Raw genomic sequence first — 57,671 nt, 5'->3', positions numbered from 1 at the left:
CAGCAAGATAGCTTTCGTTATCATGCCCGAGACTTAGCGGTTATGCGTGGTCATGAAGAAAAAGTGCCGGTGATACTCGGTTCTGCCACCCCTTCTTTGGAAAGCTTGCATAACGCAAAAACCGGTAAATATCAGTACCTCAAGCTGACTCAGCGTCCAGGTAATGCGGTGACCGCACGTCAGGGAATACTCGATATTAAGGGCCATTACCTCGACGCTGGATTATCCGCGCCGTTGATCGCCGAAATGCGCCAGCACCTACAACAAGGCAATCAGGTCATGTTGTTTTTAAATCGCCGTGGCTATGCGCCCGCCATGATGTGCCACGAGTGTGGCTGGCTCGCGAATTGTCAACGTTGTGATGCTTACTACACCCTTCACCAGCAACAGCAAGAATTGCGTTGTCATCATTGTGGCCACCAAAAACCCGTTCCGCACCAGTGTCACGATTGTGGCTCCACCCAGTTAATCAGTGTCGGCGTGGGCACCGAGCAGCTTGAAGGCCAGTTGGGCGGGCTCTTTCCTGAGTATAAAACCGTGCGTATTGATCGCGACAATACCCGCCGTAAGGGCAGCTTGGAAACCTACCTTAATGGCATAGAAAAGGGCGAATATCAGATCCTACTGGGCACACAAATGCTCGCTAAGGGCCATCATTTTCCCAATGTCACCCTAGTGGCGTTAGTTGATGTCGACGGTGCCTTGTTTAGTAATGACTTTCGCGCGCCTGAACGGTTGGCGCAACTGATGGTGCAAGTCGCCGGCCGCGCCGGTCGCGCCAGCAAGCCAGGGACGGTGCTATTACAAACGCACCATCCCGAGCATAGCCTGATCCAATCGCTGGTGCACAAAGGCTATCAAGCCTTTGCGGAGTCGGCGCTCACTGAACGCCGCCAAGCTTGGCTTCCGCCCTATACGTTCTTAAGTTTATTTCGCGCCGAAGGCCATGAAGAAAACAGTGTGCAGCAGTTTTTACAACAAGTACGTCAAACGCTCGCTGCCTCCCCCATTCAACACGATGAAAGCCATATCATGGGCCCTATGCCCGCAGCGATGGCCAAACGCGCGGGCCGTTATCGCTGGCAATTATTAATCCAAGCCCCAAGTCGAAAAGTGATGCAGCAGTGGCTAATGGTGGCTCTTCCTGCAGTCCATCAATTACCCCTTTCGCGCAAAGTACGTTGGTCTTTAGATGTCGAGCCGCAAGACCTTTCTTAATACTCCCTTGCCGTAAGTCGACACAAGTCACACTTTCATTGCAATAAGTGTTAGCTTGTCCGTATTTAAATTGGACAAGCATAGGTAAAATAGGGCCGCAATTGGCTAAGAAAACAGGTCAGATGAGCTAATAACTGTTTGATCTCACAATATAGATAACAAGAGGACTGTCATTATGGCGACAATGAAGGACGTTGCCCACATTGCCGGTGTATCCACAGCAACGGTATCGCGCGCGCTGATGAACCCAGAGAAGGTGTCAGCCAGCACGCGTAAAAAAGTTGAACATGCTGTGGTTGAAGCTGGTTATTCCCCTAATTCACTTGCGCGTAACTTGCGTCGCAATGAATCAAAAACCATCGTCGCTATTGTACCGGACATTTGTGATCCCTACTTTAGTGAGATTATTCGCGGCATTGAAGAAGCCGCCATGGAACATGGCTACCTAGTTCTACTGGGTGACAGTGCCCAGCAACACCACCGTGAAAATTCATTCGTCAATCTGGTGTTTACTAAACAAGCGGATGGCATGCTGCTGCTTGGCTCCGACGTCCCTTTTGATGTCAGCAAGCCTGAGCAAAAAAACTTACCGCCACTGGTCATGGCCTGTGAATATGCGCCCGATCTGGAATTACCGACGGTTCATATCGATAACCTTACCGCTGCCTTTGAAGCGGTTAATTATCTCACCCAAGTCGGCCATACTCGGATTGCTAACATTACCGGCGTACCGGAGACAGCATTAACGCAGTTCCGCTCACAAGGGTATCAGCAAGCGTTACATCGAGCGGGGATCACCATCAATCCAGCGTATAGCGTCGTCGGTGACTTTAGTTTTGCCTCCGGAGCGCGTGCCATCACCAACTTGCTCTCACTGCCTGAGCCACCCACTGCGGTATTCTGTCACTGCGATGTCATGGCCGTCGGCGCGATGCAACAAGCGAAACGTTTAGGCATGCGGGTCCCGCAAGATATCTCCATTGTTGGTTTTGATGATATCCAATTCGCCGAGTATTGCGATCCACCACTCACGACCGTTTCGCAGCCTCGCTATGACATTGGCCGCCAAGCCATGTTGATGCTGCTAAACACGTTACAAGGACGAGAAGTGACCCCCGGCTCCCGCCTTTTGGACGCCAAGCTGGTGATCCGTGAGAGTGTCGCCCCTCCGTCTCGGTAGTAAGACTAGTCAGCACGGGCTCAAGCCAGTAATATGAGCCCTTTACTGGCTTCTTAATTTGATTATTTGCTGTGGCAACTCGTGATTACGTTAAACGTGGCAAAGCGCCGCGTAAAAAAAATACTCGCCGCCAACCGACCAAGACGCGGGCTGGATTCCCATTTAAATGGGCGCTGCTTGCTGTCGTCTTAGTGGGTGCGTTTGCTTATGGCCTGTATTGGTTGAGCAAAACCGATGCACCGACACCCCCTTCTCCCCCCGTGTCTCACACGCAACCGGCCACGCAAAGCCAGGTAGAAAGTCTACCGAAAAAGCCCAAAGAAAAATGGAGCTACATCGAAGAGCTGGAAGGCAAGGAAGTAGAAGTGAAAGCAAAAGCGCTGCCACAATCGACCCGTCCTTACCTCATGCAATGCGGTGCTTACCGCAGCCAAGGGCAGGCTAATGAACGTAAAGCGATCATTGCGTTTCAAGGGCTAGAAAGCCAAATCAAGGTAAGCCCTGGTGAGAAAGGCACTTGGTATCGTGTGGTGCTTGGCCCTTACCCGCGCAAGCGCCAAGCAGAGAAAGATCGCAATATGCTGCGTCGCGCCGGTGTCGAACCTTGTGCTATTTGGTATTGGGAATAGCGAACGGGGAAAGTATTGCGCTCTCCCCTTGAAAAGTCAGCGTCAAAACCCAACCATCTAGATTAATCACCCATCTGGTGCACCAGACACAAACAAAGAGGTTCCCGTGACTACAATCGTCTCCGTCCGTCGCGAAGGTAAAGTGGTTATTGCTGGCGATGGTCAAGTATCGCTCGGCAATACCGTCATGAAAGGTAATGCACGAAAAGTTCGTCGCTTGTATAACGGCCAAGTGCTCGCTGGTTTTGCTGGCGGTACCGCAGATGCCTTTACCTTATTTGAGCGCTTTGAGCGTAAGCTTGAGCTCCACCAAGGGCACCTAACCAAAGCAGCCGTTGAGCTTGCCAAAGAATGGCGAACCGATCGCGCGCTGCGTCGCCTTGAAGCCCTACTGGCTGTCGCGGATGAAACCGCTTCCTTAATCATTACCGGTAATGGTGATGTGGTTGAGCCCGAGCGCGATCTGATTGCTATTGGCTCAGGCGGTAACTATGCGCAAGCCGCCGCCGTTGCCATGTTAGAAAACACCGAGTTAGACGCCCGCGAGATTGCAGAGAAAGCGCTAACCATCGCCGGTGATATATGTGTGTTTACAAACCAACAACACACGGTTGAAGAACTCGAGAGTAATAAACAGGATTAGTGATGTCTGAAATGACTCCACGCGAAATCGTGCACGAACTTGACCGCCATATTATTGGTCAAGACAATGCCAAACGTGCGGTGGCGATCGCACTGCGAAACCGCTGGCGCCGTATGCAACTGCCAGAAGACTTGCGTGCGGAAGTGACCCCGAAAAACATCTTGATGATTGGCCCCACCGGTGTCGGTAAAACCGAAATTGCACGTCGTCTTGCGCGATTAGCTAATGCGCCTTTTATCAAGGTAGAAGCGACCAAATTCACCGAAGTCGGCTATGTGGGTAAAGAAGTCGAGACCATTATTCGTGATCTCGCGGATGTGGCGATGAATCTGACCCAGCAGCAGGCGATGGAAAAAGTCAAATTCCGCGCCGAAGAACAAGCGGAAGATCGTATCCTCGACATCTTACTGCCTCCAGCGCGTGATGCATGGGGCCAAAACGAAGCGACCCAAGAAGATTCGTCAACACGCCAAAGCTTCCGTAAAAAATTACGCGAAGGTAAACTTGACGACAAAGAAGTGGAAGTCGATGTTGCGGCGCCGCAAATGGGCGTAGAAATCATGTCACCACCGGGCATGGAAGAAATGACCAATCAGCTGCAAGGGATGTTCCAAAACCTTGCCGGCAACAGCACTAAAAAGCGTAAGATGAAAATCAAAGACGCAATGAAGGCGCTGACCGAAGAAGAAGCGGCTAAGCTGGTCAATCAAGAAGAAATCAAAGAGCAAGCCATCCACATGGTGGAAAACAATGGCATCGTGTTCGTGGATGAAATCGATAAGATTTGTAAGTCGGGTAACACCAGTGGTGGCGATGTATCACGTGAAGGGGTACAGCGTGATCTCTTACCGTTAGTTGAAGGCAGTACGGTCTCAACCAAGCATGGCATGATCAAAACCGATCATATCCTGTTTATTGCCTCTGGTGCATTTCAGGTCTCACGTCCGTCAGATTTGATCCCGGAACTACAAGGCCGTCTCCCGATCCGCGTCGAGCTAGAAGCATTGTCAACCAATGACTTCAAACGGATTCTTACCGAGCCGAACGCCTCACTGACCCAGCAATACTCGGCACTACTCAAAACCGAGGAGATTGACTTGAGCTTTGAGCCAAGCGGTATTGATGAGCTGGCTTCCGCGGCGTGGCGAGTCAATGAGAAAACCGAAAACATCGGTGCGCGTCGTCTGCATACCTTGATGGAGCGACTGATGGAAGATGTCTCATACGAAGCCAGTGAACGCGCCGGTCAACAGGTTGTGGTTGACGCAGAATACGTCCGTAGCCACCTCGAAGAGCTGGTAGATGACGAAGACTTAAGTCGGTTTATCCTGTAGTCACGACACGTCAACTATCGAACTTAGGGCAGCAAACGCTGCCCTTTTTTGCATCAAAACTTGAGCTGGCGCAATAGGAAGCCGGATTTCGGTCGCGAACTCGTTACTCCTTGTGCTGCTTGCGTAATAATAGTGACATCGTTTTTTCGTCTCGAGGATCGCTATGCTGCACCCTACGCTCGCTATTTGGCTTGATGCTGCGCGACCCAAAACGCTGCCTTTGGCCGTGACATCCATTTTATCAGGGAGTGCGGTCGCCGCAGCGCAAGGCAACCTCTCTTGGTCTATCAGTGTCATGGCGCTGATCACCGCTTTATTCTTACAAATCCTCTCTAATCTTGCTAATGACTACGGGGATGCGATAAAAGGCACGGACAACATGACCCGTTTAGGTCCGATGCGTGCCATCCAATCGGGCAAAGTGAGCCTCGCCACCATGCGCCGCGCTCTGGCCTTCAATATTGCCCTCACCGTGTTAAGTGGCGGCGGACTGATCGCGATTGCCTGTCAGCAGCCCACCGATATTATTAGCTTTTTATTGCTCGGCCTGATGGCCATCGTCGCTTCGATCACCTATACCGTCGGCAATAAACCTTACGGCTATCGAGGCCTAGGTGATTTATCGGTGCTGATGTTTTTTGGTTGGTTAGGCGTCGCCGGGACCTACTATTTGCAAGTTGGACAGATTGACTCGCTAGTGATCTTGCCTGCGACAGCATGCGGATTGCTGGCTGTCGGCGTGCTCAACATCAACAACTTACGAGACATTGATAATGATCGTGCTTGTGGCAAACACACCCTGGTCGTGCGCTTGGGTCCCGAGCGAGGCCGCCAGTACCATGTCATCCTACTTGCCGGTGCGATTGTTTGTTACTCATTATTTGCCGCGTTGACCTTACAAGCTTGGCTGGGATGGTTGTTCTTGGCGAGTGTGCCCTTATTGGTTCGCCACGGACGCGAAGTGTATCAAACAGCGAATGCGAACGCGCTTCGGCCAATGATGGGCAACATGGTGCGCTGCGCCTTAGTGACTAATGGGCTATTTATGACTGGGATGCTGTTAGTCTAATAAAGACACAGATTAGCCGCTTTGTCATTGCAAACCCTTTTTGCCCCGTTATACTTGGACTTGCCATGTTGGCAGCGCAAGCTTGTCAGCCTTTTTCTGCCTCAACAAGAAGTTAGACTATGGAATACAATACCTCGGAACTATGCGACATGTACCCCGACCAAGTGGATGTCGTGGAGCCAATGTTTAGCTCTTATGGGGGCCGCAGCTCGTTTGGTGGCCAAATTACCACGGTAAAATGCTTCGAAGATACAGGCTTAATTCGCGAGATGGCCGAGCAAGACGGCGAGCAGCGGATTATGTTGATCGATGGCGGTGGCTCGTTACGTCGCGCATTAATTGATGGCGAGATTGCACAGCTCGCGGCAGATAACGACTGGGCTGGCATGATTGTCTATGGCTGCGTGCGCGACGTGGATACTATCGATGAAATCGACATAGGTATCCAGGCCTTGGCCTCTATCCCTGTGGGCGCTGATGAACAAGGCACCGGTGAAACCGACATCCCCGTGAACTTTGGCGGCGTCACCTTTTTGCCGGATGACCATGTCTATGCGGACACCACTGGCGTCATCTTATCGCCGGATCCGCTCAGCATCACCGAAGTCGACGAAGAAGACGATGATCTCGACGAGGATTAGTGGCGTCAGTTGACCGATAAAAAACAGAGCCCATCGGCTCTGTTTTTGGTTTATTCAACGCTCTCGATCTTACCGAGTAAGCTGCGGATACGATTCTGCCAAGCTTCTTGCTCTTCTTTTAACTTGGCGTTTTCTTGCGCTAATTGCTCACGGCTTTCTTTTTCAGCCACTGCATCTTGCTCCAGCGACCCGTTCTTTTCTTTGAGCTCTTCGATTTCCATTTGTAGCAGCGAAATCGTATCCACCGCCATTTGTACTTTAGCTTCGAGTTGTTCTAATACTTCCAATGACATCAAGGCCACCTTATTTCTGACGATTGATCCCGTTACTGCTTATCCGGCAGTAACCCGTGCAACAGGTGTGCACCCCGACTTTATTGTACTCAGGTGGTGTCAGACTGCCACTATTCTCACTACCTATGCATGGACAAGTGCGCAAAAATGCAGCGACTTCGCCAACTATCGCACGGCGAAGATAAAAATCACCGCCGCACTCGTCACGCAAACGTTTTCTATTTCTGGTAAACTGCGCGCAAATTAGGCTAACGCCTGTCTTAATGTGGCTGACATTCCGGAGTACTCATGAAACGTGATCTCGCATTGGCTTTTTCTCGCGTCACCGAAGGCGCCGCTCTCGCGGGTTATAAGTGGTTGGGAAGAGGGGACAAAAACGCAGCCGATGGCGCAGCGGTTGAGGTAATGCGTACCTTGCTAAATCTGACCGAGATTGACGGTGAAGTCGTCATCGGTGAAGGGGAAATCGACGATGCCCCCATGCTATATATTGGCGAGCAAGTCGGCTTGGGCGGTGAAGCGGTTGATATTGCCGTTGATCCGATTGAAGGCACACGCATGACAGCAATGGGTCAGGCCAATGCCTTGGCAGTGCTGGCCGCTGGAGAAAAGGGTAGCTTTTTAAAAGCGCCAGATATGTACATGGAAAAATTAGTGGTGGGGCCTGGCGCCAAAGGTATGATTGACCTCAATAAGCCCCTGCTTGAAAATCTCAAGAATGTCGCCATTGCGCTCGGAAAAACCCTCGACACCCTCGTCGTCGCCACCTTAGCAAAACCTCGTCATGATGCCATTATTGCCAGTATGCAAGCGCAAGGGATCCGAGTATTCGCCTTTCCAGATGGTGATGTAGCTGCTTCTATTCTAACCTGCATGCCAGAAAGTGAAGTGGATGTTATGGTTGGGATCGGCGGTGCGCCAGAGGGGGTCGTCTCTGCGGCCGTGATCCGTGCACTAGGCGGGGACATGCAAGGCCGTTTGCTCCCTCGACACGATGTGAAAGGTGACACCCCAGAGAATCGTATTTACGGAGAGCAAGAGCTGGCCCGGTGTCAACAAATGGGGATTCAAGCCCGCCAAGTCCTCACGCTGTCACAGATGGCCAGTAGCGATAATGTTGTCTTCGCCGCGACCGGCATCACCAAAGGCGACCTACTTGATGGGATCAGCCGACAGGGCGATCTGGCCACGACAGAAACCCTGGTGGTACGTGGTCAATGTCGGACCATTCGCCGTATTCGCTCGACCCACTATTTAAGCCGTAAAGATGAAGCGATCAAACCGCACATCTTATAATCTTCACATTGATGAGTGTAGCCTCTGACTGGTCAAATCCATTGATTTCGATTACCCTTTTATAAATACTTTACTTTATTTAATTGTGAGTATGCGTTCGCACATTTGCAATTGGGGTAATCGAGGTCCGGACGATGAAATCCACTGACCGCATTTTAGACACCATAAAGCGCGAAGGCCGTGTCAGTGCAAAAGTCTTAGCGGATAACCTGAATATGACCACCATGGGCGTGCGTCAGCATTTACAAAGCCTTGAGCGTGATGGCTTGGTGGATTTTGAAGATATCCGCGCCAAAGTTGGCCGGCCTACACGCCACTGGTCTTTAACCGCCACCGGACACCGACGGTTTGCGGATAGTCATCATGATTTATCCGTCACCTTGATCGATTCGGTGCAAGAGGTTTTTGGCGACCAAGGGGTCGCAAAAGTGATCGCCCAACGTGAAGCTGCCACCTTCGCCCAATACCAAGATGCGCTCAAAGATTGCGATAATTTAGAGGCTAAATTGCAAACCTTGGCGTATCTTAGAGAGAGCGAGGGGTATATGGCTGAGCTCCATCGAGACGGCGCTGACTATATGTTGATTGAACATCACTGCCCTATCTGTCAAGCAGCGAAAACCTGTCCTGCGCTATGTCGCTCAGAAATCCAGTTATTTCGACACTTACTGGGCAACCGCTATCGGGTGGAACGTGAAGAACACATTGTTTCAGGACAGCATCGCTGCACTTATCGCATTGGAGATAAAACGTGAGGAGGTAATATGGCCACTTGGATCAAGGCTGATGTCGTGGAGAACCAACATTGGACGAAGGATCTCTTCAGCCTGGTGTTATCCGCCCCTGTCGCCCCCTTTACGGCAGGCCAATTCACAAAGCTAGGGATGGAGATCGATGGCAAACTGATCCAGCGCGCCTATTCGTTTGTGAATCCTCCACAAAGTAAATACTTAGAAGTGTATGCGACACGTGTGGCTGACGGCCTGATGTCACCACGCCTTCACGCGCTCGAGCCGGGTGATAACGTGATGATTACCCAAGATCCAGCCGGCTACTTTACCCTAGATGAAGTACCACAAGGTCAACACCTTTGGATGTTTGCCACGGGAACAGCCATCGGCCCTTATATTTCGCTGATGGAGCAAGGCGATGTCTGGTCGCGTTTTCGCAAAATTATCTTGGTCCATGCGGTACGTTTTGCTGCCGATTTAACCTATCAAGCACGCATTAACGCACTGGCAGAAAAATACCCTGATCAACTGGTGGTTCAGCCTTTTGTTAGTCGCGAGCCTATAGCTGGCGCCTTATCAGGTCGGGTAACACACGCGCTCGAAGACGGATTGCTCGAGCGCGTGGTTGGTCTGCCTCTGACCTCCGAGCACAGCCAGGTGATGTTATGTGGCAACCCAGCCATGGTAAAAGAAGTGAAAACACTGCTGGAAGGAAAAGGCCTCAGTAAAAACTTACGCCGCAAGCCCGGGAATGTGACCACTGAGCATTACTGGTAATTCCTCCCCCTGCTTTGCTGATACGCATACGGTAAAGCGGGGCATTTTTATCCACAAAAATAACCCCAGAAAAACGACGTTGATTCAATTGATTACTCAATACGTCGTCCATCTCTCTATCCACGGCGCCAGCTTAGCCAGACAGCGCGAGTTTGATCCCTGGCAAACCTCGACTCATAGTTACTTTAACGCTTTGGTAACACGGCCACGCGGCCGACGACGCGTAAGGAGTATGCGATGAAGACCCTTCCTTCTTTTGATGAGTTAGCGGCGCTGGCCCAAACCGATCCTCGTGCGTTAGAAACATTACGGCTTAAAATGAGCGAAGAGGTGATCGCCAATGCGTCCCACGCCACTCAGCCGCAGCTCCATGCCATGTTAAGCCATATTAATCGCATGATTGATCATGGTAAAAATCCATTACACGTCAACATGATGCTCTTCCAAGCACTGACTCGTCAGTATTCGCGCTTTTCGACTGCGTTTACCAACCCAGACGCCTTGCGCAGCCACCAAGCGGACATCATGGAATTTAAAGTGGGACAAACAGCCAACGCCCCCACACCGCCAACGCAATCGAGATAAACCGATTGAGCCACTCATAGTGCATGATTGGGTCCGACCCACTTGCGATAACTGGTGGTATCCATGTCACGAACTTCCACCGTTAGGCTGGTGACATGGCCTGCATGGTCACGCAGCGGCCCGGTTAATGCGTCACTGATTTGCTGTTTTTGTTGATCACTGCGTCCAGCCAGTAAGCGAAACTCGACATGCACAAACTCACCGCGATCGGCTTGCGCGCCGACACGCCAAACGGCGCATGGAACGGCGCGAGATTTGAGCGCGTCAGGGTCAAAACAATCGGTGGCGATCGCCGCTTGGTGCAGATCATCCACCAGCTGATCAATGTTCACGCGCTCTGCTAACGCGTCGGTGTATTCCATCACCAAATGAGGCATCGTTTCACTCCGTTGAAAACACAAACCTGCATCATGCCGCAAGATAGACGCCATCACGAGCACCTCTGTCACACTTTGGCCGCCCCATTGGCGCAATAATGATGAAATTTTACTACTTGAAGGTTCCCTTTTGCGCGCAAAACGGGTAAAAACGAGGACATTCTCGCCATTCTATGATTTTAAACAGAGAAGGCCGCGCTACAATAGACTACCTTCTTTACATCTTTTGACTTCAAATCAACTAAACCGCGGAGGAACTCCTATGCGCCGTCCATTGGTAATGGGTAACTGGAAACTCAATGGCAGCAAAGCCATGGTCACTGAACTGCTTAACGGCCTTAATGCTGAACTCAAAGACGTTGAAAGCGTTGACGTTGCCGTCGCACCACCGGTGATGTATCTGGCACAAGCCGAACAACTGCTGGCTGACAGCGCCATTAAGTTGGGTGCGCAAAACGTTGATACCAACAACAGCGGTGCATTCACCGGTGATATCTCTGCCGACATGCTGAAAGATTTTGGTGCAACCCATATTATTATCGGCCACTCAGAGCGTCGTGAATATCACCAAGAATCTGACGAGTTTGTGGCGAAAAAATTCGCTTTCTTGAAAGAAAATGGCCTCACGCCAGTACTTTGTATCGGTGAGTCTGACGCACAAAACGAAGCGGGCGAAACTCTGGCGGTGTGTTCTCGCCAGCTTGACGCTGTGATCCAATCTCAAGGCGTTGAAGCGCTAAACGGTGCGATCATTGCTTATGAGCCAATCTGGGCAATCGGCACCGGTAAAGCGGCAACCGCTCAGCAAGCGCAAGACATTCATGCTGCCATCCGTAAGCACATTGCGTCTTACAGCGAAGACGTCGCAAGCAAAGTGGTCATCCAGTACGGCGGTTCGGTCAAAGCTGGAAATGCCGCAGAGCTGTTCGCGATGCCGGATATCGACGGCGCCTTGGTTGGCGGTGCCGCACTTGACGCTGCAGGCTTTGCTGCAATCGCGAAAGCCGCCGGTGAAGCGAAAAAAGCGTAATTCGTTGTGCGGTTAAATAGCCAATAGCAACGCGCTCGCGAATAAAAACGCCCCCTATTGGTAGGGGGCGTTTTTTGTCTGTCAGTCTGTTCGCTATGCGCCTTCAAAACCTAACTGGCGCCAGGCTTCGTAGCCAATAATTGCCACTGCATTGGATAAGTTGAGGCTGCGTGCATCTGGCTGCATCGGGATACGCAAACGCTGCGTGTCCGGCAGTGCTTGAATAAGATCCTGCGGTAGCCCCCGTGTTTCAGGGCCAAACAACAGCACGTCGCCAGGCGCAAATGTTGCCTGAGTATGATATTGCGTCGCTTTGGTTGTACAAGCAAAGATCCGACGTCCCGCCATGGCATCAATGAAGGCGGCATAATTCGCATGTCGCGTCACCCGCGCCAAGTCATGATAATCCAACCCCGCACGGCGTACCTTCTTCTCTTCCAAATCGAAGCCTAACGGCTCAATCAAGTGCAAGTTAGCGCCACAGTTAGCACATAATCGAATAATATTGCCCGTATTAGGCGCAATTTCTGGCTCATAAAGCGCAATGTCAAACATGGTCAGTTACCACAGTGAGAAATAAGCCGTTATTGTCGCAACCGCGGGAAACCAGCGCAATATTAATGCACCGGCCAGCGAAGTGTAACGACCAACCCGCCTTGCGGTCGATTGTGAGCCAGGACCTGCCCGCCATGCTGTTGTACCGCTTGCGCGGTGATCGCAAGCCCTAGCCCAGAGCCGCCAGATTGCCGCTCTCGGGCGGCAGAGACACGATAAAAAGGCCGAAAGATATCGGTCAACATGCTCTCTGGCACTCCCGGACCATCATCGGCAACCTGAATGACCAGCATGGTATCATCAATGAATGTGGTGATATCGATACCTAGGTGCGCATAACGGATCGCGTTTCTTAGTACGTTTTCCAACGCGCTACAAGCTAGGCGCGAATTAACACTCAATGTGACCGACGGCCATGGCGTTATCGTGATCGATTTGCCTTGTTGATTCGCTTCGAAACTCGCATCGTCCACCACCGACTGCCACAACACATCCGCACTAACTGACGCGCGCTCAAGCTGCCCTCGCGCTTGCAGTTTTGACAACGTAAGCAGCTCCGCAATTAAGGCTTCAAGCTGCCCCGCTTCCCGCTCAATCCTGGCCAAGCTATCACTGTGTCCTAATTCACGCTCCGCCAAGGCGCGTGCCATTTGTAAGCGCGTCAGCGGTGACCGTAACTCATGAGAAATATCCGACACCAGTTGCTGTTGTCCGGTCACCATTTGATTGAGCGCCGTAACCATATGATTAAATCCCTTCCCAGCCTCACTGAATTCTCTCGGGCCGCACTCTAACGCAGGATCCGGCACTAAATCGCCGTTGGCGACACGACGACTTGCCGCCTCAAACCGCCGCGCCGGACGCGTCAGTGTATAGGCCAACCAAAGCAACAGGGGAGTACTGACCAACATAGTGACTAGCAACAAATGCTGCGGCGTTTCCAGTATTTTCAACACGAAAGGAAGACGAGGCTGCCAACGACGGGCATGATAAAGATTGCCTTGCGCGTTATCCGTACTCACAGAAAAAGGACCGGCGAGCATGGCGCGACGCACCAAGCGTTGCATCGGCTGCTCTGTCTCATTGGTTTGAGCCATAAAGCGACGTAACTCGGTCGGTAAATCGTCAATCCGGGCCGATTTAGGGACCCAGTAAAGGGTGTTCGCTGCCCGACTGTGGCGATGACCACGACGCTGATTATGTCTGGCAATGAGCGTGGCTATCGGTATGTCGCGTGTCGTCGCGATGTTCACTAACTGATTTATTTGAGCAGCAATACGTGCTTGCTCCGCGGCCGGCACTGGGTGCAGCGATCGCGGATCGCCACGCTGGGCCCAAATGACCGCCGCTAATACCAGTAATAATGTGAGCCAAAAAATCACGAAAACCCGACCATACAAACTGGAGAAAAAAGGAACACGCGACAGGGTTTGGCGCACGCTGGCTAGTCGACCCATAAATACCCCTTTCCTCGCAGCGTTTTGATTCTTGGTTTAGCATCAGCACGCTCAGGTAACTTTTTGCGCAAATTGGAAATGTGCACATCCACGGCACGGTCAAAGGGCATCAAACGCTTACCTAACACCTGCTCACTCAAGTGGGCTTTACTTACCACTTCACCCGGGTGCGCCAGCAAGCACGCCAACATTTCTGTCTCCATGCCGGTCAGATCGACCGTCTCGCCTTGGCATACTGTTTCCAACCGATGCGGGTAAACGCACACATCGTCATGGGCTAAAACAGGCTCTTGCGCTTGGGTCGGCGGATCGGGGTCCGGTAAGCGAGTGCGTCGTAAAATCGCCCGCATTCTTGCTAGAAGCTCTCGATCACTAAACGGTTTGGCCAGATAATCATCCGCCCCAAGCTCTAAGCCCATCACGCAGTCTACCTCTTCACCTCGTGCGGTCAACATCAAAATCGCAACATGTGACGTGGCGCGGAGTTGCCGTAACGTTTCCATACCATTTAAGACCGGCATCATGACATCGAGCAAAATAATATCTGGCGGTAACTCACTCGCCATTGCTAAGCCCATTTGTCCATTGTCCGCGCAGCGAACCGAAAACCCTTCCAATGACAGCAACTCACCAAGCAGTGCGGTCAATTCGGTGTCATCGTCAATAATTAGAACCTGCTGCATCGCCCGTGACCCTCTCCTCAATTCAGTGACGCTGAATACAATCTTTTTATCATAGCGACATCGGCACAGGCATGACTTTACCCATCTTTACATCGCATAACGTGACTTTACATCCCAAGGGTTAATCTAAACGTGTACCTACTCAATGATGGAGAGACAGGATGAAACGTTTAACCCTTGGCTTAGCCGCCGCGCTCATTGCGATTCCCACCCTTGCTGCACCGCAGTTCGGTAACGACACCAACCGCGGGATCTGGCAGGATCTTGACTTAACGGAAGCACAACAATCACAACTCGACACCCTTCGCGACACTTACCGCGATCAACGTCTCCAGGCGCGTGACGGATTCCGGCAGAAAATGGGGGCACTGCTAACTCAACCAGAATTTGATGAAGCGGCGGCCACCGAGCTATTTAATGCCATGCCACAACATGGCCGACAAATGCACGGCCAAGGGATCGAGCGCGCTCGCCACATGCATGCCATGATGCAAGTGTTGACGCCAGAGCAACAAGAAATCTTCTTAGATAAGATGCATGACCAACGCCGACACGGCGGTTGGGATAAAGAAAAAGGCAAGCGCGGCCAAGGCCACCATGATCGTCGAGGCAATTGTTCACGATAAATCTGCGTCGTGTCATACGCATCGGGTCAACAGTCTATATACTAAGGGTTGCGTTTCATTACACAGCCCTTTTTTATGAAAAAACAGTATGCTTTCTGGGTCGAGGCCGCCGCGTGGGCAGCCACCGCGGTAGCGACCACCTTACTTCTGGCCAAATTGATTGCATGGTGGCTAACAGGATCGGTCAGTGTGCTGGCCTCATTTGTCGATTCACTGCTCGATCTACTGGCCTCGTTGACCAATTTAATTGTGGTGCGGTACGCCGTTCAACCTGCTGATAGTGAGCATAGTTTCGGGCACGGCAAAGCCGAATCCCTCGCCGCACTCGCGCAATCCACCTTTATCGTCGGATCAGCCTCTTTCTTGCTCCTCAGTGGCCTTGAACGTTTGTTCAAGCCAGTGCCGATTGCATCGCCAGAGCTTGGCGTTGCTGTCAGTGCCGGTGCCACCGTGATTACGCTAGGGTTAGTCTTATTCCAAAAATGGGTGATTCGCAAAACGGCCAGCCCAGCCATTGCTGCCGATGCACTTCACTATCAATCCGATTTATTAATGAATATTGCGATCATCGTCGCCTTGGCATTGAGTTGGTACGGCTGGACGCAAGCTGACGCTTGGTTTGCCATCGGCATCAGTGTTTTTATCCTATCTCAAGCTGTCAAAATGGCGTACGAGGCGGTCCAATCACTGCTTGATCGGCAGTTACCGCTTGAAGAGCAAGAGAAAATCGCGGTACTTTCCAGTTCTGTCGTCGGCGTTCATGGTATTCACCAACTGCGTACGCGCCAAGCCGGTATGACAAAATTTATCCAACTACACATAGAGCTTGATGACGAGCTACCCTTAGTGGATGCACATACCCTTGCAGATGCCGTAGAAGATAGGCTGCTGGTCGCCTTTCCCGGTGCGGATGTCATGATTCATCAAGACCCAAAATCGGTGGTGGCAAGGGAAACAGGTGGTGGCAAGGAAAACAAAAGCCTTGATGAGAGGCTGAACAAAAGCTCATCGGGCTGACATGTATCAACTTTTTTTCTACAGTAAWTGTAATACTATTACAGAAGTAGGAAAATTACAGTTTAAGCAAGCGTCATTGCGGGTTCACTGGGGCAAGCAGGTTGCCATTTCCGCAATCGGCACGAAATAAGTGACGAACAGTCAGAGGGTAACCATGGTTAGAAAAATTGGTGTTTTGACCAGTGGCGGTGATGCGCCAGGTATGAACGCAGCGATTCGCGGTGTGGTTCGCAGCGCATTGAGCGAAGGATTAGAAGTTTACGGTATTTATGACGGGTTTCTTGGCTTGCATCAAAACCGTATCGAACGCCTAAACCGAACAAGCGTATCTGACGTGATTAACCGCGGCGGAACCTTTTTAGGTTCAGCTCGCTTCCCCGAGTTTGCTGACGAAAAAGTACGTGAGCAAGCCATTCAAAATCTAAAAATGCACGGCATTGATGCACTGGTGGTTATCGGTGGTGACGGGTCGTTCATGGGCGCGAAAAAACTGACTGAGATGGGCTATCCTTGTATTGGCCTGCCAGGCACCATTGATAACGACGTCGCCGGTACCGATTATACCATTGGCTATATGACCGCGATGAACACAGTGATCGACGCTATCGACCGTTTGCGTGACACCTCCTCGTCGCATCAGCGGATCTCTATTGTCGAAGTCATGGGGCGCCACTGCGGTGACTTGACCTTAATGGCGTCGATTGCTGGCGGCTGTGAATACATCATCACACCGGAAATTGGTCTTGATAAAGACAAGCTGCTTGCCAAAGTGAAAGAAGGCATTTACAAGGGTAAAAAGCACGCGATCATCGCGATTACAGAGCTAATGACCGATGCTAATGAACTGGCGAAGTTCATCGAAACCGAAACTGGCCGCGAAACACGTGCGACCATTTTGGGCCACATTCAGCGTGGCGGTCAGCCCGGTGCATTTGACCGTATCCTTGCTTCGCGCATGGGTGCCTATGCGGTCGACCTGCTGCAAAACGGCGAAGGCGGACGCTGTGTCGGGATTCAAAATGACAAAATGGTTCACCATGACATCATTGATGCCATTGAAAACATGAAGCGCCCATTCCGTGATGATCTTTACGAAGTGGCAGAAAAACTGTTCTAAGCCGCTCGCGATATTGCGCTGATTAGCGCATGGCGATCAAAAAACGGAACCGTGCGGTTCCGTTTTTTTGTGGATTGGCGTCAAAGCAGTTATATGCCGTCCCCAGAGATAAACGTTTTGTGTGAGCCGTTAAACTCTTGATCCATATCCAGTGAGGGCATGTGTGAACTCGGGCGCCCAACGATTTTAGCCGGCACGCCCGCCACCGTGGTGTGCGGCGGTACAGGGTTGAGCACCACAGAGCATGATCCAATTTTCGCGCCCTCGCCAATATCGATATTGCCAAGGATTTTCGCACCGGCGCCGATCATCACACCGGTCCGAATTTTCGGATGGCGATCACCGCCTTCTTTTCCGGTCCCGCCGAGAGTAACATCTTGCAAGATAGAAACATTATCTTCGATCACCGCCGTCTCACCGATCACGATCCCCGTGGCGTGGTCAAACATGATCCCACGTCCGATAGTGGCCGCCGGATGAACATCCACCTGACTGGTCACTGAAATTTGGTTTTGTAGGTACGTCGCTAACTCTTTGCGACCTTGGTGCCACAGCCAATTTGCCACACGGAAGCCTTGCAAGGCATGAAATCCTTTTAGGTACAGTAAGGGCGTGGAGTACAGTTCCACCGCAGGATCCCGCTCTACCGTGGCACAAATATCGCAGGCAGCCGATTCAGCCACCGACGCATCATTGGCATACACTTCTTCAATCACTTCTCGCACCGCCATCGACGGCATCGACGGCGTCGACAATTTATTGGCCAAAATATAGCTCAGGGCACTGGCGAGATTATCGTGCTTGATAATTGTGGCATGGTAAAAGCTGGCCAACATGGGCTCGCGCTCTGAGTGTTCGCGTGCTTCTGTTTTTACCGCTTGCCACACACGGTTCTGTTGGCATTCTTTTTTAGCCTGATTCACTGCCTTCATCCTTATCAAAAATCACCGGCAACTGGGACGTTCCCCTACCGTGCCAGTGTATAAAAAAAACGCGCGGTTCTCACCCCGCGCGCCTATTTATATGCTGATACACGTTGCCGTTATTCGGATTTTTTATCACGGGCCAGCAAGTCTCGAGCAGCGTGATGCGCCAATTTACCCTGATATAAAACTTGATAAATTTGCTCCACAATCGGCATTTCAACCCCAGCGCGCTGCGCCAGGGCCCACACCTCTTTGGTATTGCGAAAGCCCTCAACCACTTGACCGATATTATCCTGCGCCGCTTGCACGCCTTCACCTTGGCCAAGCGCCAGCCCAAAGCGGCGATTACGCGATTGATTATCGGTGCAGGTTAAAACCAGATCACCTAAACCGGCCATGCCCATAAAGGTCTCTCGCGATGCGCCTAGCGCTTCACCCAAGCGCGTCATTTCCGCCAAGCCACGCGTAATCAGAGCCGTGCGCGCATTGGCGCCAAACCCGATACCATCAGAAATCCCAGCCCCAATCGCAATCACGTTTTTTACCGCGCCACCTAATTGCATGCCGATAAAATCATGATTGCCGTAAACGCGGAAACTCTGCTGGCAATGAATCGTCTCTTGCAAATCACGCACAAACTCGGGGTCAGGCGAGGAAACAGAAATCGCCGTCGGCATGCCAGCCGCCAGCTCTTTAGCGAAAGTGGGACCCGAGAGTACCGCCAGCGAGCGCGAATCACCCAGTTGTTCACGCGCGACTTCTTGCAACAGGCGTCCGGTTTCCGGTTCTAGCCCTTTTGTGGCCCAGCAAACGCGAGAATCCGCGCGTAAGTAGGGCCGGATCTGGCCGAGCACTTGACCAAAGACGTGGCTGGGCACCACCACCAATAAATCACGACTGGCATTCACCGCCACGGACAAATCGGCACAAAGCACCAGCGAGTCTGGAAAGGCGACGCCTGGTAAAAAAGCCTGGTTAGCACGGTCAATTTCCAACTGCGCAAGATGACGTGGATCGTGCCCCCATAACACAACGTTGGCACCATTTCTCGCCAGTGAGATCGCTAAGGCAGTGCCGTACGAGCCAGCGCCCAATACAACAATCGCGGCGTCTTGAGTGGGAGCCAGATCTGTCATAATGACCCCTTAGGCTTGCGCGTCTTCTTCTTCGCCAGATTTCGCGTCCGCCTGCTGTTGCAGGTAGTTCATGAACAAGGCATCAAAGTTTACCGGTGCAAGGTTAAGCTGTGGGAACGTCCCTTTAACGACCAAGCTAGAAATCGTCTCACGCGCGTAAGGGAAAAGAATATTCGGGCAAAAAGCGCCGAGGCAATGCGCTAATTGCGGCGCATCCATGCCGGTAACCGAGAAGATGCCGCCTTGTTGTACTTCGCACAAGAACGCACTGCTCTCTTGGTTTTTCACGGTCACGGTTAGACGCAGAACAACCTCGTAAATGCCTTCACCCAGCTCGCGGCTTTGCGTGTCTAAATCTAAGTTAACGTCAGGTGCCCAGTCTTGCTGAAAAACGTCAGGTGAATTTGGCGCCTCAAAAGACACGTCTTTAAGAAAAACGCGTTGGATAGCAAAGTTTTGCTCGGCTTGTTGGTTGTTTTCTGCTTCAGCCATGGTGGTTCGTCCTTTCTAACTAGTTGCTTATGTGCCGGGCACATTAAAAAATGCGAGCCACTGCGTCATGCAGTCACTCGAGATTTGAGTGAGGGATCACTTTTTCTTTTTGCTTTTGCCTTTACCGCTTTTGGCGCGGACCAGTGGCATTTTGGCATCGTTCCACGAGGTCAAGCCATCTTTGAGCACATACACAGACTCAAAACCCGCTTTGGCGAGTTGATTCGCACTGTCAGCCGCGGTTTGACCGGTCTTGCATACTACGATGATGGGGTCAGTTTTATGTTTTTCAAGTTCGCCAAATGAGTGCGATTTAATTTCACTGGGCAATACGTTGATTGCACCCGTGATATGGCCCGCACGAAACTCGTCATGACTGCGAATATCCACAAACACCCCATTTTCACGGTTGTTCAGGATCGCGGCATCGTTCGGAGCCACCACTTTGTATGCGGCGGTTTTCTGTTTGATCAGCGACATCAACAAGGTGGCAGCTAAGCCAACCCAGACCAGTGTCAGAATCATGTTGTTGGAGACAAAATCGATATATTCCTGCATAACCTTTGCTCTATACTGCTTGTTTGTCCCGCGAGGCGAGAGTCCATCAAGGGGTGAAAATGGTGTCGAGTATAACCTGCTCGTCAGGGTTTTACAGCCTACCAAGACGAAATCGCGCGCTTGCTCACTCACGGTGATCGAATGATAAATTTTCGCTCCCCTCAATATGTTAAAAAGAAAGAAGGTTTCATCAATCGCAGACATCGAGTGAAGCCATTCGCGTATACCGACAATCTTCGCCATAATGAGGGGAGTCAAGGGTAGAAGGCAAGCCATGCAACCCTTGCTGGTTAACTTATCAGCTGGAATAATTGATCTTAGCCTACGTATCCTTGCGTAAAATGTTGTAAAATTACGCACACTGCACCACTGAGGCCTGATGCTAGCCTCAAATCTGGCATCAAGCCTCAGTGGCTGCTCCATGACATCCAATGTCAGTGGCATCCAATGTCAGTCTTTAGCTTGAATTAAGAGGACGTAATATGTCTGCGAAAAAACCACTTGCACTGGTGATTCTCGATGGCTGGGGCTATCGTGACCCACAAAGCGATAATGCCATCACCAATGCTAACACGCCGGTTATCGACAGCCTGATGGCCGACAATAGCACCTTGATTTCAGCATCCGGTTTTGACGTTGGCCTGCCTGATGGGCAAATGGGTAACTCAGAAGTCGGTCACGTGAATATCGGTGCTGGCCGCGTGGTGTATCAAGAACTCACCCGTATCACCAAATCCATCGCCGATGGCGACTTTAACCAGACCCCCGCACTCACTGCCGCGGTCGATAAAGCCGTGGATAAAGGCAAAGCCGTTCATATCATGGGTCTGATGTCACCAGGTGGCGTTCATAGCCATGAAGACCACATTGCGGCCATGGTTGAGTTGGCCGCTGAGCGTGGTGCGGATCAAATCTATCTGCACGCCTTCTTGGATGGTCGTGATACGCCACCACGTAGCGCAAAAGCCTCACTTGAGCGTTTTGACGCCCTTTTTGCCAAGCTAGGCAAAGGACGCACGGCCTCACTGGTGGGTCGCTACTACGCGATGGACCGCGACAACAACTGGGATCGTGTAGAGCGAGCTTACGATTTGTTGACCTTGGCGCAAGGCGAGCATAGCGCAACGAGCGCGGTTGAAGGCCTCGAAGCAGCGTATGCGCGTGAAGAAAATGACGAGTTTGTCGCCCCTACGGAAATCTTCCGTGAGGGTGACAACAAAGCGACCATCAACGACGGCGACGCAGTCATTTTCATGAACTTCCGTGCCGACCGGGCGCGCGAAATGACTCGTGCCTTTATGCCTGAGTTTGATGGATTTGCGCGTAAGAAGTATGCCGAACTGTCCGACTTTGTCATGCTGACCGAATACGCAGCCGATATCGATACGACGGTGGCTTTCCCACCGACAAGCCTGTCAAACACCTTGGGTGAATGGCTATCGAAAACCGGTAAAACCCAGCTACGTATTTCAGAAACTGAGAAATACGCGCACGTCACTTTCTTCTTCAACGGTGGTATGGAAACCGTATTTGAAGGCGAAGAGCGCTCTTTGGTGGCGTCACCCAAAGTGGCCACTTACGATCTACAACCCGAAATGAGCTCTGAAGAGCTAACGGATAAACTGGTTGATGCGATTAAGTCCGGCAAGTTCGATATGATCATCTGTAACTACCCGAACGGTGATATGGTCGGTCATACGGGCGTCTACGAGGCTGCTGTCCAAGCGTGTGAAGCTGTCGATGGCTGTATCGGTCGCGTGCTAGAAGCGATTAAAGAAGTAGACGGTCAAATGCTGATCACCGCCGACCACGGTAACGCTGAAATGATGGTTAACGAGGAAACGGGCGGTGCATATACCGCACACACCAACTTACCAGTCCCACTGATGTATGTCGGTAGCAAACCAGTGACCTTGAAAGAAGGCGGTAAGCTGTCTGATCTGGCACCGACCATGTTGGCATTGTCCGATATGCCGATTCCTGAAGAGATGACTGGCAAGCCTCTGTTCGATCTGAAATAATCTCCCCATGCGGGAGAAACGAACACGCCTAGGTCAAACCCTCCGCGCCAGTGCATTATGCACTGGCGTTTTTCTGTGTCTATTCACAGGGTCTGTGCACGCTAACTCACAACTTGAGGGTGTGAGCGATGAGATTGCCCGCCAACAATCACAGCTGGCCGCGCACAATAAAAAACTCAATGCACTTCAGCGCGACTTAAAAGCGCAATCTAAACGGATTGACACCTTGTCCAGGCGCATCCGCCAAGCGCAAGCTAGCCTGCAAGAAACAGATACCGACATTACCCAGCTGACGCAACAACAAGCGCGATTAAAGCAGGAAATGATCGCCCAACAAGCCCAACTGGGCGAGCTTATCGATGCGCAATATCGTCAAGGCAAACACGATCAACTCAAACGACTGCTCAGCCAAGAATCGCCAGCCACCCTTGACCGGTTAACGCGCTATGCCGAAATCGTTGCAGGCACAATGCAGCAAACGATTGAGTCACTCGCCGCTACCCGTACCGATTATCAGCTCACCGCTCACCAGCTCAAACAGCAGCGGGATAAGCAAACGCAGCTCGTGGCAGAGTTAACCGATAAAAAGCGTGAGCTTGAGACTGAGCAAAACGCACAAAGCCAAACGGCGAAACAAATTCGTGCCAAGATTGCCAGTGACAGCGCATATTTAGCCGAGCTCAAAGCTAATAAGCAGCGCTTGCAAGAACAAATCGCCGAGGCGGCACGACGCGCGCAGGTCAATATGGCAGGCATTAGTGACGCCAAAGGAAAACTCACTTGGCCCGCCCAAGGTAAACTCCTGCACCGCTTTGGCGAGCGCCAATCCGGCGAAGTGACTTGGAATGGCATCGTGATTGATGCCAAGCGTGGCACGGAAGTGAAAGCGACGCATGCAGGAAAAGTGGTGCTATCCAGTTGGCTACGTGGCTACGGGCTATTGATTGCCGTCGATCATGGCAAGGGGGATATGAGCTTGTACGGCTATAATCAAGCATTACTCAAAGACATCGGCGACACAGTGACCGCCGGTGAACCGATTGCCTTAGTTGGCGACAGTGGCGGACAATCAACACCATCGCTATATTTCGAGATTCGTCGTAAAGGCAATACCACTAACCCAGTTCCTTGGTTGGATTAAAAACGCCCACCCCATGGGTGAGCGCTGTCAATATTGCCAAGCACCTGGTGAGCCTTCAATCACCCGGTCATATGGCGTTATAGGTCTCTTACATTAGCCCTGCCAGTCGAGGATCACCTTGCCAGACTGCCCTGAGCACATCATCTCAAAACCTTCTTGAAAGTCATCTACGTGGTAATGGTGGGTAATGATGGGGGTTAAATCCAACCCTGATTGAATCAAGGAGGCCATCTTGTACCAAGTCTCGAACATTTCGCGACCATAGATGCCTTTGATCACCAAGCCTTTAAAGATCACTTGGTTCCAATCAATGCCCATATCGCTCGGTGGGATCCCGAGCAAGGCAATATTGCCGCCATGGTTCATGGCCGACAACATGCTATTAAAAGCGGCAGGGACGCCCGACATTTCCATGCCAACGTCAAAGCCTTCCGTCATTCCAAGCTCAGCCATCACCGATTCTATCGAGGTCTCGGCGACGTTTACCGCCCGAGTCACTCCCATATCCCGAGCAAGTTGTAGGCGGTACTCATTCACATCAGTGATCACCACATGTCTTGCGCCCACATGACGCGCAACCGCCGCAGCCATAATACCAATCGGGCCGGCACCTGTGATTAGCACGTCTTCGCCGACCAGATCAAACGATAACGCGGTGTGCACCGCATTGCCAAATGGGTCAAAGATCGAGGCTAAATCGTCCGAAATTTCCGCTGGAATTTTGAAGGCATTAAACGCTGGGATCACTAAATATTCCGCAAATGCGCCAGGACGATTGACCCCGACTCCTTCGGTATTCCGGCAAAGGTGGGTGCGTCCGCCGCGGCAATTACGGCAGTGACCACAAGTAATGTGGCCTTCTCCGGAGACGCGATCACCGATGGCGAAGCCTTTGACTTCTTGTCCAATCCCAACCACTTCGCCCACATATTCGTGACCGACTACCATGGGAACCGGAATGGTGTTTTGCGACCACTCATCCCACTTGTAAATATGAACGTCGGTACCGCAGATGGCGGTTTTACGGATTTTGATCAGTAGATCGTTATGCCCAAGCTCAGGCAGCGCCGCCTCCGTCATCCAAATACCGGGCTCGGCTTTTAGCTTCGCCAGGGCTTTCATGCTTGTTTGTGTCATACGATTACCCAATCAGTTGCATTTCTTTACCGACTTTGATGAAAGCATCAATCGCGCGGTCCAGTTGCTCACGCGTGTGTGCGGCTGACATTTGAGTGCGAATACGTGCTTGCCCTTTCGGCACCACCGGATAAGAGAAGCCCACTACATAGACGCCTTCTTGCATCATACGTTCGGCAAACTCACTCGCGACTTTGGCATCTCCCAGCATCACCGGAATAATGGCATGATCCGCGCCTGCTAGCGTGAAACCTGCCTCAGTCATACGAGCTCGGAAATGTGCGCTGTTATCCCATAGCTGTGCGCGCAAATGGTCACTTTCCGCCAGCATATCGAGCACGCGAATAGAGGCCGACACAATCGCCGGTGCCAGTGAATTCGAGAACAGATAAGGGCGTGAACGTTGACGCAACCAATCGATCACTTCTTTTTTACCCGATGTATAGCCACCCGAGGCTCCCCCCATGGCTTTACCCAAGGTCCCAGTGATGATATCAACGCGGTCCATGACTTGGTGGTATTCGTGGGTACCACGGCCATGATCGCCCATAAAGCCCACAGCGTGGGAGTCATCCACCATCACCAGCGCGCCATACTGCTCAGCCAGATCGCACACTGCGGGCAAGTTAGCGACCACGCCATCCATCGAGAAAACGCCGTCGGTGACAATCAAGATATTCGCCACATTGGCTGCTTTCGCGGCTTTAAGTTGGGCTTCCAGCTCGTCCATATCGTTGTTGGCGTACCGGAACCGCTTCGCTTTACATAAACGCACCCCATCAATGATCGATGCATGGTTCAACGCATCTGAGACAATAGCATCATCAGGCCCCAGGATAGTTTCAAACAAGCCGGTATTCGCATCAAAGCATGACGAATACAAAATCGTATCTTCCATGCCCAAAAAGTCAGAGAGTTTAGCCTCAAGAGTTTTATGGGCGTCTTGCGTGCCACAAATAAAGCGCACTGACGCCATGCCAAAGCCGTGCTCATCCATCCCCGCTTTGGCAGCCTCAACCAAAGCAGGATGATTGGCTAATCCTAGATAGTTATTCGCGCAGAAATTGAGCACCTGTTGCTCATGATTAACGGCCACACTGGCCGATTGCGGGGAAGTAATAAGGCGTTCACTTTTGTACAAGCCATCAGCTTTTACTTGCTCAAGCTGATGACGTATTTGCTGATAGAAGGCAGCCGTCATCGCAATCTCCATGCTGGTGATGATTACTTTTGGAAGGCCGCCGCACAGTTTCTGTACGGCGAATGATTGGCTGCTATCATGGCACGTTCATTAGGTTTGTGCCAATAACCCGCACGAGACAGTGATTCATATCGTGTATTCCGCTTTAGGCTGGCGGAATATCGCGCAAAACACAATAAACGACGTTGGACCGGTTAATTTAAGGTATCCAGTGCGCGTATATCTTGGCGAACCAATTGCTGCTGATAGTGGTCCATTAATGCAGCGATAGCGGTTTGCCCTTGCGAGGAAGTCAGCGGATGTAGCAACGCCAACATCTGTAAAACGCCTTTGTAGATCACACCGGCATGAATATGTGTTTGTGGCGCTTGCGCACTTTGGTAGAAAATCCAGCTTGACGCGACCTGCTTCAAGGTTTCGCCCACGGCAGCCAACCCACTCTCACTCAGATTCAACCACCCCGCATGGCTGTAATGCTGCAAAATAGTCATCAGGTTGGTTTGAAGCTGTTGTTGTGCATCGAGGTACTTATGCTGTAGCGCTTCATCGCGACGCAGAATATCGGGCAGATTGGCGTAAAAAAAGCGGTAGCGCCAAATCAAACTGAACGTTGCATCGAGATAATGTTGCAACAGCGCTTGGGTATCTTCTTGAGGCTGACTAGGATCAAAAGCAAGGGCGAGATCTTGCGCGTATTGATCAAAAATGCTGTGTATAATCGCCTCTTTATTACGAAAGTGGTAATAAAGGTTTCCCGGGCTTATCCCAAGATCAGCCGCAATATGATTCGTGGTAATATTTGGCTCACCGTGTTGATTGAATAAAGCCAGTGCAGCATGGATAATTCGGTCTTGGGTTTTCATGTATGGTTCAGTCCTCTGCCCGGTTGATGCGTAACCATACTATCACAGTCAACAATAATGGCGACGGCGTCTGTCGCCTGCAACGATGAATTAGGTAACGATATGATTTTTGTGACTGGTGGTGCCGGCATGATCGGTAGCAACTTAGTAAAAGCACTTAACGAGCAAGGCTATCGTGACATCGTTGTCGTCGATAACCTTAAAGACGGCACCAAATTCGTTAACCTGGTTGATTTGGATATTGCTGATTATATGGATAAGGAAGACTTTCTTACCCAAATCATGGCCGGTGAGAACTTCGGGCCTATCGAAGCGATTTTCCACCAAGGTGCTTGCTCAGCGACCACCGAGTGGGACGGCAAGTACATGATGCTCAATAACTATGAATATTCTAAAGAGCTATTGCATTACTGCATTGACCGTGACATTCCGTTTTTATACGCCTCGTCAGCGGCTACTTATGGCGGCCGCGACAGAGACTTCATTGAAGCGCCAGAGTATGAAGGCGCGCTGAATGTTTACGGCTACTCGAAGCAGCAGTTTGATAATTATGTCCGTCGCGTGCAAGACGATGCCAAGGCGCACGGTGAAACACTGCCACCGATCACCGGTTTTCGTTACTTCAACGTTTACGGCCCTCGTGAGCAGCACAAAGGCAGCATGGCGTCCGTTGCTTACCACCTGAACCAGCAAATCTTAAACGGTGAAAACCCGAAGCTGTTTGAAGGCAGTGACACATTTAAGCGTGATTTCGTCTATGTTGGCGACGTGTGTCAAATGAATATCTGGTTCTGGCAGCAACAAATCTCCGGCATTTTTAACTGTGGTACTGGCCGTGCCGAACCGTTTAGCGCCGTCGCCAACGCCGTCATCGCGTTTCACGGTCAAGGGGAAATTGAAGAGGTGCCGTTCCCCGATCACTTAAAAGGCCGCTATCAAGCTTACACGCAGGCCGATTTGACCAAGGTTCGTGAAGCCGGATATACCGCTTCCTTTAAGACTGTGGCTGAAGGTGTTGCCGCCTATCTGGCTGAAATCAATCGCTAATATAATGATGTTTACGCCAAGCCGTGACGCTTGGCGTATGAGAAAATCGAATAATGACAAAACAGCGACCCGATTACGATCCAAATGCCTATAACCCCGAATTTTCGCGTGCCTTCCTCGCACCGAAATATTGGGGCACCTGGCTGATGTTATTGGCTGCCTTGCCAATCTGTTTGTTGGTACCTGCGCGAGCAAAGTATCGCTTTGCCCAATGGGTGGCACGCAAGCTGGTGAAAAAGAAAAAAGGCACGATTTTGAATGCATGGCTCAACCTTGAAGCCTGCTTTCCAGAGCAATCAAAGCAAGCACGCGAAGCGATCTTGGTCGAGACGCTAACAACCGCAGGAGCGTTTTTACTCAGTTTTCCACTGATTACGTTACGTGGTCGTCAGTGGTTTCAACAGCACTGTGATGTCATTGGCATGGAGCATATTACCCGCCACACCGATCATGGTGAGCCGGTGATCTTGTTTGTCCCCCATACCTGGGCGATTGATGCGGCGGCGATTTTATTTGCCTCACAGGGCTTACCTGTCGCTGCCTTCTCAAAACGACAAAAAAACGGTCTCCTCGACTGGCTGATGCACCGCCAACGAGTACAATATGGTGGTAACTGCTACGAACGAGAAGCAGGGATTAAACCTTTTATTCGTGCGGTTAAACGAGGCTTCTTGGGCTATTACCTGCCCGATGAAGATATGCGTGATGAGAGCAGTGAGTTTGTTCCTTTTTTCTCAACAACCAAGGCGACACTGCCAAGTCTCGGCAAGTTGAGCAAAGTCACGCGTTCGCATATCGTGCCTGTGCTATCTGGCTTTGATGCCAAAACCGGCCGGTTTGTCATTACCATCCATCCAGCATTTAGCGAGTTTCCAACCGGTGATAGCAAAACGGACGCCCACATGATGAACCAACACATCGAAACCATGCTCGAGGGTCAATACGATCAATACATGTGGATCCTACAGCTGCTCCGCACACGCGAAGACGGCCGCAATATCTACCAAGAGGCAAAAAGGAAACGGGCATCATGACACGAGTACTCGTCATTGGCCCGTCTTGGGTCGGCGATATGGTGATGTCGCAATCACTGTATAAAGCCATCAAACAACAACACCCTGACGCCACCATTGACGTGATGGCGCCTGGATGGTGCGCCCCTATTTTGGCGCGTATGCCAGAAGTTAATCGCAGTATCGACATGCCACTGGGCCATGGAGAATTTGCACTCGGTAAGCGCTACCAATTAGGTAAACGCCTAGCAAAACATGGCTATGACCATGCCTATGTATTGCCTAATTCCGCCAAATCGGCGCTGATCCCTTGGTTTGCTGGGATCCCAACACGTACCGGTTGGAAAGGTGAAATGCGTTATGGTTTGCTCAACGACCTGCGTCCCAATAAAAAAGCGTTTCAATATATGGTTGAGCGCTATGTTGCCCTGGCACACCCACGCGCCACGATGCAAAGTTCGGTCTCACTCGGCGGCCTTGAAGGCCTACCAAAACCTGAATTAACCATTGATCCTGACGCACAAGCGGCTGTGATCACTAAGCTAGGCTTAAACCAAGATAGACCCATCGTGGGTCTTTGCCCGGGTGCCGAGTTCGGCCCAGCCAAAAAGTGGCCTGAGCAACACTATGCCGAGGTCGCTCGCCAGATGCATGCTAAGGGGTTTCAAGTTTGGCTGTTTGGCTCAGCCAAAGATATCGACACCTGTGAAAAAATTGCTGCTCTTGCCGACAACGCACCGAATATTCATGTGTTAGCGGGTAAAACCAATTTAATTGAGGCTGTTGATCTATTAGGCGCTTGCCAAACCGTCGTCAGTAATGACTCCGGCTTGATGCACATCGCCGCGGCGGTCAACTGCCAGGTCATTGCCATTTATGGCTCAACGTCCCCCGATTACACGCCGCCTTTAACCAGTAAGGTCGACATTGTGCATACAGATATTGAATGTCGCCCCTGCTTTCAACGCGAATGTCCACTTGGGCATTTGAAGTGTTTAAAGGATTTGGACCCTAGCCGCGTTATTTCTTTAATAAAAATGGATAAAGCGTCATGAGTGAAGGGAATACAACCGTTGCCGTTGCACTTATCGTTAAAAACGAAGCGCATAACATTGATCTATGTTTGCAGTCTGTATGCAATTGGGTGGATGAAATCGTTGTACTGGACGCGGGAAGCTCAGATAACACAACTGAAATAGCTAAACAGTATACGGATAAAGTCTACGTAGCTTCAGACTGGCGGGGGTTTGGAAAACAACGCCAGCGCGCTCAATCATATGTAGAAAGTGACTTTGTGTTTTGGCTAGACGCAGATGAAAGAGTCACACCTGAATTAAAGAAAAACATCTTAGGTGTTATCAATGACCACCAACCTAACTGTGTCTATTACATAAATAGGCTTTCTAACGCCTTTGGGAAAGAAATCAAGCACTCTGGTTGGCACCCAGATTGGATTTGCCGACTTTATAAAACATCAGAAACTCATTATTCTGACTCTCTCGTGCATGAACAGGTTGTTGTTCCTAATACACATAAGAAAATTTATTTACATGGTGTTCTACTGCATAACACGTTTAATTACCTCCATGAATATACCGCTAAAACCAACCAATATATAAAATTATGGAGTGATCAGCGCGAGGGCAAGATGAGCTCAAGTGTCTCCAAAGCTTTAGGGCATGCTCTTTTTAGATTTATTAAGATGTATTTCTTGAAAAAAGGATTTTTAGATGGTCGACATGGCTTTATCCTCGCACTTCTCAGCGCCAACGTCGTTTTTACGCGTTATGCCGACTTATGGCTAAGAGACTATGTCAAAAAACAACGTTAAGATGCACATTTGCCACGTTAATCTCGCTTCTGGTTTTAGCGGCGGTGAGCGACAAACGCTCACACTGATTAAACAACAGCTCGCAATGGGTTATCGACTCACCGTAGTGGTAAACCCCAAAAGCCCGCTCGCTGATAAAATTCGCGCGTTAGAACAATGCCAATTAGTGCTTTGTCCGCACTATACTCGACGACATGAGCGCTCAATCACCGCAACATGTGATCTGGTCCATGTCCACGAAGGCCGAGCGATTTATTGGGCATTGCTCCAGCGCTTATTACATAATGTGCCTTATATCGTGACACGCCGCATTGATAACCCTTTAAAGAAAAAGTGGTTATCTCAACTTGCATACCGCAAAGCGAGTGCCCTGGTCGGTTTGAGTTCGGAGATTATCCATCAACTAGAAAAACGTTACCCTGATGCCAAGTTAGTCAAAATTCCTAGCTCTCCTGTCATCTACCCTGTATCGCAAGATAAGGTTGAGAAAATCAAAGCGCAATTTCATAGGAAGTTCTTAGTGATTCATGCCGCCAATATGTATGCGCATAAAGGCTTTGATGTCACGATAGAAGCGGCACGCTTACTTGCTAACACATCGCCCAACATCCAGTTTTGTTTACTTGGTGATGGTAAAGAACGTGAAGCGTTAGCGCTTCAAGCGAAAGGACTCAGCAACGTTCACTTTGCTGGCAAACAAACGAATATGGGCGATTGGTTCGCAGCGGCCGATTTACTCGTCCATCCTTCCTATTCAGAAGGCTTAGGTTCGGTCATTTTAGAAGCAATGGCAGCCGGGCTCCCTGTTGTTGCAACGCGTGCTGGCGGGATTCCTGATATCATCACACATAGTATATCTGGACGGCTTATCGAGGTGGGAGAGGCTGATCAACTAGCGAGTTCTATCACAGATATAGCCAATGATACGACTCTTAGAAACCGCCTTATTGTCGGTAGTCTCGAACAAGCTAAAGCCTGTGATATCAATCAAACCGTCCTAACCTATCAATCCCTATACCAAACGATAAAAGACGGATCCAAGATTGTATGACGAGTGTCTGATAAATCTTAGAGACTGGAGCTCGGTTGGAGAGAATGCCACTATTTATCGCACCCAAACGTCCATAGGAGTTTCCCTGTGCGCTGGTTATACACATTATTACTCACACTTGCTGCCCCTTTTTTGCTTGTCGGGCTTTATCGTAAACGGCCCGGTAAGCCGGCGGTGGGGGAGCGCTGGCAAGAGCACTTTGGTCGCACACCCAACATTGAGGGGGCGCCGATTTGGTTGCATGCGGTTTCCGTAGGGGAAGTCCTCGCCGCCAAACCGGTGATCAGTGCACTGCAACAAGCTTATCCCGATGTTCCTATCCTCATCACCACCACTACAGCCACTGGGGCCGAGCAGGCAATGCGAATCAAAGGTGTGAACCATCGCTATATGCCTGTCGATTTTCCGTTTGCGATTCGTGGTTTTTTACGTGCAGTCTCTCCAAGGCTATGCGTGATCATGGAGACCGAGCTTTGGCCCAATACTTTGCATCATGTCGGTCGTGCCGGTGTTCCCATTACGATCATTAATGCGAGGCTTTCTGAAAAGGCATGTCACCATTATCAAAAAATTGCGCCGCTCTTTCGTGCCATGAGTCAGCATATCGATCTCATACTGTGTCAGCATACCACTGATAAAGCACGTTTTGCCGCACTGGGGGTCCCCGCAGAAAAACTAAGCGCAGTTGGGTCGGTGAAGTTTGATATCAAGGCGGTAAATCCTGATTTAGGCGCTGCGCTTCGTGACGCTCGCGGTGAACGCCCTTGCTGGATAGCGGCCAGCACCCATGCAGGCGAAGATGCCATCATGTTAGCCGCCCACAGTATTTTGCTACGTGATTATCCGGATGCTTTATTGATTATGGTCCCTCGCCACCCTGAGCGCTTTGATGATGTCTCGCAACAAGTCGCGGCTCAGGGCCTCAGTATACAAAGACATACTCAGGGCGAGACGCTTACCACGAGCACGCAAGTGTACCTTGGCGATACCATGGGTGAGATGATGATGTATCTCGCCAGTGCAGATGTGGTTGTCATGGCAGGGAGTTTTTTAGGCGCCAAAGTTGGCGGTCATAATCTGTTAGAGCCCGCTGCGCTCAGCAAACCCTTATTAACCGGACCCAGTTACTATAACTTCCAAGTCATTGGTGATGCTTTAATAGACGCAGGCGCACTGCAAGTATGTAACGATAGCCAAGATCTCGCGGCAAAGATTGGCGCTTTCTTTAATGCACCGCCACTGGCAGCGCAAGCAGGAAAAGCCGGTTTGGCGGTGGTCGAAGAAAACCGTGGCGCCGTTGAGCGAACCTTACAAGCACTCACCCCTTGGCTTCGACACTCGCACTGAGTGGCGACTACTTTCGAATATGATTGTAACCTTTTAAGACCGCAGCCCAATCCTCGGGCTGCCAGCGGATTTGGCGCTTCTCTTTTTCTTTTTTAAAAGAGCGATGCAAGCGTGCTAAGTTGTCTTCTTTCCATTGCTCACCTTCACGCTGTTGGCACTTATCAAAATCAATCAGCCACAGTTTGCCTTTTCTATCACGAAGAATATTATGGATATTCAGATCAGAATGGCACACGCCGGCATCATGTAAACGACGCACCAAGCGGCCAATGGCGTGATAATCGTGAGCTAGCAAGCTGTTTTCGCTTAATATCGCCACCAAGTCACGGGCTCCTGGGACTTTTTCTACCAAGATATCGGCACGATAGGTACGGCCTGTCTTTACCGCACGAGCAGCGACGGGGCGCGGTACAGGGAGCTTTTTCTCGCGCAAATAAGCCAATAAGCGCAACTCCGCACCGCAGCGCGTTTCCTCCCAGCCCGTAAACCAGTATTGGTCTTTCACCAATTTGCCGAACAGGCCGCCGCGATAATAATGCCGCAGTGCCATCTCCATTTTCGGGCCACGGACAAAAAAGGTTATCCCTCGCCCTTTGGCCGAGCCGGTGACGGCAGCCTGTTGGTGCCAAAAATGAATATCAAAATACTGGCGCGGCTCCCCGACCACCAAGGTAGGATCGTACCAGATGCACTCGTTTTCGCGTTGCTCGACTTCTATACTCACGGTTTTTCCTGTTTACGCACTGACGCTGGCGCACATCAGTGTACCTTGCTCGCGGTTAGAATCACAGGCAAGGGCACGCAAGAGAGTCAGAACAATGCGCGCAGAACAAGGATTTGATAACCTCTTCCCAATACACGTTTTTAAGGATAAGCCAGTGACACAAAAACAACATACCCGCGTGATTTACCCGGGCACATTTGATCCGATCACCAACGGTCACTTGGATCTGATTGAGCGCGCGGCACGAATGTTTGACGATGTGATTGTGGGCATTGCCGCCAGTCCAAGCAAACAACCGCTTTTTGATCTGAATGAACGCGTCGCCCTGACGCAAACGGTCACCGCGCACTTATCCAATGTCTCCGTGGTTGGGTTCTCAGGATTACTGGTCAACTTTGCCAAACAGTACCAAGCCAACATTTTGGTCCGTGGTTTGCGTGCCGTATCAGACTTTGAGTATGAGTTTCAGTTGGCCAACATGAACCGGCGTTTAATGCCCGAGCTAGAGAGTGTCTTTTTAACCCCGTCGGAGGAACACTCTTTTATCTCTTCCACACTCGTCAAAGAAGTGGCTTTGCACGGGGGAGACACGCGAGAATTTGTGCACCACGAGGTACTCAACGCTCTGAAAGACAAGCTGCAGGCAACGCCTTCATCCTAAAGGCTGGCATTGCGGGCAAAATACCGTTGCCCGCTGTCCAATGACGATACGCTCAAGCACAACGTCACAAGCCGGACAAGGCTGACCGGATTTACCATAAACACGCAGCGCTTGGGCGAAATAACCGGCTTTACCATCCGCTTGCGTAAAATCTTTAAGCGTGGTTCCTCCTTGAGTGATGGCGGCTGCGAGAACGGTTTTAATTTCGTTCACCAAGCACGCCGCCTCAGTCGCCGTGAGACTGCCCGCGGGTCGCTTAGGATGAATCCCCGCACAAAATAACGATTCGTTGGCGTAAATATTCCCCACCCCAACCACTACCGCGTTATCCATAATAAAGCTCTTCATCGCCATTTTTTTCCCTGTTGCTTTGGCTAACAGGTAGTCAGGGTCGAAGGCATCGGTTAATGGCTCGGGGCCCAATTTACCCAAAACGGTATGGGGCGTCTCACCGTCTTGCCACAGCCAGGCGCCAAAGCGGCGTGGATCATGATAACGCAGTAAGCGCCCATTACTGAGTGTCACATCGACATGATCGTGCTTCTCGGGCGCCAGTGACGTCGGTAGCACCCGCAAACTGCCTGACATCCCCAAATGGATAATCGCCGCCCCGACATCGGTTTCTAACAACAGATACTTGGCCCGACGGGTAACCCGGCGGATCACCTGCCCTTTAAGTTGTTGTAGCGCATCGGGAATCGGCCAACGTAACTTTGGCTGACGAATGGTAATATCGGTCACCGTTTGCCCTTCGACATACGGTATGATGCCTAAACGGCTCACTTCTACTTCCGGTAATTCTGGCATAGAGATGGCTCTGGATTATCACGATTTAGTTAGCGGGAAAAGATACCGACGATCAACAGACACCGCCAGCCATTGCCCCTGCTCATTTTGCATCAACCAAAATTGGGGCTGCTGATAATAAGTAATACGGATCGGCTCTTTGTCTGGACTCCGGGTCAACTCGAGCGTACGGGGAGCGGTAAGTTGTGGGCGCAGTGACTGTAAGGTTGCTTCATCAACTTGGGTGCCTGCCAACCCTAGCCACCGCTGAGCCAGCTCGGTTGGGCTGATCACTAACGGCTTATCCGTTTGCCAGCCATCCAAGGTACGGGTGAGCGTTAAATGCGCAAAGCGCAGTGATAACACCTCACTGCGTGAGTCCACCAGCGCAATGACGCCTTCAGGCATGGCATTTGATTGGCGCTGATGACGTAAATAATCGGGCAATAGCATTAAGCCAAAAAAAATCACGACTGAAAAAATCAGGATGTTGTTCCACGTCTGCCGTTTTAGCTTCATGTTTTCTCACCCAAGGCCGCTGTACGTATTTATCGCAGTATATACCCAAACACTGACGGATTTTAGTTATAAAAAAACCCAGCCGAAGCTGGGTCTTTTATCAAAGCATCGATCAAATTACTTGATTTTGGCTTCTTTATACATAACGTGCTTGCGAACTACAGGATCAAATTTCTTGATCTCGAATTTGCTAGGCATGTTACGTTTGTTCTTGTCTGTGGTGTAGAAGTGACCAGTACCCGCTGAGGATACTAGACGAATCTTCTCACGAACGCCGCTTTTAGCCATTCTCTAATTCCTCTTATACTTTCTCACCGCGGGCACGCATATCTGTCAATACAGACTCGATGCCTTTTTTGTCGATGATGCGCATACCTTTAGTGGATAGGCGCAGTTTAACGAAGCGTTTTTCGCCTTCTACCCAGAAACGATGAGTTTGCAGGTTCGGCAGAAAACGACGCTTGGTGGCGTTCTTAGCGTGAGAGCGGTTGTTACCAACTACAGGACGCTTGCCAGTTACTTGGCATACTCGTGACATGAAAGTCTCTCCAAAATCGTTTCGGCTCGATATCAACCTTGTCCGCCAGTCCTGCAACGTTAAGGTCAGGTCGAAGGTCAAGGCTATCAAAGGTGGCGCATTATACTAACTGAATTCACATTGCTCAAGTCCCGAGCAGATCCTTTTATGCGCTTTTTGATCGTTTTTTTCGCCAAAGGCGATCCTTAGGAGGATAACAACCAACCTCGTTCAGCGAACGATACCACATCTCCGTCCCCGACCACCAGATGATCTAACACGCGTACATCCACTAATGACAAGGCATTGGCGATTTTATCAGTGATATGTCGGTCCGCTTGGCTCGGTTCAGCGATCCCAGAAGGATGATTATGTGCCAAAATTAACGCAGCGGCATGAAGCTCTAATGCACGGCGAACAATTTCTCGCGGATAAACACTGGCGGCATTGTGGGTCCCTTCAAATAATTGCTCATCGGCAATCACTCGGTGTTGGTTATCGAGAAATAACACATAGAAGGCTTCACGTGGCCGATCGCGCAGTAACGTCGAGAGGTAACGCCGAGTATGATCGGGGCTGGTCAGGGCATCCGTTTTACTTAACGTCTCTTTTAAATAACGACGGCTGAGCTCCAGTACCGCTTGCAGTTGCGCGTATTTCGCACTGCCTAACCCCTTACGCTGACAAAACGCCGTTTGATCGGCTCCCATCAGCGCGCGCAACGAACCAAAGTCCGTTAATAGATGATCAGCCAGCGCAACCGCACTCATCCCTGTGACACCGGTGCGTAAAAATATCGCCAGTAACTCAGCATCCGATAAACTGTCCGCCCCACGTGCTAATAGACGCTCCCTTGGACGACAATCCAAGGGCAAAGTTTTTAAGCTCATTATTATCCCTCTTTGATTTTGTCGCCAGTTAAGACACGCGAGGGATCTCGCACAATCCTTTTCGAGCGGAACTGCGGCTCGCTCGCGATTTTCCCTTGATAAGCACTCAAGGGTTTCAACCGCTCAGTGCTTAGATCGCATTCTACTTGGCTCACATCCCACGCGCTTTCCTTTGCGCTAACACACTTTTTGCACGGCGGATTATGGTATGGTTTCGCCATTCAAGCACAAACACACAGAGCATTATGGCCAATTCTTCAACACAGCCAGCCCAAACGCTGGCAGGTAAACGTATTCTGCTTGGCATGGGCGGTGGAATTGCCGCCTATAAGTGTGCCGATTTGACCCGTCGCCTGATCGAGCGAGGTGCCACTGTCAAAGTGGTAATGACACGCGCCGCTAAAGAATTTATCACACCGTTAACCCTGCAAGCGGTCTCAGGCCATCCGGTATCTGATAGCTTGCTCGATCCAGCTGCTGAGGCCTCAATGGGGCATATCGAGTTAGCGAAATGGGCTGATTTAGTATTGATTGCCCCCGCTACCGCCGATTTAATTGCCCGTATTCACGCTGGGATGGGGAATGATTTGCTCACCACGGTGTGCTTGGCCACCGATGCACCGATTGCGATTGCCCCGGCGATGAACCAGCAAATGTATCGCGCTCACGCTACACAAGCGAATATACAGGCCCTACGCACGCGCGGTTGCCTTATTTGGGGTCCGGACAGCGGTGCCCAAGCCTGTGGCGATGTGGGGCCAGGCCGTATGCTTGAGCCACTGGCCTTAGTGGCAGAGTGTGAACACTGGGCCGGCCCAAAACCGCTCACCAATAAACGGGTAATGATTACCGCCGGGCCAACCCGAGAAGCCCTGGATCCGGTTCGCTATTTGTCGAATCACAGCTCTGGAAAAATGGGCTATGCTTTGGCCGAGGCCGCCGCCAGTTTGGGTGCCGAAGTGACCTTGATTTCCGGTCCGGTTGCATTAAGCACGCCCACCGGTGTCACGCGCGTGGATGTCACCACAGCCCAACAAATGCATGATGCTGTGCATGCCTCTATCACCGAGCACGATATCTTTATCGGCTGTGCCGCGGTCGCTGACTACCGTCCACAAACGATGGCCGAGCAGAAGATGAAAAAGCAGGCAGATAAAGACACGATGACCGTTACCATGGTGAAAAACCCCGATATTATTGCCTCGGTCGCCAACTTAATCCAGCATCGTCCATTTACGGTCGGTTTTGCCGCCGAAACCCAGGATGTTGCAGCCTACGCACGTGATAAACTCACCCGCAAAAAGCTCGATATGATTTGCGCAAATGATGTGTCTCACGCCGATCAAGGCTTTAACAGTGATCATAATGCCCTGCACCTATTCTGGTCTGACGGTGACAAAGCGCTCCCCCTTGCGGATAAACCGACGTTAGCGCGTAGCGTAATAGCACACATTCACACGCGCTATTTGCAACGATCGATAAAAGAATAAGGGAGAAGCCCAGCACACCGGAGCCCTTAGCTCCGGGTGAAAAACAAGTTCAAAAGCGTGCGCCATGGCCACGCTTTTTGCTTTTAATACATAGACCTCGTCGCTAAGATAAGAGGAAAGCGTCACACTCGGCGGCACCTCTCCATGATGCCTCCTTTAAACGTCGCCAGTGTGATAGATAAAAAGACAAAGGAATCGCATCCATGGCAGCCCCGAAAAAAAGTAATCGCCGCGAAGAGATCCTCCAAGCGCTCGCGCAGATGCTGGAGTCAACCCAAGGCAGCCAGCGCATCACCACCGCCAAGCTCGCCGAGCAAGTCGGGGTGTCAGAGGCCGCGCTTTATCGTCATTTTCCCAGTAAAGCACGTATGTTTGAGGGCTTGATTGAATTTATCGAAGACTCGCTCTTATCCCGCATCAACCTCATTATTGAAGAAGAAAAGGACACCTTGGTTCGTCTCAAGTTGATTCTGCAATTATTGCTGGTGTTTGGTGAACGTAACCCAGGGCTGACACGCATCATGACAGGCCATGCGCTGATGTTTGAGCAAGACAGGCTACAAGCGCGCATCAACCAGCTTTTCGAGCGCGTTGAAGCACAGCTCAAGCAAGTATTACGTGAGCGTCGCTTGCGCGAAGGAAAGGGCTTTCCTTTAGATGAAGCCGTGCTTGCCAGTCAGCTTATTAGCCAAGTGGAAGGCGGCTTTTGTCGTTACGTACGCTCATCGTTTAAGCAGCTGCCAACCGCGAATTTTGAACAATACTGGCAACTGCTGACCAATCAATTGCAATGAGCGGTGTTGGCTGCAACGCAAATGGGCGCAATGCAATTGGCGCAATGCAACTGGCTACATCTATAACGCTAGCCAGCTGCATGCACGTTGCTTAAATGCCGTAGTTCGCTTGGTACCCTTTCACCGCGGCTAACTGCGCCGGATCCGCTTGGCTTTGTTCTAAGTAAGCGACTAAATCAGACAAACTAATGATAGAGACGACTTGGCAACCAAAGTCACGCTCCACTTCTTGGATCGCCGATAACTCACCTTGGCCGCGCTCTTGGCGATCAATTGCCACCAAGACACCCGCCAGTTGTGCGCCTTGCGCCTGAATCAGTGTCATGGACTCGCGAATCGCGGTGCCGGCGGTAATCACATCGTCCACTAACATTACTCGACCTGCGAGTGCACTGCCTACCAAGTTGCCACCTTCGCCGTGGTCTTTAGCCTCTTTGCGGTTAAAACAATATGGCGTATCCACATCATGATGCGCCGCGAGCGCCACCGCTGTGGTGGTCGCAATGGGGATCCCTTTATACGCAGGGCCAAACAGCACATCATAATCTATGCCTGCATCCATCAACGCCGCGGCATAAAATTCACCCAGTTTTGCCAAATCGCGCCCGGTATTAAACAACCCCGCATTAAAAAAGTACGGGCTCTTACGCCCCGACTTCAGGGTAAATTCGCCAAACTTCAAAACCTGCCGCTCAAGGGCAAACTCAATAAACTGGCGCTGATAGGCTTTCATGCAGTCCTCTCTTGCTGTCTGTGATTATTATCGGGCGTTCGCGACGCGCACCCATCTCAGGTTAATAGATAAAAAAATAGCCCCCAAGATGGGAGCCATTGCAATAGGATTATTCGGCCAGGGCCGATTTTTGCGCGACGACAATGTCATCAATGCCCTTACTGGCCAGTGCCAACATGGCATTGAGCTCATCGGGAGTAAACGGCTCAGCTTCTGCCGTGCCTTGCACCTCAATCATGCGGCCATCTTCGAGCATCACCACATTCATGTCGGTATCTGCCGCTGAGTCTTCCACATACTCGAGATCGCAAATCGGCGTTTGTTGATAAATGCCCACCGACACCGCGGCCACGTGGCCACGCATCGGATTCGCAGCAAGCTTGCCGTTACGCACTAACGCATTAAGCGCGTCCGCCAGTGCCACACTCGCCCCAGAAATGGACGCCGTACGTGTGCCGCCGTCGGCTTGAATCACATCACAGTCAACCGTAATGGTGCGCTCACCCAATGCTTTTAAATCGACCGCGGCGCGCAAACTGCGGCCAATCAAACGTTGGATTTCTACCGTTCGGCCACCCTGCTTACCGTTTGACGCTTCACGGCGATTACGGGTGTGGGTCGCACGTGGCAACATGCCATACTCGGCGGTCACCCAACCTTGGCCCTTGCCTTTCAAAAAGCGTGGCACGCCCTCTTCGATCGTGGCATTACAAATCACCTTGGTATCACCAAAGCATACCAACACAGAGCCTTCTGCGTGGGCCGTAAAACCGCGGGTAAAGCTAACGGGACGAATTTGGTCGAGTGCTCTTCCACTTGGGCGCATGCAAGTTACCTTCATTGACTGAAAAATGTGATGGCGATTATACGTGTTTATCTGCTCGCTTGCGATCCCTGTCCGCCTTGCCGTTCAAGACAGCTGACGCAAGAAGAGCAGATGCGTATACTCTTCATTATTCACTCTTAGCACACAAAAGCAGGTACACATGATCCACAGTATGACCGCCTACGCGCGACAAGAACTCAAGGGCGATTGGGGCAACGCGGTTTGGGAAATCCGCTCCGTCAACCAGCGCTACCTTGAAACCTATATCCGCATGCCTGAGCAGTTACGTAGTCTCGAGCCTGTGGTGCGCGAGCGTTTCCGTAAGCGCCTCGCCCGCGGCAAAGTGGAATGTAACCTGCGTTTTGACACCTCCCAGGCAAGCCAAGACAAACTCACCATCAACGAAGGCTTGGCCAAACAAGTCATTGACGCCGCACAGTGGGTCAAGGATACCGCGGGCGAAGGCAACATTAACCCGTTTCAGGTATTAAACTGGCCGGGCGTGATGGAAGCGCCGGAGCAAGATACCGATGAGTTGCACCGTGTATTACTCGCCGGTTTAGATGAAGGGCTAGAGGCTTTTGTGGCGGCTCGGGCCAGCGAAGGCGACAACATGAAAGTGCTGATTGAGCAGCGGTTGGATGCGATTAGCGCTGAAGTGATCAAAGTGCGCGAAAAAATGCCCACCGTGATTGAGTGGCAGCGTGAGCGTTTGACCACGCGTTTGGAAGAAGCCAAAGTGGAGCTCGACCCGGCCCGCGTTGAGCAAGAAATGGTGATGCTGGCACAAAAAGTCGATGTGGCCGAAGAGTTAGACCGCCTCGACTCACACGTTTCAGAAGCGCGCAAAATCCTCAAAAAAGGCGGCGCCTGCGGCCGACGCTTGGACTTTATGATGCAAGAGTTCAACCGCGAAGCCAACACCCTGGCCTCCAAATCAATCAGCACCGAAATCACCGCCTCCGGCGTCGAGCTCAAAGTGCTCATCGAGCAAATGCGCGAACAAATTCAGAATATTGAGTGATGTTCATGAGTGTTCGCCGATGGCATTAATAACAATATAATCAGATGTTTATTTGTTTTTGACGGTCATGGCGTTCGTGTAAGCTCTGTCAAGTTTGGGTAGTCATGGGTAGTAGATTGGGGAGTGCTTTCTCGCTATATTGTATCGGTGAAATTGTACTCCCCAATTTTTTAAGGCAGAGAAATAGGCATGAGCTTAACAGAAGTGTCCGACGCGACCGGCTACAGCCGTGCCCAGGTATGTCGGATTTTGGCGAAGGACTCGAAGGTTACCTGAAAAACAATGGTTCATTTGCCCAGTCGGCAGGGAAGCCCATCGACGACATAAAACGCTTAGCCACTGGATAACGCTCAAATAGATCAACCAATGCGGGACCCAATGGCGCGTCATAGCCCAAGCCGTTATAAAGCTGTTGGACGGCAGCTAACACCGTGTAAAGGCGGTTCAGTTGGTCTTCTTCGCGCTTGGTTGGGTCCGGACGGGTGCGCACTAGTGCCACATCGGGAGACAAAATACGCTTAATCCCTGTAGGTGCCGGCAAGTTGCGGTTAAATAGGCGTGAGTGATGCGCACAGTGGTTGCGTACTTGGTGAATAGCATCCACCCAAGCGCACAAGGTTTGGTACTTTTCGACGTTCAAGGTTTTCGCAAAGCGGTTCATCTTCAGTGCATTCACCTGATCGCTTTGCAAGCTCCGCATCAGCTTAGAGACATTACCAAATGTCATCAGCTCAATGGCGACCCAACCCGGCGGCAGATCGCGGAAAAACGGGCAATAGTCGTTGTAATACTTGCTGCGATAATGCTCGGCGAACTGCTCTTTGGAGTCTTTGAACATATCCCGCACACGACTAACGGTTTTGACCTGCTCGCCGTTTTCCTTAAATAAAGCCGAATCCAGATACCAAAACCGATTATCGGTTTGCTTGGTCATCCACTCCTCAAAGCCAGAGCGGATCCCCACTTCTACCTTACCCACCACATCAAACACCAAATTACGTAGCGCTTCATCAAACTGATAAAGGGCATAGCATTGCTCGAACGTGGTACCTGCTTGATAACGACGAGGGGGAGAGGACGACTCAGAGAACGGCAGCAAGTACGCTTTAAATCGGTAGTAACTGCACCGTTTAAGTACCCGAGCGGCAAAATCACGATCAGCAACGGTGATCCCTTGGGCAACCAGCTTATCGCACAACTCAGCGGCACTCATATAAGGCTTGTTATAAGGCACGCGCACAGACAAAACGGACATCCTTGAGGCAAAAAAAAAGCTTCCACTCTTACGGGCGGCGTGCGCACCTGGAGGAAGCCATTGATAAATTAATTATGTGGGCGACGTGGGGCGTTGTCAACAGATACCAGCCACTACGACGAATCAAAGCGCTAAAGCTGTCATCAATGTGCATATATTGCTGCATAGTGAGACCTGAATTCAGAATTTTTTCGGGGGTGTTTTTATTATTCTCTTTGATGAGATCCAGAATATTGGGTGATTACTGCCTAGCCGTTTAAGTGTAATACACCCAAAGCCCATTTAACGAATTACCAGTTAGATTCGGGAGCGACCTCACGCGAGACATAACGTGTTCCCTTCCATCGAACTATTCGGAATTTCCGGATGGTTGCACTTTGAACAAGCTCGCCTTCCTTGTAAATATTGACCAAGTGTTCATTAATCGTACGAATGTCTTTATCGGACAGCTCTGTCATTACAGCCTGAGAAAGCCACAATGTATCGGATTCAAAGCGGCACTCAACACGAGTTTGACCGTCTGCACTAGTGAAGAAAACAAACTCTCCTTGTGGAGCTTGAGGGATATGCTCTGTCATTCATTTCACCTTCTGCATCATTGATAGAACACGCTTATTCAAACCACTGCTTATTGGTAGACTTTTTCGACCTCAGCAAACGTAGTCACACTCTCTAGACGAGTTAGGGTTGTAAGTTTCATCGAATTTTTCATTGGGCGATGTAGCACGTTGGCCACCCAATGCCACTGCCATCTCAACTAGCCTACTGCCAACTTCGCCGCTTGCTGCCACATAAAGTTTGGCATCGGAGTGGCTAGCTCCCACGTAATATCCATCGGCTGAGATCCGGTGTGCGAGATATAATTCACTTCGCCAAAATTCACAAACCCCATGGTACGCCCGAATTCATCTTTAGTTTGCTCACGTACAAACAAAAACAGGCGCTTCCCTATCTTTTGATGTTGAATGTAATCTTTGCCGCGGCCTTTATCAGGGCGCGAGCTGTTTTGCGACTGCCAGTGAAAGCGTGACGCGTTAATCGCATAATCGTGATACATGGTCGTCGGGGAAAATTGCTTTTCATTTTTATCCAAGGTGACAAATAACAGTTCGATGTTTTGATCTTTAAGCGCATAGAGCCCCTCTCGTGCAGGCGGCTGCCGCTCCAACGTGGTAGCGCCAAACCCAACTAGAATTTGCTCACGCGCATATCGAGCATGAAGTCGCAATGGCACATCAGGCAAATCGTCCATCCTTAACTGCTCGTGCTTGGTTTGTGACAGTTTCCAGTCCAACACATCCATTAATTCTGTTTTGATGCCCAGCCGCCTTAACGCGGCAAAGCTTTGCGCAATGGATGAAAAGCCAAGAGCTGGCCCGGTTTGTTGCCAAACATCATAATGACACATGAGTCGATGCCGTTCGCTACCCGTATCAGGCGCAAAGTCTGTTTGGCAAAGCTGCTTTAAAAACTGTAGATAAGCATGATCATCAGTGGTTAAAATCCGCTGAAAAATCGCTTTATTGATTGTTTTAAGTGCACTTTCATCAACAGGGTAATCATTAGCCTTTAGCTCTGCTTTGAACACCAGTTCTGACCAACAGCCTCGCTTGTATAGTTCGTTCAAATCAATATGCGGATACAAGGTTAGGAAGTTCGCTAGCGTCAGCGGCAGGTGGGTGTGCTGAGGATATTGCCGAACCATTGCCACTAAGCGTTTTAGCGTTAGCGACGCTTTGCGAATGTTATCCAAGACCATTTCTAGCGTGCGCTTAGTAAGCTCAATACGACAGCCCAAAGGCGCATGGGGGAAGCCTTGTTCAATCTCATGGTTAATCGCTCGAGCGCTCTTGCCCACCAGCGCCCGAAACTTATTTGCAAAGTCATACTCAGGACGCGAATGACCGACAAAGTCGAGGACGGTACAGCAATCTTTGCCCTCGGCTAACCGTAAACCGCGGCCTAGCTGCTGAAGGAAAATGGTTAAACTCTCGGTGGGACGCAGAAACAACAAGGTATCCACTTCAGGAATATCGACCCCCTCGTTGAAAATATCAACCACACAAAGCACATTGATCTCACCGGCGCGCAGCGATTGCTGCTTTCGCTGGCGTTCATGCCGATTGTCGCTGGTCAACACATCCGCCTTAAGCCCTTGCAGTGAAAACTGTTGAGCCATGTATTGAGCGTGTTCTTTACTCACACAAAAAGCGAGCGCTTTCATACGGCTAAGATCCGTGATGATCTCGTTCATGCTGAGCAATATCTTATCCACCCGCGCTTGGTTGGAGGTATAGAGGTTAGTCAGCTGTGCAATATCATAGCGGCCACGTTGCCAAGGAATGGTCCGTAGATCGGTATCATCATCAATACCAAAATATTGGAATGGGCAAAGATGACGACGATTAATCGCCTCTGGCAACCGAATCTCAGCCGCAATAACGCCACCAAAATCCGCGAGAATATCGCCGCCATCATGACGCTCAGGCGTCGCCGTCAGACCCAGTAGTATTGACGGTGAAAAGTGGTGCAAAACCGCTCGATAACTGCTCGCGGCAATATGATGCACTTCATCAATCACAATGTAGTCATAGTAATCGGCCGTCAAGTTGAGCGTATCGAGCTGGTTGTTCAATGTTTGAATCGAGACAAACAGCTGCCGGTAATGATCTGGCGTGTGACCACCGACCCACAGCTCGCCAAAGGTGCTGTTACGTAATACCCCTCGATAGGCCGCACGCGCTTGCTTAAGGATTTCTTCACGATGGGCCACAAATAAAAAGTTGGCATCAGGGTGTTTTTTCAAAAAACGGGCAAAATCAAACGCAGAGATCAGTGTCTTACCAGTGCCTGTTGCCGCCACCACTAAATTGCGAAAACGTTGATGCGTCTGGCGCTCAACCGTCAGCTGCTCCAAAATCTCCTTCTGGTGAGGGAAAGGAGAGAGGTCGAAGAAAAACGTAGCACCATCTTCTTCGCCACCCCGCTGCTGCCGAAGGGCTTGATTCAGTTTTTCGGTACTTTTTACATCTCCGTCAAATCGTTCAAATTCATTCGAGGCCCAATACGTTTCAAAAGTGCTGAGTGATTTATTGATAATATGGGGGATTTCTTGCGAGGTGATTTTAAGGTTCCACTCCAAGCCATTCGTCAGTGCAGAATGAGAGAGGTTTGACGATCCGATATAACCGGTGTGATAGCCGGTCTCGCGCAGAAACAAATAGCTTTTTGCGTGAAGACGCTCGCGCTCAGTGTTGTAGCTTAACTTCACCTCGGTATTGGGTAGGCTGGCTAAATACTCCACCGCTTTCGCGTCTGTCGCGCCCATGTATGATGTGGTGATGACCTTTAACTCGCGACCACTGCGGGTAAAGGCTTCCAGCTCTTTTCGAAAAATTCTTATCCCCGCCCATTTGATGAATGACACCAACCAATAAATTCTGTCTGCGGATAAAATCTCTCTTTTCAGCTCTGACTCCAATGAAAGACCCGCATTACTGCCACAAAAAAGCTCACTTTGCGTTAAGCCGGTGAGTGGGAAAACATCTTGCACATAACGCGCTAAATCAGATGCGATCGGGTTTTCAAACTCATAAAGGGCCGTCAGGATTTTCCCCTGACTCGCGAGCAAATTATCGTCGATAATGTCTTTATCGTGGATCTGGGTTTTCAGCCACAGCAAGAATTGGTTGGATAGTGTGATTTGCTGCTCTAGGCGATCGTCACTGGCAGGCACGGCGTCGAGCACATGGTGCAAAACATGCGATAAAAAGCGAGACAACCAAACTGACGCCTCGTTGCTGGTAAGCGTCCGCTCGCCAACATAGAATCGCTCTCGATCAATACGGCTCTCAATAAGCTGCGTTACCAGCTGCTCATAAATTCCGACCTGCTGCATTTTTTCCTTCCACGCGATGAGCCTGCATCACCTTACAAACCACGGGTTGTAGGCGTTATGAAAGGATCACTTTTCTATACTTTTCAAACAATAGCAACAAAGAGTTAAGTCACACTCTCGTCTGAGGTCTACACAAAGTGACTTCACAGGTAACAATGTGTAGACCTAAGGCGGGCATAAAGGCTTTCAACCAATCAAAACTCAACGATATTTTTTGCTAACAACACTGGGTCTGCCTGAGGTGAACCCAATCATTTAAGCAAATCACTCAAGCGATTTAATAATGCTTTACGACGGCTATTAGCTGCCACAAACCGCTTAAACCGCTGTTCAAAGGACGCAGAATTATCGTGAAGCTGATAGGCCTCAAAGAGCTGATGCAAATAGCGTGATGCCGCATCATAGCCAGTGGGGCAAGTGCGATCCGCTTGCTCGTGCGCTTGCTGCCAGTAGTGATCACGCTGATTGTAGATGTCTATTAAGGCTTGTTCTTTTTCTGCTTTTTCAATGGCTAGTTTTTTTACAAGTGCCTCGGCTTGTTGTTGCTCAAACTGTCGTTGTGCGGTTGCAATATAGGGAGCCACGAGGTCGGGGTTTAACCAATACTGATAAGTTTCGTCTTTGTTGGCTGGTTCTTTTCGCGTCAGTGCTACGGCTTGGTGACGAGTTAATTGGCCTCGCTCAAACAACGTGCGTAATAGTGTGTTTTTCTCCGCTTCCGTGAGCGTTTTGAGCCAATCTTCAAACTGCAACTGGGTGTGTTTGGCTGGGTGACTGGGCTGTTCATTCAGCACCATCGTAAGCGCTTTAACCCAAGGTAAGGGAATCGCATACAGAGCAGCAAAAGCCTGTAATCCTTCGCTAAGGCGCTCAAAATCGAATTGGATTAACGGTATCGCGTCAAGCTCATCATCGTCATCTACCGCTTTGAGCCACGCTAAGTACATAAGCCGCCAGTCACCTTGGATTAACTGATTGCGTAGACCGGGTAAATGCTGGAAAAAATCGTCCGCATCTCCATCATCAAAATACGCACCATACTCTTCGATAGAGAAAGTGAGCAATTGCCACTCATCGGTTTGACGAACCTTAAAACCATCGTTCGATAACCCAAGCATGGCATCGGGTATGGTCCCAACAGGTAGTTTGATGTAGGCATCCATCGAGCCCCAGTTGGCATAGTAAAAACCGATATCGAAGTGCTTTAGCATGATCTCATATGCCTTAGCCTTTAGATCGCTAAAGTTGTAAACCACCTGGAAAGACGTTGCCGTGATATCGGCTCGGCGTGAAATGGCTCTGAGTGCTTGGCGCGCGGTGCTGTCTAAATACCCATCTAAGCGCTCAAATTTATAGTATTGATATTCGCTCACGATGCCCTGCTATCGGTTAATGTGGAATTGAAAGGTTTGCGCTAACAGCGGCTGAGTCTGAGCGGTGAGCGCAATGGGTTCGCCGTTTATAAAACGCCTTGGATCCATCGTCACAAATCCCCAAAACTGCAAAAAGCGCGCAATAAATCGCGTTTCGATAAGTCCGCTTAACAACGCTTCCGGCGGGGCGTAATCGTCCGTTGGGAACGCCTTTAACACATCGGGAAAAGCAACCATCACTTCTTGAGTAAGCTGATCGACGCTGTGATGCGCTTGTATGCGCCACAACATGAATACCCAAAAGGTGCGCAAATCAACATCGTATTCAAAGCTATCTAAATACGCCCAGTTATATTTGCCGGTTGCAGCTGCCAGCATCGGCTTAAAAAAGGCTTGCACGCCCATGTCTTGATACTGTTTTTGCGCCGCTTTTTTCACATGATAACGGCCGCTGCGTCGGTAGATAATACCGCTAATTTCGGCCAGCACGCGGGTATAGTGCAAGGCATTGAATTTGTCTTCGTTAAACCCAGCAAACTCGCTGATACTAATGTGGCGTTGGAATTGAGAAACTGAAAACTCAGGCAATAATTCACTGGCTTGTTTGACCAACTTAGCCGGTAAGTTGCCTTTGCTGGTTGCTTTAAAAGCACCGCCTTGCGCCATCGCATGTTCAAGCATCAGAGCCAAATATCGCATCACTGGGCTGGCGGAAAGATCGGCGGGTGTCGTGATCGTCACCCACTGTAATTGATCAAACGGCGCATAAAGCCAATTGGTCATTTGCGTGGGTGTCACACCACAAAAATCGGGATGAGGTTGATTATTGCGATCCTGCACTTGGCGCTGTAACACAGCATTGAGTTCATCGATACTCATACCTGGGTTATTCGCCAGCATGGTTTCAGCGTCATCAACGACTTGCGCATGTTGCTTAGACACACCGTCCATACAACACCGTTTGAATTTTTTACCACTGCCACAATGGCAAGGATCGTTGCGACCGAGCTTCATTACTGTCCCCTCGCATTTTTATTGAAGCAGCGCGGCATTTTCCTGTTTACGCTGACCCAGCGTCTTAGCAATTGCAGATACTGTGGTTTTTCTAACCCCTTGCTGCTTTGCGAGATGCGTACATTGGCTGATAGCTTCTGCCACTTCTTCAATAACTCGCCTTGCATCATGCCAACTCCCATAGCCAGCACTTGCTGCAAGTTTTTGCATTACCTTAAGCGGTGGCGCTTTGCCATACCCACCAAATGCAGTGGCATGCTCGTTAAATGGATGCGGGCTGTAGGTGACATCGTAAAAAGGCGCAAGGTTCCATTGACCGTCGTCCGCTTGTAAAAACGCCCAGTTTTTACTGTGATCATCTTGGTTAGACGACAGTAGATTAAAAACGGCACGGCGAAATTGCAGCTGTCCCGCAGCTGGAGATTTACATAGTTGACGGCTGGCTTTGATCAAGTCAATGTAATCTAAACTTGGTGTTCGAAAATCTGCATCAAGCAACCCGCAGGCACTGTGCATATGCAAGCGGCCTGTACTGTGTCCACTCACTAAATCGGCTTGTCCAGCGACATAATCAAAACGCTTGAGCGCCAACCATGCAACCGCACCACTTTTTGTTGGTGCCTCAATAAGTTGCCAGCGTGGGGGTTGGCATTTAGCTTGCTCAGCCATTTGCAAATATACCGCCTCACACAAACCTTCTTCATGCCCGAGTGCTAGATTTTTCGAGGTAAACTTAACCAGCCACGCTTCATCACCTCGCTGTGCAAAGGTGCGACATTGCTCAATTTCCCCCGTCGGCATATAAATCTGTGCTTTTGGTCTTGCTCCACCCGAACTACCACCAGCGACTAGTGCTGCCAATACCTGTTGAGTATGCCCATCTAACTTCTCATGGTTATTATCCATATAGTCTGACATTGAAGCATCGAAAAGCGTTTGAGCCTCTAAGCCCAAGGTTGCTAGATTAATATCAGCGTGCGTCGAGGCTGAAAACTCAGACACCGGAGAAAAAGACAACGCCCCGATGCCTTTATCACCGACAAAGGCCAATCTGTCCATCGCCGTTAATTGATTCGGCAGGATGCCTTTTTGCCGGAAAACACGATCTTGTAACATCATGCCCCAACCATCAGGCAAACAATCCCCAAATACGCCATGCACCCCTTGATGAGGCTGTTTAGGTGCGGCTTGTACTTGCATGCTCGACTGTAAAGTAAACGGTGATAAATTGCCAAACTGCTGCAAATAGCCGTCTGTATACTGAAAAAAAACACCTTGCCGATTCTGAGCCAAGATCCCTACAGCAACCTGCTCTCCTGAACTTAACGTACGGGTGACAGTAAGTTTTTGAATCGGTCTAAAACTCATCTTTTAGTACCTCATCAATACTCGAGGGCGCAGTGACGCGCTCTTTATGCGGCTGGGTGAGCTGATAAAGCCTATCCAATGAGTCTAGGGTCTGCCAAAGCAACAGCAATTGGCGAAAGGAAATTTGCCCAGTCAGCTCAAACTTTTTAATCGTTGAGGCAGGCACGCAGCTTCGCTTTGCCAGTGCCGCTCGTGAGAGCTTTGCGCGCTGACGCAACGCCCGTAAATAAGCAGCATAGGCTTGGCTTACATCGGTATCATCCAGTAAGGTGAAATTCATCTTCAATGGCCATTGGATATTATTATATCTAATATAGCGTAAAATAAACCAAATTGGCTACTATTGTAGCCAAAAACCCCCCATGTCTTCCATCAAGCTTTTGCTGATGAAGCACCCCCCGATGTTGGATATCCAACTACTGGGGGTTACCTCATTTTTACCAGAGGGGCCTGGGCGTGTACTTAACTCACCGCTTCAGGCTTTTTTTCGGCCACCGGTTGCTCGGCACGGCGCTTGTGTTTGCGGTATTTAGGATGGGTGATCGGAATGGCAGAGAGCAGCGTTTGGGTGTACTCGTGCTGCGGCTGGTGGTAGACGGTTTCGGTCGGCCCCTCTTCTACCACATGACCAAAGTACATCACCGCCACCTTATCGGAGATATGACGGACCACCGATAAGTCGTGCGAGATAAAAATCATCGCCAAGTTCATCTCTTGCTGGAGTTTCAACAACAGATTAAGAATTTGTGCCTGCACCGACACATCCAAGGCGGAGACGGACTCGTCACAAATCAGCAGTTTCGGTTTGAGGGCGATCGCCCGGGCAATACCAATCCGCTGCCGCTGACCGCCCGAAAACTCATGCGGGTAGCGGTTTACCGCATCGTGGGGCAAGCCGACTTTATCCAACAGCTCAAGCACCCATTGGCGACGCTCTTTCGCGGTACCAACATTGTGAATAATAAAGGGCTCTTCTAAGATCCCGCCGATGGTATGACGCTGGTTGAGCGACTCGAGCGGGTCTTGAAAGACAATCTGCATGTCTTTACGCAGTGGCCGCATCTGTCGTGGCGACAACGGGGTGATGTCTTTACCTTCAAAGAAAATTTTCCCTTCGGTAGGCTCAAACAACTTGAGTATGGTACGGCCAAGGGTACTTTTGCCACACCCCGACTCCCCCACCAGCCCAAGTGTTTCACCTTGTGACACCGACAGCGATACGCCATCGACGGCTTTAATGGTGTAGCCTTGACGAAGCAGGCCTTTGCCGGAGACAAAATACTGCTTCAGATTTTCTACTCTGAGGACTTCCTTGCTCATCGCGTTCTCCTGCAACTATGTCGATGATGGCGCTGCATCAAAGTCTTCCAACGGGCGAATATCAATCATCTGCTTGGGTTGGTGAGTACGCCCCGGCATTAACCCCAGCAAACGCTTGGTATACGGATGGGCGGGGTTGTCAAATAAAGTAAAAATATCGGCCCGTTCGCGAATTTGGCCATCGTACATCACTGCCACGTCGTCACACACCTCGGCGACCACGCCCAGATCGTGGGTGATAAAAATCACCGCCATGCCGGTTTCTTCTTGCAGCTCGTTAATCAAGTCCAAAATCGAGGCCTGCACCGTCACATCTAGGGCGGTGGTTGGCTCATCACATATCAAGATATCGGGCTTACAGGCCAGTGCCATGGCAATCATGACCCGTTGGCGCATCCCACCAGACAGGTTGTGCGGATACTCATTGAGACGCTTTTCAGGCAGTGGGATTTTTACCTTGTTCATCATATCCAATGCGCAGGCATACCGGGCTTTTTTATCCAGCTCCGGGCGGTGCAACATCAAGACTTCATTGATTTGCCGACCAATGGTATGCACAGGGTTCAGCGCCGTCATTGGGTCTTGAAAGATAATCGAGATCCGATTGCCACGCATCGCATAGCGCTCTTTGGCGGGCAGAGTGACCAAGTCCGTCCCGCGATACAGAATCTCGCCGCCGGTCACTTGCCCATAGGGTTTAGGCAGCAAGCCCATAATTGACATCGCAGTAACACTTTTGCCACTGCCCGACTCTCCCACCAAGCCGAGCGTGCGCCCGGCTTTTACTTCAAAGCTCACCCCGTGAAGTACCTCACGGGGGCCATCGTCAGTGGTAAAATTAACGGTCAAATCCTTAACCGAAAGAATGACATCCTGGGTCATAAGCGCCTCTACAGCTTGTATCTGTCATCAATGATGGTCACCGGCTCAAAGGCTTTATCGTCGTCCATGGCCTCTTCGGTAGCGTCTTTCATCGCTTCATCAATCCAGAAGGTGCCAAAGCCCATCACGCGGCCGCTGGTGACCATGTTTTCGGTGCGCTTGGTCATCGCGTTATCTGGGATTTGTACATAACGCCAAAAACCTTGACGCACATACGGCACCATGTACCCCGGTACAATCACACTGGCCTCTGAGATTTTGGTGCGGATTTGATGCGACAGCTGATACTTTTTCGCCGTATCAAACTCGCTTTTATAGGCCATGATCAGCTTATCCAATGCCGGTGAGCTGTAGTTAGAGTGATTGTTTGTTTGCGTTTTATTGGCGTTATCCGAGTGGAAGTACTCCCAATAGGCCGGAATTTCCGAGGTACCCATATTAAGAAAGGCCAACTGATGCTTTTTCTCGAGTACGTATTTAAACGCCGATGAGCCATCGACCAAGTTAATAGTAAATTCCAGCCCTGCTTGCTTAGCCTGCTCTTTTAAGTAAGCAATGCGTGGTGTGTGCTGCTGATACCCATAAGTAATCGCGAAGCTTAAACGCTCGCCTTTGTCATTGACGCGAATACCATCGGCGCCAACCTGGTCAAAGCCGGCTTGTTCGAAATGGCTGATCGCTTTTTTAGGATCAAACGCTGGCGGTGTTGCACCATCATTGTCGTATTCACCATGACCAAAGCCCATTGCATGCGGTTTACGCGAGTAATCGCCACGGGTGATTTTTTCAATCATGCCGTCAAAATCGGTGGCATAGAGAATCCCTTTGCGTACATTGATATCATCCAGCATTGGCATGGCCGAGTTCATCCACAAACCGCCCGCGCCAACCGGCACTTCGTTATACCCCCAGAACTTGGTGATATAGCCTTTTTTATAAGGTTCAGATTGGGTTTTTTCATGCCAGATATCTGGAAGCACCAAATCGAACACATCCAAATTGCCCTTTTCAAAATGCTTCATGGCAATGTCGTTATCGCGGATCACGCGCATTCGAATACGCTCAACATTGTAGCGATTTTGGTAATAGGGGTTGGTATAACCCCACCAATCGTCGACATGATTAAAGGTAAGTCGGCGTCCTTTTTGCACACGGCCCAGCTCATAGGGCCCCATGGTGGGCTCGGCTTTAAAGTTATAGCGGCGCACATAGTCGTCAGCAATGCCGTCTTGGTTTTCATCTTTGCGCGGATTAGCGTAAAAATGCGCAGGGCGCGGAATTAAGCTTCCTAAGGTATACATTAATTCTTCTTGGTTTTTCTCTACTGCACTCGATATGGCCACAGTATGCGCGTCGATTTTCTCCACGCTACCAATGGTGTTGGTGTAATAGTCGTTATACCAAGGGGCAACAATGTCTTTAGAGCGATAAAACTGCATCATAAACACAAAATCATCGGCGGTCAGTGGTTCGCCATCTGACCAAGTCGCTTCTGGGTTAAGCTTAAAATAGATGGTTTTGTTGTCGTCACTAAATGCCCACTCGTTGGCCAAATCCGGGATCCATTCCAGTGTATCTGGGTGGCGCTTTACCAGTGAGGGCATTTCATCAAGAAAGTAACTGCGCAGGCCTGAGTTTGAATCCGGCCCCACAGTGCGTAATGTCTGCGGAAAACTCTGCAAATGGGTACGCAGTGTACCGCCGCGCTTGGCGTCGGGAGACCCGATTTTGGGGGCATCCCAGTTGGTTTGCCAATTAAGATTTTCAGGCAATTCCGCCGCCCAGCCGCTGAGGCTAAACAGGGAAACGGAGGTAGCAAGGATCAGTTTTTTCATCGTGATGTCCTTATCTTGATGCACACATTGCTTGTTATATTTAAAAATTGCTTGTTGTATTTAAAATCAGTCATAACGGGTGAACTTTTTCGGATCAAACGCGGCTCGGACCGCTTCCCCAATAAAGGTCACCATCACCAACACCAACACCAGAGACGACACCACAGAGGCAACAATCCATGGCGCATCCAGATTTGATTTACCTTGCTGTAACAGCTCGCCCCAACTTGGCGTCGGTGGCATCAGCCCCAAACCGAGGTAATCCAGCGCCGTTAACGCGGTAATATTGAGGGCGATGGTAAAGGGCGCCAAGGTCACAATCATCACCATGGTGTTGGGCAAAATATGGCGAAACAGGATCCGGCTAGTAGAGGCACCCAATGCACGCGCCGCCATCACATAATCACGCGACGATTCTTTGTACGTCATGGTGCGCATATACCAGGTAATCGCCATCCAGCCGAATAGCACATTAATCGCGACGAACAGGGCAAACGTGGGTTGGAGAATCGAGACTAGAATCATGATCACGTACAAAAACGGCACCATCGACCAAACCTCGATAAAGCGTTGGAAAAACAAATCAAACTTACCGCCCCAAAACCCCATCGCACAGCCCACGGCGGTGCCAATCGCATAAGACGCAGCCATGGTCAGTAACGCAAAGCCCATGGCAATACGAAAGCCGTATACCAGGCGGGCGAGAATGTCGCGGCCGATATCATCAGTACCGAGATAATGCTTGTCTGCGGCACTTGGCGCCGTGGGCGGAAAGTCGCCACTAAAGTCTTGCTCAAGCGGGTTCCACGGCACCAGTGGCATGACTACATAATTGTCGCCACTTTGTGCCTCGAAAGCTTTATCGAGCTGACGATAATTGACTTCGCTGGTGCCTACTTGGCCAAAGTCGCGCGCTAAATACACATCGCTCATCACAGGGAAGTAATAGTTGCCGTCGTATTTGACCATTAACGCTTTACTGTTGATCAACAGCTCGGCAAATAGCGACAGCACCAACATGGTGGTCAAGATCATAAACGACCAGTAACCACGTTTAATTTGCTTAAAACTGCGGATTTTCTTTTGAGTTAAAGGGCTAATCGTCAACATATCAAGATCCAAACTTCACGCGAGGGTCAATCAAGGCAACACAGATATCAGAGATGATATTGCCCGCCAGCAGTAATAGCGCATTGATGGCAACAATCCCCATCACCACCGGATAGTCACGCTCCATAATCGATTCATAGCCGAGCAAACCAATGCCGTTGATGTTAAAAATCACCTCAATCAAAAATGCACCGGTCATAAAGAACAATAAAGAGTTACCAAAATGGCTGGCTATCGGAATCAAGCTGTTGCGCAGCGCATGCTTGCGTACCGCCGAACGAAACGGTAACCCTTTGGCAATGGCGGTGCGGATATAATCCGCGGAGAGGTTTTCCATCAGGTTGTTTTTCATCGTCATGGTCAGGGTGGCAAAATCCCCAATCAGATAACAAATCAGCGGCAGTACCGCATGCCACATCACATCTTTGGCGCGCTCCCAAAAACTGGTCGCGTCGTAGTAGGCATCGCCAACAAAGCCCCCCATCGGGAACCATTCGAGGTGATAGCTAAACAAGGTGATCAGCAATACCCCCACCACATAGCCGGGTAAGGCAAAACCAATAAAGATCAGTACCGAGGAGGAGGAGTCAAACACCGAGCCGTGCTTGAGGGCTTTGTAATACCCGAGCGGGAGAGAAATAAAATAACTGATAAAGAAGGTCATCCCGCCATAAAACAGCGACACCGGCAGGCGCTCGGCAATCATATCCGCGACCGGCTCGTAATAGCGCGTCGACTCACCTAAATCAAAATTGGCCAACTTTCCTAACCAATCCATATAGGCTTCAACGACGGGTTTATCGAGACCATAAAAGGCGCGCAAATCGTCCATTTGCGCTTCAGACAAGGCCGAGCTATCTCCTGCACGTTGCAAGCTCGAGCCGCCATCACCTTGTGCTTGCATTTGGGTCATCATTCGCTCAACCGGCCCACCAGGCACAAGACGCGTGATACCGAAAATCAAAATGGTGATCCCAAGAAACGTCGGTATCACTAAAAGAAACCGACGTATAAAGTACGACAGCATAGTCCACTACTCCCTGTTAACTGTCTAGGCCTGCTGACATCTAAACAAGCCGCTTTATTTGTCTATAGTATCGCGGCGTCAGTGCCATCCTAGGCGTCGTCGGGCTTCCCCTTACATGACACACGATACTTCAGGTTTCTATATTTATCTTGATTTATCACCACGATCAACGGTCCATGTCCATGTGGCCTGATTTTTTTTCTCTTTCGATAGCAGGTACTTACAAATCAAAAAAAACGATATTCCTTCATATTACAACCCGATGACAGCATATGAAAAAATAACAAACTGAGTAACAACTCTAGTTTTTTACCCTATTTATTTGCATAAAATTCCGCTAGTTCTCTTTTCCATCCTTGTCAAACTTTTATCATTTTAAAAGCTAAAACACCCAATATAAAAGGAAGGAAGGGGAATCGCCTCATACTCGCCCTTAGTAAAAATCATGCACTCATTAACCATTTTTATAGTCACCCACTACGCAAATGTYAAAAGGTTTCATATTCTAAATTAACAAACCTTAACAGCATGACACACTTCATTTGTCCACCACTCGATATCTGGGTGTAAATGGTATTTAACGCCAATTTCTCGCCACTATAT

At 50.3% G+C, this 57,671-nt stretch carries 59 protein-coding genes (1 of these 59 running past the window's edge); 27 read left to right on the top strand and 32 right to left on the bottom strand.

The annotated features are described in order from the left end of the window. The 7 genes from priA to rraA form a co-directional block, all read left to right on the top strand. Nucleotides 1-1,218 carry the 3' portion of a primosomal protein N' gene (gene priA / locus BZG80_RS05825; protein ID WP_108744105.1) on the top strand. It extends 981 nt beyond the left edge of the window, so 1,218 of the gene's 2,199 nt are visible here — the last part of the coding sequence; its start codon lies off the left edge, out of view; it ends in the stop codon at nt 1,216-1,218. 151 nt (nt 1,219-1,369) lie between these two features. Further along, nucleotides 1,370-2,398: a DNA-binding transcriptional regulator CytR gene (cytR, locus tag BZG80_RS05820; protein ID WP_269087430.1), complete on the top strand. Its 1,029-nt coding sequence runs from the start codon at nt 1,370-1,372 to the stop codon at nt 2,396-2,398. Nucleotides 2,399-2,469: 71 nt separating this feature from the next. After that, a complete protein-coding gene (locus BZG80_RS05815; RefSeq protein WP_077461532.1) occupies nt 2,470-3,027 on the top strand; it encodes an SPOR domain-containing protein in 558 nt (185 codons plus the stop codon). Nucleotides 3,028-3,133: 106 nt separating this feature from the next. Then, a complete protein-coding gene (gene hslV / locus BZG80_RS05810) occupies nt 3,134-3,670 on the top strand; it encodes an ATP-dependent protease subunit HslV (protein WP_077577212.1) in 537 nt (178 codons plus the stop codon). A 2-nt stretch (nt 3,671-3,672) separates the two neighbouring features. After that, the gene (hslU, locus tag BZG80_RS05805) at nt 3,673-5,004 is read left to right on the top strand and encodes an HslU--HslV peptidase ATPase subunit (RefSeq protein ID WP_025744240.1); all 1,332 of its coding nucleotides are present in this window, start codon (nt 3,673-3,675) and stop codon (nt 5,002-5,004) included. 163 nt (nt 5,005-5,167) lie between these two features. Continuing rightward, entirely contained in the window at nt 5,168-6,073 is a 906-nt protein-coding gene (locus tag BZG80_RS05800; protein ID WP_077660335.1) for a 1,4-dihydroxy-2-naphthoate polyprenyltransferase, read from the top strand. A 119-nt stretch (nt 6,074-6,192) separates the two neighbouring features. Beyond that, the gene (gene rraA / locus BZG80_RS05795) at nt 6,193-6,714 is read left to right on the top strand and encodes a ribonuclease E activity regulator RraA (protein ID WP_077646523.1); all 522 of its coding nucleotides are present in this window, start codon (nt 6,193-6,195) and stop codon (nt 6,712-6,714) included. 50 nt (nt 6,715-6,764) lie between these two features. Here rraA and zapB read toward each other — a convergent pair whose 3' ends face one another. After that, a complete protein-coding gene (gene zapB, locus BZG80_RS05790) occupies nt 6,765-7,007 on the bottom strand; it encodes a cell division protein ZapB (protein WP_025744238.1) in 243 nt (80 codons plus the stop codon). A gap of 288 nt (nt 7,008-7,295) precedes the next feature. Between zapB and glpX the strand changes: the two genes are divergently transcribed. From glpX to BZG80_RS05770, 4 genes are all read left to right on the top strand, one after another. After that, complete coding sequence (gene glpX, locus BZG80_RS05785; protein WP_077678940.1) at nt 7,296-8,303, top strand: class II fructose-bisphosphatase; 1,008 nt, start codon at nt 7,296-7,298, stop codon at nt 8,301-8,303. 134 nt (nt 8,304-8,437) lie between these two features. Beyond that, a complete protein-coding gene (locus BZG80_RS05780) occupies nt 8,438-9,058 on the top strand; it encodes a helix-turn-helix transcriptional regulator (protein ID WP_025744236.1) in 621 nt (206 codons plus the stop codon). Nucleotides 9,059-9,067: 9 nt separating this feature from the next. Next, nucleotides 9,068-9,811, top strand: a complete 744-nt coding sequence (locus BZG80_RS05775) for a ferredoxin--NADP reductase (RefSeq protein WP_025744235.1) — start codon at nt 9,068-9,070, stop codon at nt 9,809-9,811. A gap of 237 nt (nt 9,812-10,048) precedes the next feature. Further along, nucleotides 10,049-10,396 carry a DUF3135 domain-containing protein gene (locus BZG80_RS05770; RefSeq protein WP_025744234.1) on the top strand — a complete coding sequence of 116 codons (348 nt, stop codon included), beginning with the start codon at nt 10,049-10,051 and terminating at the stop codon, nt 10,394-10,396. A gap of 14 nt (nt 10,397-10,410) precedes the next feature. On the opposite strand, the gene BZG80_RS05765 is transcribed toward BZG80_RS05770, so the two are convergent. Beyond that, nucleotides 10,411-10,845 (bottom strand): 5-carboxymethyl-2-hydroxymuconate Delta-isomerase, encoded by a 435-nt coding sequence (locus tag BZG80_RS05765; protein WP_241833864.1) that lies wholly within the window; start codon nt 10,843-10,845, stop codon nt 10,411-10,413. 190 nt (nt 10,846-11,035) lie between these two features. On the opposite strand from BZG80_RS05765, the gene tpiA reads away from it, so the two are divergent. Then, nucleotides 11,036-11,803, top strand: coding sequence for a triose-phosphate isomerase (gene tpiA, locus BZG80_RS05760; protein ID WP_025744232.1), 768 nt, complete (start codon nt 11,036-11,038; stop codon nt 11,801-11,803). A gap of 93 nt (nt 11,804-11,896) precedes the next feature. On the opposite strand, the gene trmL is transcribed toward tpiA, so the two are convergent. From trmL to BZG80_RS05745, 3 genes are all read right to left on the bottom strand, one after another. Beyond that, the gene (gene trmL, locus BZG80_RS05755; RefSeq protein ID WP_077461525.1) at nt 11,897-12,358 is read right to left on the bottom strand and encodes a tRNA (uridine(34)/cytosine(34)/5-carboxymethylaminomethyluridine(34)-2'-O)-methyltransferase TrmL; all 462 of its coding nucleotides are present in this window, start codon (nt 12,356-12,358) and stop codon (nt 11,897-11,899) included. Nucleotides 12,359-12,420: 62 nt separating this feature from the next. Next, nucleotides 12,421-13,815, bottom strand: coding sequence for an envelope stress sensor histidine kinase CpxA (gene cpxA / locus BZG80_RS05750; RefSeq protein WP_077678939.1), 1,395 nt, complete (start codon nt 13,813-13,815; stop codon nt 12,421-12,423). Further along, complete coding sequence (locus tag BZG80_RS05745) at nt 13,803-14,498, bottom strand: response regulator (protein WP_077678938.1); 696 nt, start codon at nt 14,496-14,498, stop codon at nt 13,803-13,805. Before BZG80_RS05745 ends, cpxA begins: the two co-directional genes overlap by 13 nt. 161 nt (nt 14,499-14,659) lie before the next feature. Between BZG80_RS05745 and BZG80_RS05740 the strand changes: the two genes are divergently transcribed. The 3 genes from BZG80_RS05740 to pfkA all read left to right on the top strand — a co-directional run bounded on the left by BZG80_RS05740 (nt 14,660) and on the right by pfkA (nt 17,258). Continuing rightward, complete coding sequence (locus BZG80_RS05740) at nt 14,660-15,124, top strand: Spy/CpxP family protein refolding chaperone (RefSeq protein ID WP_025744229.1); 465 nt, start codon at nt 14,660-14,662, stop codon at nt 15,122-15,124. Nucleotides 15,125-15,199: 75 nt separating this feature from the next. Further along, nucleotides 15,200-16,141, top strand: coding sequence for a CDF family cation-efflux transporter FieF (fieF, locus tag BZG80_RS05735; RefSeq protein ID WP_025744228.1), 942 nt, complete (start codon nt 15,200-15,202; stop codon nt 16,139-16,141). Nucleotides 16,142-16,295: 154 nt separating this feature from the next. After that, nucleotides 16,296-17,258: a 6-phosphofructokinase gene (pfkA, locus tag BZG80_RS05730; protein ID WP_025744227.1), complete on the top strand. Its 963-nt coding sequence runs from the start codon at nt 16,296-16,298 to the stop codon at nt 17,256-17,258. 89 nt (nt 17,259-17,347) lie between these two features. Here the strand turns inward: pfkA and cysE are convergent, their stop codons facing one another. The 4 genes from cysE to BZG80_RS05710 form a co-directional block, all read right to left on the bottom strand. After that, nucleotides 17,348-18,181, bottom strand: coding sequence for a serine O-acetyltransferase (gene cysE, locus BZG80_RS05725; RefSeq protein ID WP_236719494.1), 834 nt, complete (start codon nt 18,179-18,181; stop codon nt 17,348-17,350). 119 nt (nt 18,182-18,300) lie between these two features. Further along, nucleotides 18,301-19,320: an NAD(P)H-dependent glycerol-3-phosphate dehydrogenase gene (gene gpsA, locus BZG80_RS05720; RefSeq protein WP_025744225.1), complete on the bottom strand. Its 1,020-nt coding sequence runs from the start codon at nt 19,318-19,320 to the stop codon at nt 18,301-18,303. A 9-nt stretch (nt 19,321-19,329) separates the two neighbouring features. Beyond that, nucleotides 19,330-19,812 carry a protein-export chaperone SecB gene (gene secB / locus BZG80_RS05715; RefSeq protein WP_025744224.1) on the bottom strand — a complete coding sequence of 161 codons (483 nt, stop codon included), beginning with the start codon at nt 19,810-19,812 and terminating at the stop codon, nt 19,330-19,332. A 96-nt stretch (nt 19,813-19,908) separates the two neighbouring features. Further along, nucleotides 19,909-20,370 (bottom strand): rhodanese-like domain-containing protein, encoded by a 462-nt coding sequence (locus BZG80_RS05710; protein ID WP_025744223.1) that lies wholly within the window; start codon nt 20,368-20,370, stop codon nt 19,909-19,911. Between the two features lie 482 nt (nt 20,371-20,852). On the opposite strand from BZG80_RS05710, the gene gpmM reads away from it, so the two are divergent. Then, nucleotides 20,853-22,391 (top strand): 2,3-bisphosphoglycerate-independent phosphoglycerate mutase, encoded by a 1,539-nt coding sequence (gene gpmM, locus BZG80_RS05705; RefSeq protein WP_077646515.1) that lies wholly within the window; start codon nt 20,853-20,855, stop codon nt 22,389-22,391. Between the two features lie 121 nt (nt 22,392-22,512). Beyond that, the gene (locus BZG80_RS05700) at nt 22,513-23,532 is read left to right on the top strand and encodes a murein hydrolase activator EnvC family protein (protein ID WP_241833863.1); all 1,020 of its coding nucleotides are present in this window, start codon (nt 22,513-22,515) and stop codon (nt 23,530-23,532) included. A gap of 93 nt (nt 23,533-23,625) precedes the next feature. On the opposite strand, the gene tdh is transcribed toward BZG80_RS05700, so the two are convergent. The 3 genes from tdh to BZG80_RS05685 form a co-directional block, all read right to left on the bottom strand. Beyond that, nucleotides 23,626-24,654 carry an L-threonine 3-dehydrogenase gene (gene tdh / locus BZG80_RS05695; protein WP_025744220.1) on the bottom strand — a complete coding sequence of 343 codons (1,029 nt, stop codon included), beginning with the start codon at nt 24,652-24,654 and terminating at the stop codon, nt 23,626-23,628. A 19-nt stretch (nt 24,655-24,673) separates the two neighbouring features. Further along, nucleotides 24,674-25,870: a glycine C-acetyltransferase gene (locus BZG80_RS05690; protein ID WP_077678936.1), complete on the bottom strand. Its 1,197-nt coding sequence runs from the start codon at nt 25,868-25,870 to the stop codon at nt 24,674-24,676. Between the two features lie 194 nt (nt 25,871-26,064). Next, nucleotides 26,065-26,733, bottom strand: coding sequence for a TetR/AcrR family transcriptional regulator (locus BZG80_RS05685; protein WP_077678935.1), 669 nt, complete (start codon nt 26,731-26,733; stop codon nt 26,065-26,067). 102 nt (nt 26,734-26,835) lie between these two features. Between BZG80_RS05685 and rfaD the strand changes: the two genes are divergently transcribed. The 6 genes from rfaD to waaA all read left to right on the top strand — a co-directional run bounded on the left by rfaD (nt 26,836) and on the right by waaA (nt 33,022). Beyond that, a complete protein-coding gene (gene rfaD, locus BZG80_RS05680; protein ID WP_077676577.1) occupies nt 26,836-27,780 on the top strand; it encodes an ADP-glyceromanno-heptose 6-epimerase in 945 nt (314 codons plus the stop codon). A gap of 53 nt (nt 27,781-27,833) precedes the next feature. Next, the gene (gene lpxM, locus BZG80_RS05675) at nt 27,834-28,814 is read left to right on the top strand and encodes a lauroyl-Kdo(2)-lipid IV(A) myristoyltransferase (protein WP_077461514.1); all 981 of its coding nucleotides are present in this window, start codon (nt 27,834-27,836) and stop codon (nt 28,812-28,814) included. After that, complete coding sequence (gene waaF / locus BZG80_RS05670; RefSeq protein ID WP_077461513.1) at nt 28,811-29,848, top strand: lipopolysaccharide heptosyltransferase II; 1,038 nt, start codon at nt 28,811-28,813, stop codon at nt 29,846-29,848. The genes lpxM and waaF overlap by 4 nt, the downstream gene beginning before the upstream one ends. Then, nucleotides 29,845-30,624: a glycosyltransferase family 2 protein gene (locus BZG80_RS05665; protein ID WP_077678934.1), complete on the top strand. Its 780-nt coding sequence runs from the start codon at nt 29,845-29,847 to the stop codon at nt 30,622-30,624. Before waaF ends, BZG80_RS05665 begins: the two co-directional genes overlap by 4 nt. Before the next feature lies 1 nt (nt 30,625). Continuing rightward, entirely contained in the window at nt 30,626-31,675 is a 1,050-nt protein-coding gene (locus BZG80_RS05660; protein WP_077678933.1) for a glycosyltransferase family 4 protein, read from the top strand. A gap of 87 nt (nt 31,676-31,762) precedes the next feature. Then, nucleotides 31,763-33,022 (top strand): lipid IV(A) 3-deoxy-D-manno-octulosonic acid transferase, encoded by a 1,260-nt coding sequence (gene waaA / locus BZG80_RS05655; protein ID WP_077461511.1) that lies wholly within the window; start codon nt 31,763-31,765, stop codon nt 33,020-33,022. Nucleotides 33,023-33,029: 7 nt separating this feature from the next. Here waaA and BZG80_RS05650 read toward each other — a convergent pair whose 3' ends face one another. Further along, nucleotides 33,030-33,740: a 3-deoxy-D-manno-octulosonic acid kinase gene (locus BZG80_RS05650; RefSeq protein ID WP_077461578.1), complete on the bottom strand. Its 711-nt coding sequence runs from the start codon at nt 33,738-33,740 to the stop codon at nt 33,030-33,032. 160 nt (nt 33,741-33,900) lie between these two features. On the opposite strand from BZG80_RS05650, the gene coaD reads away from it, so the two are divergent. Next, nucleotides 33,901-34,407 (top strand): pantetheine-phosphate adenylyltransferase, encoded by a 507-nt coding sequence (gene coaD, locus BZG80_RS05645; RefSeq protein WP_025744211.1) that lies wholly within the window; start codon nt 33,901-33,903, stop codon nt 34,405-34,407. Here coaD and mutM read toward each other — a convergent pair. From mutM to radC, 5 genes are all read right to left on the bottom strand, one after another. After that, on the bottom strand, nt 34,399-35,214 hold the full coding sequence (gene mutM / locus BZG80_RS05640) for a bifunctional DNA-formamidopyrimidine glycosylase/DNA-(apurinic or apyrimidinic site) lyase (RefSeq protein ID WP_025744210.1): 816 nt from the start codon (nt 35,212-35,214) through the stop codon (nt 34,399-34,401). The genes coaD and mutM overlap by 9 nt on opposite strands. Before the next feature lie 18 nt (nt 35,215-35,232). Then, nucleotides 35,233-35,712 (bottom strand): hypothetical protein, encoded by a 480-nt coding sequence (locus BZG80_RS05635; RefSeq protein ID WP_077461508.1) that lies wholly within the window; start codon nt 35,710-35,712, stop codon nt 35,233-35,235. Nucleotides 35,713-35,829: 117 nt separating this feature from the next. After that, a complete protein-coding gene (gene rpmG / locus BZG80_RS05630; protein WP_025673846.1) occupies nt 35,830-36,000 on the bottom strand; it encodes a 50S ribosomal protein L33 in 171 nt (56 codons plus the stop codon). A 13-nt stretch (nt 36,001-36,013) separates the two neighbouring features. After that, nucleotides 36,014-36,250, bottom strand: coding sequence for a 50S ribosomal protein L28 (gene rpmB / locus BZG80_RS05625; RefSeq protein ID WP_025673845.1), 237 nt, complete (start codon nt 36,248-36,250; stop codon nt 36,014-36,016). Between the two features lie 185 nt (nt 36,251-36,435). After that, nucleotides 36,436-37,119 carry a RadC family protein gene (gene radC, locus BZG80_RS05620; RefSeq protein ID WP_077678932.1) on the bottom strand — a complete coding sequence of 228 codons (684 nt, stop codon included), beginning with the start codon at nt 37,117-37,119 and terminating at the stop codon, nt 36,436-36,438. Between the two features lie 245 nt (nt 37,120-37,364). Here radC and coaBC point away from each other — a divergent pair, with 245 nt between their 5' ends. Together coaBC and slmA are read left to right on the top strand one after the other, a co-directional pair. Then, the gene (gene coaBC / locus BZG80_RS05615; RefSeq protein ID WP_077678931.1) at nt 37,365-38,609 is read left to right on the top strand and encodes a bifunctional phosphopantothenoylcysteine decarboxylase/phosphopantothenate--cysteine ligase CoaBC; all 1,245 of its coding nucleotides are present in this window, start codon (nt 37,365-37,367) and stop codon (nt 38,607-38,609) included. Nucleotides 38,610-38,812: 203 nt separating this feature from the next. After that, nucleotides 38,813-39,403: a nucleoid occlusion factor SlmA gene (gene slmA, locus BZG80_RS05610; protein ID WP_025744387.1), complete on the top strand. Its 591-nt coding sequence runs from the start codon at nt 38,813-38,815 to the stop codon at nt 39,401-39,403. Between the two features lie 91 nt (nt 39,404-39,494). On the opposite strand, the gene pyrE is transcribed toward slmA, so the two are convergent. Then, a complete protein-coding gene (gene pyrE, locus BZG80_RS05605; protein WP_077461505.1) occupies nt 39,495-40,136 on the bottom strand; it encodes an orotate phosphoribosyltransferase in 642 nt (213 codons plus the stop codon). A 109-nt stretch (nt 40,137-40,245) separates the two neighbouring features. Beyond that, a complete protein-coding gene (gene rph / locus BZG80_RS05600; protein ID WP_025744385.1) occupies nt 40,246-40,962 on the bottom strand; it encodes a ribonuclease PH in 717 nt (238 codons plus the stop codon). Nucleotides 40,963-41,122: 160 nt separating this feature from the next. Here rph and BZG80_RS05595 point away from each other — a divergent pair, with 160 nt between their 5' ends. Then, entirely contained in the window at nt 41,123-41,986 is an 864-nt protein-coding gene (locus tag BZG80_RS05595) for a YicC/YloC family endoribonuclease (protein WP_077461504.1), read from the top strand. A 268-nt stretch (nt 41,987-42,254) separates the two neighbouring features. Here BZG80_RS05595 and BZG80_RS05590 read toward each other — a convergent pair whose 3' ends face one another. The 12 genes from BZG80_RS05590 to BZG80_RS05535 all read right to left on the bottom strand — a co-directional run bounded on the left by BZG80_RS05590 (nt 42,255) and on the right by BZG80_RS05535 (nt 57,068). Then, on the bottom strand, nt 42,255-43,226 hold the full coding sequence (locus BZG80_RS05590) for an Abi family protein (RefSeq protein ID WP_241833865.1): 972 nt from the start codon (nt 43,224-43,226) through the stop codon (nt 42,255-42,257). A gap of 305 nt (nt 43,227-43,531) precedes the next feature. Further along, entirely contained in the window at nt 43,532-43,819 is a 288-nt protein-coding gene (locus BZG80_RS05585) for a hypothetical protein (RefSeq protein WP_241833862.1), read from the bottom strand. A gap of 179 nt (nt 43,820-43,998) precedes the next feature. Next, nucleotides 43,999-47,139, bottom strand: coding sequence for a DUF3427 domain-containing protein (locus BZG80_RS05580; RefSeq protein WP_077678929.1), 3,141 nt, complete (start codon nt 47,137-47,139; stop codon nt 43,999-44,001). 251 nt (nt 47,140-47,390) lie between these two features. After that, complete coding sequence (locus tag BZG80_RS05575) at nt 47,391-48,512, bottom strand: hypothetical protein (RefSeq protein WP_077678928.1); 1,122 nt, start codon at nt 48,510-48,512, stop codon at nt 47,391-47,393. Nucleotides 48,513-48,521: 9 nt separating this feature from the next. Next, on the bottom strand, nt 48,522-49,526 hold the full coding sequence (locus BZG80_RS05570) for a YecA family protein (protein WP_077678927.1): 1,005 nt from the start codon (nt 49,524-49,526) through the stop codon (nt 48,522-48,524). A gap of 18 nt (nt 49,527-49,544) precedes the next feature. After that, nucleotides 49,545-50,894 carry a type II toxin-antitoxin system HipA family toxin gene (locus BZG80_RS05565; RefSeq protein WP_077678926.1) on the bottom strand — a complete coding sequence of 450 codons (1,350 nt, stop codon included), beginning with the start codon at nt 50,892-50,894 and terminating at the stop codon, nt 49,545-49,547. Further along, nucleotides 50,884-51,174: a helix-turn-helix domain-containing protein gene (locus tag BZG80_RS05560; RefSeq protein ID WP_077461499.1), complete on the bottom strand. Its 291-nt coding sequence runs from the start codon at nt 51,172-51,174 to the stop codon at nt 50,884-50,886. The genes BZG80_RS05565 and BZG80_RS05560 overlap by 11 nt, the downstream gene beginning before the upstream one ends. A gap of 182 nt (nt 51,175-51,356) precedes the next feature. Further along, nucleotides 51,357-52,214 (bottom strand): ABC transporter ATP-binding protein, encoded by an 858-nt coding sequence (locus BZG80_RS05555; RefSeq protein WP_077576354.1) that lies wholly within the window; start codon nt 52,212-52,214, stop codon nt 51,357-51,359. Between the two features lie 15 nt (nt 52,215-52,229). Next, entirely contained in the window at nt 52,230-53,096 is an 867-nt protein-coding gene (locus BZG80_RS05550; protein ID WP_077668887.1) for an ABC transporter ATP-binding protein, read from the bottom strand. An 8-nt stretch (nt 53,097-53,104) separates the two neighbouring features. Next, nucleotides 53,105-54,931, bottom strand: coding sequence for an extracellular solute-binding protein (locus tag BZG80_RS05545; protein ID WP_077678925.1), 1,827 nt, complete (start codon nt 54,929-54,931; stop codon nt 53,105-53,107). 66 nt (nt 54,932-54,997) lie between these two features. Then, complete coding sequence (locus BZG80_RS05540) at nt 54,998-56,041, bottom strand: ABC transporter permease (protein WP_077461495.1); 1,044 nt, start codon at nt 56,039-56,041, stop codon at nt 54,998-55,000. Between the two features lies 1 nt (nt 56,042). After that, nucleotides 56,043-57,068: an ABC transporter permease gene (locus BZG80_RS05535; RefSeq protein ID WP_025744376.1), complete on the bottom strand. Its 1,026-nt coding sequence runs from the start codon at nt 57,066-57,068 to the stop codon at nt 56,043-56,045. Nucleotides 57,069-57,671 lie beyond the last annotated feature (603 nt).

The organism is Salinivibrio sp. MA440, assembly GCF_001996265.1.
In the GTDB taxonomy this organism is placed as follows: Bacteria; Pseudomonadota; Gammaproteobacteria; order Enterobacterales; family Vibrionaceae; genus Salinivibrio; species Salinivibrio costicola.
This window is presented reverse-complemented; position numbering and strand designations above follow the sequence as displayed.

Excerpts from the sequence above, each read along its gene's own strand:
- BZG80_RS05555 (WP_077576354.1), bottom strand. The coding sequence starts at position 52,214 with ATGAGCAAGGAAGTCCTCAGAGTAGAAAATCTGAAGCAGTATTTTGTC.
- BZG80_RS05585 (WP_241833862.1), bottom strand. The coding sequence starts at position 43,819 with ATGACAGAGCATATCCCTCAAGCTCCACAAGGAGAGTTTGTTTTCTTC.
- hslU (WP_025744240.1), top strand. The coding sequence starts at position 3,673 with ATGTCTGAAATGACTCCACGCGAAATCGTGCACGAACTTGACCGCCAT.
- BZG80_RS05775 (WP_025744235.1), top strand. The coding sequence starts at position 9,068 with ATGGCCACTTGGATCAAGGCTGATGTCGTGGAGAACCAACATTGGACG.
- BZG80_RS05710 (WP_025744223.1), bottom strand. The coding sequence starts at position 20,370 with ATGCAGGAATATATCGATTTTGTCTCCAACAACATGATTCTGACACTG.
- BZG80_RS05560 (WP_077461499.1), bottom strand. The coding sequence starts at position 51,174 with ATGAATTTCACCTTACTGGATGATACCGATGTAAGCCAAGCCTATGCT.
- mutM (WP_025744210.1), bottom strand. The coding sequence starts at position 35,214 with ATGCCAGAATTACCGGAAGTAGAAGTGAGCCGTTTAGGCATCATACCG.
- BZG80_RS05570 (WP_077678927.1), bottom strand. The coding sequence starts at position 49,526 with ATGAAGCTCGGTCGCAACGATCCTTGCCATTGTGGCAGTGGTAAAAAA.
- BZG80_RS05690 (WP_077678936.1), bottom strand. The coding sequence starts at position 25,870 with ATGACGGCTGCCTTCTATCAGCAAATACGTCATCAGCTTGAGCAAGTA.
- glpX (WP_077678940.1), top strand. The coding sequence starts at position 7,296 with ATGAAACGTGATCTCGCATTGGCTTTTTCTCGCGTCACCGAAGGCGCC.
- BZG80_RS05660 (WP_077678933.1), top strand. The coding sequence starts at position 30,626 with ATGCACATTTGCCACGTTAATCTCGCTTCTGGTTTTAGCGGCGGTGAG.
- cpxA (WP_077678939.1), bottom strand. The coding sequence starts at position 13,815 with ATGGGTCGACTAGCCAGCGTGCGCCAAACCCTGTCGCGTGTTCCTTTT.
- rpmB (WP_025673845.1), bottom strand. The coding sequence starts at position 36,250 with ATGTCACGAGTATGCCAAGTAACTGGCAAGCGTCCTGTAGTTGGTAAC.
- BZG80_RS05565 (WP_077678926.1), bottom strand. The coding sequence starts at position 50,894 with ATGAGTTTTAGACCGATTCAAAAACTTACTGTCACCCGTACGTTAAGT.
- zapB (WP_025744238.1), bottom strand. The coding sequence starts at position 7,007 with ATGTCATTGGAAGTATTAGAACAACTCGAAGCTAAAGTACAAATGGCG.
- BZG80_RS05780 (WP_025744236.1), top strand. The coding sequence starts at position 8,438 with ATGAAATCCACTGACCGCATTTTAGACACCATAAAGCGCGAAGGCCGT.
- BZG80_RS05685 (WP_077678935.1), bottom strand. The coding sequence starts at position 26,733 with ATGAAAACCCAAGACCGAATTATCCATGCTGCACTGGCTTTATTCAAT.
- tdh (WP_025744220.1), bottom strand. The coding sequence starts at position 24,654 with ATGAAAGCCCTGGCGAAGCTAAAAGCCGAGCCCGGTATTTGGATGACG.
- rpmG (WP_025673846.1), bottom strand. The coding sequence starts at position 36,000 with ATGGCTAAAAGCGGCGTTCGTGAGAAGATTCGTCTAGTATCCTCAGCG.
- gpmM (WP_077646515.1), top strand. The coding sequence starts at position 20,853 with ATGTCTGCGAAAAAACCACTTGCACTGGTGATTCTCGATGGCTGGGGC.
- lpxM (WP_077461514.1), top strand. The coding sequence starts at position 27,834 with ATGACAAAACAGCGACCCGATTACGATCCAAATGCCTATAACCCCGAA.
- rph (WP_025744385.1), bottom strand. The coding sequence starts at position 40,962 with ATGCGCCCAAGTGGAAGAGCACTCGACCAAATTCGTCCCGTTAGCTTT.
- pfkA (WP_025744227.1), top strand. The coding sequence starts at position 16,296 with ATGGTTAGAAAAATTGGTGTTTTGACCAGTGGCGGTGATGCGCCAGGT.
- BZG80_RS05665 (WP_077678934.1), top strand. The coding sequence starts at position 29,845 with ATGAGTGAAGGGAATACAACCGTTGCCGTTGCACTTATCGTTAAAAAC.
- BZG80_RS05740 (WP_025744229.1), top strand. The coding sequence starts at position 14,660 with ATGAAACGTTTAACCCTTGGCTTAGCCGCCGCGCTCATTGCGATTCCC.
- BZG80_RS05535 (WP_025744376.1), bottom strand. The coding sequence starts at position 57,068 with ATGCTGTCGTACTTTATACGTCGGTTTCTTTTAGTGATACCGACGTTT.
- BZG80_RS05745 (WP_077678938.1), bottom strand. The coding sequence starts at position 14,498 with ATGCAGCAGGTTCTAATTATTGACGATGACACCGAATTGACCGCACTG.
- BZG80_RS05635 (WP_077461508.1), bottom strand. The coding sequence starts at position 35,712 with ATGAAGCTAAAACGGCAGACGTGGAACAACATCCTGATTTTTTCAGTC.
- rraA (WP_077646523.1), top strand. The coding sequence starts at position 6,193 with ATGGAATACAATACCTCGGAACTATGCGACATGTACCCCGACCAAGTG.
- slmA (WP_025744387.1), top strand. The coding sequence starts at position 38,813 with ATGGCAGCCCCGAAAAAAAGTAATCGCCGCGAAGAGATCCTCCAAGCG.
- coaBC (WP_077678931.1), top strand. The coding sequence starts at position 37,365 with ATGGCCAATTCTTCAACACAGCCAGCCCAAACGCTGGCAGGTAAACGT.
- BZG80_RS05545 (WP_077678925.1), bottom strand. The coding sequence starts at position 54,931 with ATGAAAAAACTGATCCTTGCTACCTCCGTTTCCCTGTTTAGCCTCAGC.
- BZG80_RS05800 (WP_077660335.1), top strand. The coding sequence starts at position 5,168 with ATGCTGCACCCTACGCTCGCTATTTGGCTTGATGCTGCGCGACCCAAA.
- pyrE (WP_077461505.1), bottom strand. The coding sequence starts at position 40,136 with ATGAAAGCCTATCAGCGCCAGTTTATTGAGTTTGCCCTTGAGCGGCAG.
- secB (WP_025744224.1), bottom strand. The coding sequence starts at position 19,812 with ATGGCTGAAGCAGAAAACAACCAACAAGCCGAGCAAAACTTTGCTATC.
- BZG80_RS05540 (WP_077461495.1), bottom strand. The coding sequence starts at position 56,041 with ATGTTGACGATTAGCCCTTTAACTCAAAAGAAAATCCGCAGTTTTAAG.
- gpsA (WP_025744225.1), bottom strand. The coding sequence starts at position 19,320 with ATGACAGATCTGGCTCCCACTCAAGACGCCGCGATTGTTGTATTGGGC.
- BZG80_RS05580 (WP_077678929.1), bottom strand. The coding sequence starts at position 47,139 with ATGCAGCAGGTCGGAATTTATGAGCAGCTGGTAACGCAGCTTATTGAG.
- BZG80_RS05595 (WP_077461504.1), top strand. The coding sequence starts at position 41,123 with ATGATCCACAGTATGACCGCCTACGCGCGACAAGAACTCAAGGGCGAT.
- tpiA (WP_025744232.1), top strand. The coding sequence starts at position 11,036 with ATGCGCCGTCCATTGGTAATGGGTAACTGGAAACTCAATGGCAGCAAA.
- waaF (WP_077461513.1), top strand. The coding sequence starts at position 28,811 with ATGACACGAGTACTCGTCATTGGCCCGTCTTGGGTCGGCGATATGGTG.
- BZG80_RS05550 (WP_077668887.1), bottom strand. The coding sequence starts at position 53,096 with ATGACCCAGGATGTCATTCTTTCGGTTAAGGATTTGACCGTTAATTTT.
- rfaD (WP_077676577.1), top strand. The coding sequence starts at position 26,836 with ATGATTTTTGTGACTGGTGGTGCCGGCATGATCGGTAGCAACTTAGTA.
- BZG80_RS05770 (WP_025744234.1), top strand. The coding sequence starts at position 10,049 with ATGAAGACCCTTCCTTCTTTTGATGAGTTAGCGGCGCTGGCCCAAACC.
- trmL (WP_077461525.1), bottom strand. The coding sequence starts at position 12,358 with ATGTTTGACATTGCGCTTTATGAGCCAGAAATTGCGCCTAATACGGGC.
- fieF (WP_025744228.1), top strand. The coding sequence starts at position 15,200 with ATGAAAAAACAGTATGCTTTCTGGGTCGAGGCCGCCGCGTGGGCAGCC.
- radC (WP_077678932.1), bottom strand. The coding sequence starts at position 37,119 with ATGAGCTTAAAAACTTTGCCCTTGGATTGTCGTCCAAGGGAGCGTCTA.